The organism is Paraburkholderia fungorum (assembly GCF_003610895.1).
Classification (GTDB): domain Bacteria; phylum Pseudomonadota; class Gammaproteobacteria; order Burkholderiales; family Burkholderiaceae; genus Paraburkholderia; species Paraburkholderia fungorum_B.
In genome coordinates, this window is the sequence record NZ_MCAS01000045.1 from 287,988 (window position 1) to 330,866 (window position 42,879).

General features: G+C 61.5%; 38 protein-coding genes (1 of these 38 cut by a window edge). 31 read left to right on the plus strand and 7 right to left on the minus strand.

Annotated features, from left to right (window positions below; genetic code table 11):
* Both phaZ and BCY88_RS32470 read left to right on the plus strand, forming a co-directional pair.
* A protein-coding gene (gene phaZ / locus BCY88_RS32465) for a poly(3-hydroxyalkanoate) depolymerase (RefSeq protein ID WP_259461584.1) crosses the window boundary here: on the plus strand, positions 1-392 show its 3' portion. The gene continues 412 nt to the left of window position 1, outside the view; only the last 392 of its 804 coding nucleotides appear in the window; its start codon lies beyond the left edge, outside the window; the stop codon is at positions 390-392.
* Positions 393-400: 8 nt separating this feature from the next.
* The gene (locus BCY88_RS32470; protein ID WP_259461585.1) at positions 401-1,678 is read left to right on the plus strand and encodes a DUF445 domain-containing protein; all 1,278 of its coding nucleotides are present in this window, start codon (positions 401-403) and stop codon (positions 1,676-1,678) included.
* A 29-nt stretch (positions 1,679-1,707) separates the two neighbouring features.
* Here BCY88_RS32470 and BCY88_RS32475 read toward each other — a convergent pair whose 3' ends face one another.
* Positions 1,708-4,473, minus strand: a complete 2,766-nt coding sequence (locus BCY88_RS32475; protein WP_120348203.1) for a winged helix-turn-helix domain-containing protein — start codon at positions 4,471-4,473, stop codon at positions 1,708-1,710.
* Between the two features lie 391 nt (positions 4,474-4,864).
* On the opposite strand from BCY88_RS32475, the gene BCY88_RS32480 reads away from it, so the two are divergent.
* From BCY88_RS32480 to BCY88_RS32550, 15 genes are all read left to right on the plus strand, one after another.
* Positions 4,865-5,614, plus strand: coding sequence for an electron transfer flavoprotein subunit beta/FixA family protein (locus BCY88_RS32480; protein WP_120348204.1), 750 nt, complete (start codon positions 4,865-4,867; stop codon positions 5,612-5,614).
* A gap of 15 nt (positions 5,615-5,629) precedes the next feature.
* Positions 5,630-6,577: an electron transfer flavoprotein subunit alpha/FixB family protein gene (locus tag BCY88_RS32485; protein WP_120348205.1), complete on the plus strand. Its 948-nt coding sequence runs from the start codon at positions 5,630-5,632 to the stop codon at positions 6,575-6,577.
* Between the two features lie 14 nt (positions 6,578-6,591).
* Complete coding sequence (locus BCY88_RS32490) at positions 6,592-8,382, plus strand: acyl-CoA dehydrogenase C-terminal domain-containing protein (protein WP_120348206.1); 1,791 nt, start codon at positions 6,592-6,594, stop codon at positions 8,380-8,382.
* 72 nt (positions 8,383-8,454) lie between these two features.
* Positions 8,455-9,210 (plus strand): OmpW/AlkL family protein, encoded by a 756-nt coding sequence (locus BCY88_RS32495; protein WP_120348207.1) that lies wholly within the window; start codon positions 8,455-8,457, stop codon positions 9,208-9,210.
* Positions 9,211-9,448: 238 nt separating this feature from the next.
* Complete coding sequence (locus tag BCY88_RS32500; RefSeq protein ID WP_120348208.1) at positions 9,449-10,054, plus strand: 2'-5' RNA ligase family protein; 606 nt, start codon at positions 9,449-9,451, stop codon at positions 10,052-10,054.
* A 563-nt stretch (positions 10,055-10,617) separates the two neighbouring features.
* Entirely contained in the window at positions 10,618-11,019 is a 402-nt protein-coding gene (locus BCY88_RS32505) for a DnaJ family domain-containing protein (protein WP_120348209.1), read from the plus strand.
* Positions 11,016-11,804 carry a tRNA adenosine(34) deaminase TadA gene (gene tadA / locus BCY88_RS32510; RefSeq protein WP_259461586.1) on the plus strand — a complete coding sequence of 263 codons (789 nt, stop codon included), beginning with the start codon at positions 11,016-11,018 and terminating at the stop codon, positions 11,802-11,804. The genes BCY88_RS32505 and tadA overlap by 4 nt, the downstream gene beginning before the upstream one ends.
* Positions 11,805-11,831: 27 nt before the next feature.
* Positions 11,832-12,758 (plus strand): muramoyltetrapeptide carboxypeptidase, encoded by a 927-nt coding sequence (gene ldcA, locus BCY88_RS32515; RefSeq protein WP_120348210.1) that lies wholly within the window; start codon positions 11,832-11,834, stop codon positions 12,756-12,758.
* Between the two features lie 316 nt (positions 12,759-13,074).
* Positions 13,075-13,785 (plus strand): GntR family transcriptional regulator, encoded by a 711-nt coding sequence (locus BCY88_RS32520; protein WP_120348211.1) that lies wholly within the window; start codon positions 13,075-13,077, stop codon positions 13,783-13,785.
* A 366-nt stretch (positions 13,786-14,151) separates the two neighbouring features.
* Complete coding sequence (locus tag BCY88_RS32525; protein WP_120348212.1) at positions 14,152-15,627, plus strand: NCS1 family nucleobase:cation symporter-1; 1,476 nt, start codon at positions 14,152-14,154, stop codon at positions 15,625-15,627.
* A 24-nt stretch (positions 15,628-15,651) separates the two neighbouring features.
* The gene (locus BCY88_RS32530) at positions 15,652-16,518 is read left to right on the plus strand and encodes an aspartate/glutamate racemase family protein (RefSeq protein WP_120348213.1); all 867 of its coding nucleotides are present in this window, start codon (positions 15,652-15,654) and stop codon (positions 16,516-16,518) included.
* A 258-nt stretch (positions 16,519-16,776) separates the two neighbouring features.
* The gene (gene puuE / locus BCY88_RS32535) at positions 16,777-17,727 is read left to right on the plus strand and encodes an allantoinase PuuE (RefSeq protein WP_120348214.1); all 951 of its coding nucleotides are present in this window, start codon (positions 16,777-16,779) and stop codon (positions 17,725-17,727) included.
* Positions 17,724-18,245 carry a 2-oxo-4-hydroxy-4-carboxy-5-ureidoimidazoline decarboxylase gene (gene uraD / locus BCY88_RS32540; RefSeq protein ID WP_120348215.1) on the plus strand — a complete coding sequence of 174 codons (522 nt, stop codon included), beginning with the start codon at positions 17,724-17,726 and terminating at the stop codon, positions 18,243-18,245. The genes puuE and uraD overlap by 4 nt, the downstream gene beginning before the upstream one ends.
* A gap of 73 nt (positions 18,246-18,318) precedes the next feature.
* Positions 18,319-19,332: an allantoicase gene (gene alc / locus BCY88_RS32545; protein WP_120348216.1), complete on the plus strand. Its 1,014-nt coding sequence runs from the start codon at positions 18,319-18,321 to the stop codon at positions 19,330-19,332.
* Complete coding sequence (locus BCY88_RS32550) at positions 19,329-19,841, plus strand: ureidoglycolate lyase (protein ID WP_120348217.1); 513 nt, start codon at positions 19,329-19,331, stop codon at positions 19,839-19,841. Before alc ends, BCY88_RS32550 begins: the two co-directional genes overlap by 4 nt.
* Positions 19,842-19,947: 106 nt before the next feature.
* Here BCY88_RS32550 and BCY88_RS32555 read toward each other — a convergent pair whose 3' ends face one another.
* The 3 genes from BCY88_RS32555 to uraH form a co-directional block, all read right to left on the minus strand.
* Positions 19,948-20,175, minus strand: coding sequence for a helix-turn-helix domain-containing protein (locus tag BCY88_RS32555; RefSeq protein ID WP_310796141.1), 228 nt, complete (start codon positions 20,173-20,175; stop codon positions 19,948-19,950).
* Between the two features lie 306 nt (positions 20,176-20,481).
* The gene (locus BCY88_RS32560; protein ID WP_120348218.1) at positions 20,482-21,675 is read right to left on the minus strand and encodes a urate hydroxylase PuuD; all 1,194 of its coding nucleotides are present in this window, start codon (positions 21,673-21,675) and stop codon (positions 20,482-20,484) included.
* 307 nt (positions 21,676-21,982) lie between these two features.
* Positions 21,983-22,336, minus strand: coding sequence for a hydroxyisourate hydrolase (gene uraH / locus BCY88_RS32565; RefSeq protein ID WP_012433320.1), 354 nt, complete (start codon positions 22,334-22,336; stop codon positions 21,983-21,985).
* Between the two features lie 528 nt (positions 22,337-22,864).
* Between uraH and BCY88_RS32570 the strand changes: the two genes are divergently transcribed.
* On the plus strand, positions 22,865-24,262 hold the full coding sequence (locus BCY88_RS32570) for an 8-oxoguanine deaminase (protein ID WP_120348219.1): 1,398 nt from the start codon (positions 22,865-22,867) through the stop codon (positions 24,260-24,262).
* A gap of 72 nt (positions 24,263-24,334) precedes the next feature.
* Here the strand turns inward: BCY88_RS32570 and BCY88_RS32575 are convergent, their stop codons facing one another.
* Complete coding sequence (locus BCY88_RS32575; protein WP_012433318.1) at positions 24,335-25,267, minus strand: LysR substrate-binding domain-containing protein; 933 nt, start codon at positions 25,265-25,267, stop codon at positions 24,335-24,337.
* Positions 25,268-25,518: 251 nt separating this feature from the next.
* Between BCY88_RS32575 and BCY88_RS32580 the strand changes: the two genes are divergently transcribed.
* From BCY88_RS32580 to BCY88_RS32595, 4 genes are all read left to right on the plus strand, one after another.
* The gene (locus tag BCY88_RS32580) at positions 25,519-27,117 is read left to right on the plus strand and encodes an ABC transporter ATP-binding protein (protein ID WP_120348220.1); all 1,599 of its coding nucleotides are present in this window, start codon (positions 25,519-25,521) and stop codon (positions 27,115-27,117) included.
* Between the two features lie 123 nt (positions 27,118-27,240).
* The gene (locus BCY88_RS32585) at positions 27,241-28,347 is read left to right on the plus strand and encodes an ABC transporter permease (protein ID WP_120292332.1); all 1,107 of its coding nucleotides are present in this window, start codon (positions 27,241-27,243) and stop codon (positions 28,345-28,347) included.
* An 18-nt stretch (positions 28,348-28,365) separates the two neighbouring features.
* The gene (locus tag BCY88_RS32590; RefSeq protein WP_120348221.1) at positions 28,366-29,295 is read left to right on the plus strand and encodes an ABC transporter permease; all 930 of its coding nucleotides are present in this window, start codon (positions 28,366-28,368) and stop codon (positions 29,293-29,295) included.
* A gap of 66 nt (positions 29,296-29,361) precedes the next feature.
* Positions 29,362-30,456 (plus strand): BMP family ABC transporter substrate-binding protein, encoded by a 1,095-nt coding sequence (locus tag BCY88_RS32595; RefSeq protein ID WP_120348222.1) that lies wholly within the window; start codon positions 29,362-29,364, stop codon positions 30,454-30,456.
* Between the two features lie 232 nt (positions 30,457-30,688).
* Here the strand turns inward: BCY88_RS32595 and BCY88_RS32600 are convergent, their stop codons facing one another.
* Complete coding sequence (locus BCY88_RS32600; protein ID WP_120348223.1) at positions 30,689-30,895, minus strand: dodecin; 207 nt, start codon at positions 30,893-30,895, stop codon at positions 30,689-30,691.
* Between the two features lie 174 nt (positions 30,896-31,069).
* Here BCY88_RS32600 and BCY88_RS32605 point away from each other — a divergent pair, with 174 nt between their 5' ends.
* The 4 genes from BCY88_RS32605 (at position 31,070) to BCY88_RS32620 (ending at position 35,988) form a co-directional block, all read left to right on the plus strand.
* Positions 31,070-32,029: an NAD(P)-dependent oxidoreductase gene (locus tag BCY88_RS32605; protein WP_120348224.1), complete on the plus strand. Its 960-nt coding sequence runs from the start codon at positions 31,070-31,072 to the stop codon at positions 32,027-32,029.
* 146 nt (positions 32,030-32,175) lie between these two features.
* The gene (locus BCY88_RS32610; protein ID WP_120348255.1) at positions 32,176-33,768 is read left to right on the plus strand and encodes an ABC-F family ATPase; all 1,593 of its coding nucleotides are present in this window, start codon (positions 32,176-32,178) and stop codon (positions 33,766-33,768) included.
* Positions 33,769-34,070: 302 nt separating this feature from the next.
* Positions 34,071-35,261 (plus strand): NAD(P)H-dependent flavin oxidoreductase, encoded by a 1,191-nt coding sequence (locus BCY88_RS32615; protein ID WP_120348225.1) that lies wholly within the window; start codon positions 34,071-34,073, stop codon positions 35,259-35,261.
* A gap of 70 nt (positions 35,262-35,331) precedes the next feature.
* Complete coding sequence (locus BCY88_RS32620; protein ID WP_120348226.1) at positions 35,332-35,988, plus strand: OmpW/AlkL family protein; 657 nt, start codon at positions 35,332-35,334, stop codon at positions 35,986-35,988.
* 138 nt (positions 35,989-36,126) lie between these two features.
* Here the strand turns inward: BCY88_RS32620 and BCY88_RS32625 are convergent, their stop codons facing one another.
* A complete protein-coding gene (locus tag BCY88_RS32625; protein ID WP_120348227.1) occupies positions 36,127-36,330 on the minus strand; it encodes a DUF1289 domain-containing protein in 204 nt (67 codons plus the stop codon).
* A 744-nt stretch (positions 36,331-37,074) separates the two neighbouring features.
* On the opposite strand from BCY88_RS32625, the gene BCY88_RS32630 reads away from it, so the two are divergent.
* From BCY88_RS32630 to BCY88_RS32655, 5 genes are all read left to right on the plus strand, one after another.
* Positions 37,075-38,175: a polyamine ABC transporter substrate-binding protein gene (locus tag BCY88_RS32630; protein ID WP_120348228.1), complete on the plus strand. Its 1,101-nt coding sequence runs from the start codon at positions 37,075-37,077 to the stop codon at positions 38,173-38,175.
* Between the two features lie 92 nt (positions 38,176-38,267).
* A complete protein-coding gene (locus BCY88_RS32635; RefSeq protein ID WP_183081503.1) occupies positions 38,268-39,434 on the plus strand; it encodes an ABC transporter ATP-binding protein in 1,167 nt (388 codons plus the stop codon).
* Positions 39,431-40,360 carry an ABC transporter permease subunit gene (locus BCY88_RS32640; RefSeq protein ID WP_120348229.1) on the plus strand — a complete coding sequence of 310 codons (930 nt, stop codon included), beginning with the start codon at positions 39,431-39,433 and terminating at the stop codon, positions 40,358-40,360. Before BCY88_RS32635 ends, BCY88_RS32640 begins: the two co-directional genes overlap by 4 nt.
* Entirely contained in the window at positions 40,360-41,178 is an 819-nt protein-coding gene (locus BCY88_RS32645) for an ABC transporter permease subunit (protein WP_120348230.1), read from the plus strand. The genes BCY88_RS32640 and BCY88_RS32645 overlap by 1 nt, the downstream gene beginning before the upstream one ends.
* Before the next feature lie 585 nt (positions 41,179-41,763).
* Positions 41,764-42,879, plus strand: a protein-coding gene (locus BCY88_RS32655) for an IS3 family transposase (protein ID WP_220669656.1) whose coding sequence is annotated in 2 segments (ribosomal slippage) — positions 41,764-42,022 and positions 42,022-42,879 — 1,117 coding nt annotated over the 2 segments. Because the reading frame shifts where the segments join, the coding sequence is not laid out codon by codon here. This gene is flagged as partial in the annotation.

Here is a 42,879-nt window from a genome sequence, read left to right on the forward strand (position 1 = left end):
CGAAACTGATCGGGCCGCGACGCTATACCGATCCGGCTTACCTGCGGCAAATCGGAGCGGAGATTTACGGCGGTGCGTACCGGCGCGACCCCGCGTTGCTCGAAGAACACAGCCGGCATATCGAAGCGCCGCGCGGCCGCGGCTATCTGTATCAGTTGCTCGCTGCGTCGGGTTGGACCAGCCTGCCCTGGCTAGGCGGTCTTCGGCAAACGACGCTCGTCATGCATGGCAACGACGACCCTATCGTGCCGCTCACGAACGCAAAGATTCTCGCGGCCAGGATTCGACATGCGAGCCTGCATGTCATCGATGACGGCCATCTGTTCCTGATCACCCGGGCAAAAGAAGTCGCGCCGGTGGTGAAGCGGTTTCTGCGGCAGGAGGCGCGTTGAGTTCCGCGATGCAAAGGCAGGGAAATTTTCAGCGCAATGAGCGCGACGCAAGCTCAGACAGGAAGCTCGCCCGATTGAAGCGCATGCGCACGGCGGCGACCTGTTTGCTGGCGGTGATGATCGGGCTGCTGGTCATCTGTGTCGCCTGGCAGGCACGGCACCCGTGGCTCGCGTGGCCACGGGCTTTTGCCGAGGCGGGAACGGTCGGCGCGATTGCGGACTGGTATGCCGTCGTTGCGTTGTTCCGCTACCCGTGCGGGATCCCGATTCCGCACACGGCCATCATTGCGAAGAATCAGCAGCGCATCGCCGAGAGTCTGGGCAGCTTTGTCGAAGAAAATTTCCTGACCGCCGAAGTCATCGTCGGGCGACTGGGCGATTTCAACGCGGCGCAAGCGCTGGCAGGATGGCTCGCGGTACCTGAAAACAGCACGGTGATCGCGGGTGCGGTGGCCGACTCGCTTCCCCGCTTGCTCGATGACATCGACGAGACTGACGTCGAGCATCTCTTCGACCGACTGGTGATTCCGCGTTTGCGCACGCTCGACGTATCGCGCGCCGCGGGCCAGATCCTGGCTATCCTTACGGAAGGCAATCGTCATCAGCCTTTGCTGGATCGCGGACTGAGCGCCGTGCAAACGTGGTTGAACGCCAACGTAAATCTGATCAAGGCGAAGTTCAGCGAGGCGTCGAAATTCACGCTGGCATCGCTGGACGCCTACATCGTCAACAAATTTGTCGAAGGCATCATTGCGCTCATCGAGGAAGTGGCGGCGAATCCCGGGCATGAACTCCGGCATCGGTTCGACGCGGCGGTACACGATATGTCCGGAAAACTGCGGACCTCGGCGGTTTATCGCCGCTTTGGCCGGCTGCTGCTGCGCGACTGCATCCGCCATCTTGAAGCGGGGCGCTATTACGGTGTCGTGCTCGATCATGTGCGTGCGACCGTGCTTGCCGATCTCGGCAGCAAGAACCCGGTGGTGCGCGACATGCTCGCCGGAACACTCGTATCCATCGGCAAGGGCGTGGCGAGCGAGCCTTCCATTCAGCACAAGTTGAACGCGTGGTGGCTCGATCTTGCCGGCCTGCTCGTGCTGCGCCATCGCCATCAGTTGTCGGCGCTGATAACCGATGTGGTGAAAGGCTGGGACGCGAAAGAAGTCAGCCGCAAGCTCGAAGCCGAGATCGGTCGGGACCTGCAGTACATCCGCATCAACGGCACGTTTGTCGGTGGCACGGTGGGCGTGCTGATCCATGCGTGTGTGCTGCTTGTCTTGCGGTAGGCGTGGCATCACCCGCGTATCAGGTGCTGCTAGCCGTGTTTGACGAGACCGAGTGCCTGCGCGCGTGCGACCGCTTGAGCGCGTTTGTCGACTTCGAGCTTCATGAAAATACTCTTCACGTGCGACTTCACGGTTTCAGGTGTGATCCCGAGCGTACGCGCAATTTCCTTGTTCGACTGTCCCTGTGCGATCAGCTCGACGATACCGCGCTCTCGCGAGCTGAGGCGCTCGCGCTCGCTTTCTCGCGGCGCCTGGCTGTTGGGTTCGTGCAGTGCTCGCCAGCTATCCAGCAGACGGTCTAGCCAGACCACGATTTCCTGCGCTTTGGCCTCTTTGGTGGTTGCGGCGCGGGTGCTTTCGCGGGCGAGCTTCAATAGCGGACCGATCTCCGGTCCTTGATCCACAATGGACTGGCAAATCCCGGCAGGCGCTGCAACTGTCGCAACCTGATGGAATATCTCGAGCGCCCGGTCGCGCTCGCCCGCGTTCAGCCACGCCAGCGCGAGGAGGGTGCGCAGCCGCAGGGCGAGATACGCTCCGTGCAGATGTTCGAGACGCGCCAGCGCCCCGTTCAATATCGTGACCGCTTCCTGTGTCTGCCGCTGTCGTATCGCAAGGCTTGCAGCGCCGAGGTCGCGGTAGTTCTCAATCTCCGGCGAGACCGGAACGGACGACCCGGCGTTGGCGGCAGCCAACTGACGCAGTTGCGCCACGCACGCGCTTGCTTCGGCAAACCGGCCTTCTGCGAGATGGAGCCGGATTCTTTCCGAGAGCCCGGCGGCGACCAGCCGGTTCCATCGACGTGACTGACCCAATTCCTGTGCGGTATCGAGCAACGCATGCGCGCGCGTAAAATTGCCGCGCGCCACGGCGATTCTAAGGAGTACACGATAGGCGATCAGCACGCTGTCGAGGAATACCGCCAGTTCAATAACCGGCATGAGCTCGACAATCAGTGCTTCGGCTTCGTCAAGCCTGCCTTGTTCATAGCGCAATTGCGCGAGCATTGGCGCGCACAAGGCCGCCGCTATCGACTGCGGACCCGAATGCTGTTCAGCAAGATCCATCGCTTCGTTGAAACGGCGCTCAGCGAGCGGACAGCGCAGTTGCTGCATTTCCACATGGCCGAGCAGACAAAGCCGGTAGACCGTGGAGAATACGCTGCGCTGGTCTTCCGCGATCGAATCGGGAATCCACGGTGTGGCATGCAGCGCATCAAGATCGCCTGCTTTCCAGTGGCAGAAACGGGCGACATTCGAGACCACGTTGGTGGTCCACGAATCGCGCGACGGCCGCTCCAGATACGCTTGCGTGAGCGCGAGCGCCCGTTGCGGGTCGTCCTGCAAGGCCGCGAGTGTCGAACGGAGCGCGACGCACTCCGAGCGGACGTGGTCTGCGTCGATCTGCTTGTGAGCGGCATCGTGTTCGATCGAATCCAGCATCGCGACTGCGTCGTCGAAGCGCAGAGCGAGTACCGTGCCCCACGCGATCGCAAGAGTGACCGTGATCTGCGCGCGCATCAGGTCAGCCGGAAATTGACGTTGCCAGCCGACCAGCGTGAGCAGATCGCCGCCTTTGAGGAGGGACATGGCGCAGTGTTCCATGAGGCGAATCGCATCCCCGGTCGCGCCGGCCGCAATGGCGTGCCTGACTGCGTCGGTCCACTGATGATGCGCCGCATACCATTGCCACGCGCGGCGATGCAGTCCGTCGATCTCTTCGTGATGCACGGCCTCCAGCCGGCGCTGCAGATACTCGGCCATGAGCGGGTGATAGCGGAACCAGTGTCCTTCGAGGTCCAGCGGCTCCAGCAGCAACTGGCGCGCAACGATGGCGTCCAGCATGGCCTGGCTCGGCGCGAGGCCGGTGAGCGCCTCGCACAGCGGAGCGCTCAGCCGATCGAGTATCGCCGTACGCAGCATGAATTCGAGCATGCCAACTGGTAAGGACTGCAGGATGTCTTCGAGGTAGTCGGCGAGCGGCCTTGACGCGCCGCTCGGCGCGCTGGTCCGCCAGCCGCGGGGGCGATCTTTACGGGCCAGCACTGAGGAGGAGATGCGCAGCGCCGCCGCCCAGCCTTCGGTCGTGGCGAAGAGCGACTTGACGTCGGTGCTGCCGAGCTTGCCGGGGCATTCGTGCTCGACGAAACGGCGCGTCTCGTCGAAGTTGAATCTCAAGGTCGACGCGTCGATTTCCAGCAGCTCGTTGTGAGCTCGCAGCTTGGCCGTCGGAAACGGCGGATCCGTGCGCGTGCAAAGCACGACGTGGACCTGCGAAGGCGCATTGGCGATGAACAGCGACATCGCTTCGTGAATCGGTGCCTCGGTGATCAGGTGGTAGTCGTCGATGAAAAGGTAGACCTCGTCGTCGACGTCGACAAGCTCGTTAATCAGCGTGGCCGCGAGCGAACTCACCGGCACGAACGACGCTTCGGCGGTCAAGCCGATCACCGCGGCGCCGACGTTGCCGCAGGCTTGCCGCAGCGCGTGGGCGAGATGATTGAAGAAGCGGCCGGGCTCGTCATCGTCGGCGTCGAGCGATAGCCAGGCCACCCGCGCACTGGTCGTGCCGAGCAACTTCAGCCAGGTGAGCGCGAGCGAGGTCTTGCCGAACCCGGCCGGCGCCTTGATCACCGTCAGGCGCTTCGTTTCCGTCTGCCCGGCAAGCGAGGCAAGGCGTGGGCGATCGATCAGACCGGCGGGCAGGCGTGGCGGAAAAACCTTCGTTGCGAGGACGAGCGGTGACCTGTTGAGGGGCGGCGCGTTTGCGGTCTTCGTCGCTGCTATCACGTGCATCAGCTGCTCCAGGCGTTCGGGTTGACCCTGGCTGCCATCCCCCATCCATCCAGGCGTGCTCCCCTTTATGGGGGATTTTGTGCAGTGCTGCGCTCAGACACTATGGATTCCAGCGACGAGACGCGCAGTTCGACACCTGGATAACGGTGCAGCAGGCCAGTCATGGGTGATTGCCCTCGGCGGGCTTTGCCTGAACCGGTGGTTTGCTCAGGAAATGATACGCCGAACCACCCGGTGGAGGAGACATGTCTGGCGCATCGAATCGTATTGCGGCGCACAAATCCGGACCGGCGGCGCGTATTTCCGACGAACAGAACGACACCTTGTGCGAACGGTTCACATGCCCGGCATGAGTGAGTCCCCGGCATCTTTTATCCCAACGGAGTAGGCAATGAAAATACTGGTTCCTGTCAAACGTGTCGTCGACGCGAATGTAAGAGTTCGCGTGAAAGCCGATGGCAGCGCCGTCGACATCGCGAACGTGAAACTGTCGATGAACCCCTTTGACGAAATCAGCGTGGAAAAGGCCGTGCTTTTGAAGGAAGCCGGTGTGGCCTCGGAGGTGGTGGTCGTGTCCTGCGGGGTGCAGGGCTGCCAGGAAACGCTGCGCACGGCGATGGCGACAGGCGCCGAGCGCGGCATCCTCGTCGAGACCGACTCGGAGTTGCAGCCGCTGGCCGTGGCGAAGCTGCTCAAGGCGCTGGTGGACAAGGAGCAGCCGCAACTCGTGATGCTCGGCAAACAGGCCATCGACGACGACGCGAACCAGGTCGGCCAGATGCTCGCGGCGCTGCTCGGCTGGCCGCAGGCGACCTTCGCATCGAAGGTGAGCATTGCAGCAGGTAAGGCGAGCGTGACGCGCGAGATCGACGGCGGGCTCGAAACGATCGAGGTCGATCTGCCGGCCGTCGTGACCACCGATCTGCGGCTCAACACGCCGCGCTATGCCACGCTGCCCAACATCATGAAAGCCAAGAAGAAGCCGCTCGATGTGACGACGCCGGCTGCCCTCGGCGTCGACATCGCGCCGCGGCTGACGACGTTGAAGCTGGCCGAGCCGGTGAAACGCGAGGCGGGTGTGCGCGTCGCCGACGCCGCGGATCTCGTGGCGAAGCTGAAAAACGTCGCGCACGTCATCTGACCGGAAGAGGAAAACATGTCCCTACTCGTTATTGCAGAACACGACAATCAGACGCTGAAGGCTGCGACGCTGAACACCGTGACCGCCGCCGCGCAGCTTGGCGAAGACATTGATGTTCTCGTCGCCGGATCGCAATGCGCGCGCGTGGCCGAACAGGCCGCCCGCATCGCCGGGGTGAAGCGCGTGCGGGTCGCCGAGGCGCCGCACTATGCGCATCCGCTGGCGGAGAACCTGGCCGCATTGATCACGACGATCGCGGCCGATTACAGCCACGTGCTGGCGCCCGCCACCACAACCGCGAAGAACGCCATGCCGCGCGTGGCCGCGCTGCTCGACGTCGCGCAGATTTCCGACGTCGTCGCGCTCGAGTCCGCCGATGTGTTCGTGCACCCCATTTACGCGGGCAACGTGCTGGCGACGGTGCGAAGCGCGGACCGCATCAAGGTCGTCACCGTGCGCACGACGGCCTTTGCGGCGGCGCCCGCCGAAGGCGGCGCGGCAGCGATCGAAGCACTCGCGCCGGCCGGCGAAGCGCCGGGCTCACGTTTCGTGAGCCAGCAGTTGACCCGCTCCGAGCGTCCCGAACTGACGTCGGCGCAGCGGGTGATCTCGGGCGGCCGGGGCATGGGCTCCGGCGAAAACTTCGCCTTGCTGGAAGACATCGCCAACAAGCTGGGCGCGGCGGTCGGCGCGTCACGCGCCGCCGTGGATGCCGGCTTCGTGCCGAACGACTATCAGGTGGGCCAGACCGGCAAGGTCATCGCGCCGCAACTCTATATCGCGGTCGGCATCTCCGGCGCGATCCAGCATCTGGCCGGCATGAAGGATTCGAAGGTGATCGTCGCGATCAACAAGGACGAGGAAGCACCGATCTTTCAGGTCGCCGATTACTGGATTGTCGGCGACCTCTTCAAGGTATTGCCAGACCTTTCCACTGAGTTGGACACGCTTCAACAAGACTGATTCCGGAGACCATGATGAGCACCTATATTGCACCGCTGCGCGACATGCGCTTCGTAATGACGGAACTGGCCGGTCTGGGCGAGCTGTCTTCGCTGCCGGGCTTCGAGGAAGTCACGCCCGAACTCGCCGAGGCTGTACTCGACGAGGCGGCGAAGCTTGCGACCGAAGTGCTGGCGCCGCTCAACAAATCCGGCGACGAGCAGGGCGCGCGTCTGACGAAAGATGGCGTCGCGGCCGCGGACGGTTTTGCGGCAGCCTACCGCCAGTTCGCCGAAGGCGGCTGGAGCGGCCTTGCAGGCGATCCGGATTTCGGCGGGCAGGGGCTGCCCGAGTTGCTGCATGCCGCGACCGTCGAGATGTGGAATTCGTCCAACATGGCGTTCGCACTGTGTCCTCTGCTGACGGCGGGCGCTACGGAGGCGTTGAGGCAGCACGGCTCGGAGGCACTCAAGGGACAGTATTTGCCGAAACTCGTCAATGGCGAGTGGACGGGCACCATGAATCTGACCGAGCCCCAAGCGGGCTCGGACCTCGCCGCTGTGCGCACGAAGGCGGTGCCCGAAGGCGACCACTATCGCCTGTACGGTCAAAAGATTTTTATTACGTGGGGCGATCACGACATGACGGGCAACGTCATTCATCTCGTCCTCGCACGCACGCCGGACGCACCCGAGGGTGTGCGCGGCATATCGCTCTTTGTCGTGCCCAAGTTCCTGCTGAATGCCGATGGCTCGCCGGGGCAACGTAACGACGTGCACTGTGTGTCGCTCGAACACAAGCTCGGCATTCACGCGAGTCCAACCTGCGTGATGAGCTTTGGCGATCAGGGCGGGGCGATCGGTTATCTGGTGGGACAGGAGAACAAAGGTCTCGCGCATATGTTCACGATGATGAACGAAGCGCGCCAGAAGGTCGGTATCCAGGGGCTCGCAATCGCGGAACGCGCTTATCAGCAAGCCCGCGAATACGCGAAGGAGCGCGTGCAGGGCAAGCTCGCGGGTGGCAAGCCGGGTGGCGCCGTGGCCATCATCCATCATCCGGATGTGCAGCGCATGTTGCTGACGATGAAGTCGCAGATCGAAGCGATGCGTGCTTTCGCGTATGTGATGGCCGCTGACATGGACCGCGCGCACCGTGCCGCGGACGCTGGCGAACGTGCAAGCCGGCAGGCGCGGGTCGACCTTCTGATTCCCGTGTTGAAGGCGTGGTGCACGGAATTGGGTGTCGAGATCGCATCGACGGGCGTGCAGGTGCATGGCGGAATGGGTTACATCGAAGAGACGGGCGCATGCCAGTTCCTGCGCGATGCGCGAATCGCGCCGATCTACGAAGGCACGACGGGCATCCAGGCCGCCGACCTTGCGGGCCGCAAGCTCGCGTCGGATCAGGGCGCGGCGATGGCCGCGCTGGTTGAGGAGATCCGTGAGGCGGCGCTGCAACTCGAGCGCAGCACGGATACGCAGGTCGCATCCGTCGGCACGGCGCTGGCGGCCGGCGTGGAGGCGCTCGAGGATGCCACCGCCTGGATGCTGCAAGCATTGACGGCTCAGCCTGACGCGGCGCTGGCCAGTTCCGTCGACTATCTGATGCTGACCGGCTACGTGTGCGGCGGGTGGCAGATGGCGCGCGCAGCGCTTGCTGCGTCAGGAAAGATCGCGGCGAATGAGGACCCGGACTTCCATCGCGCCAAGCTCGCCACTGCGCGTTTCTACGTCGACAAGATCTTGCCCAAAGCGAATGCGCTTCTGGAGACGATCCGCAGCGGCGCATCGAGCGCGTCGAGCCTGCCAATCGAACAATTCTAGGTAACGACTCGGAAAAAATGATTCGACACAAGATTGTTGATATGTAATCCGAAATAAAATGGAGGAGATGTAATGAAAAAATTACTATGTGCTGCATTAGTACTCGGCGCGATATGTTCCAGTGCCATGGGGCAGAGCGCCGGCAGTCTCATCACCAGTGTGGGCGGGGCGTGGCTCGACTTTGGGCCGTCTTCCGCCACCTCGTTGCAGAGCAGTTCGGCCTTGGGCACATTCACGTCGGCGGGAACGGGTGGTCAGATACACAACACGTTCACGCTGGAGCTCTCGACCACCTACTTCATTACGGATCATATTGCGTTTGATCTCGCGGCAGGCATACCGCCCAAGCTCAAGCTTTATGCGCAGGGCAACGCCACGCCGTTCGGCGCTGGAGGACCCTCGCTCGCACTGGGGAATCTGCAGCCGCTCGCCACCACCCGCTCGTGGGCACCGATTCTGTTCCTGAAGTATTACTTCTTCGACGCGCAGACGAAGCTGCGTCCGTTTATCGGTGTCGGCGCGAACTATACCTGGTACTCGCATACCGATCTGAATTCCACGTTCAACGGCGCGTTGCAGCAGATCGCGGGGCCGGGCGGGCGGGTCACGGCATCGCTTAGTCCGTCATGGAACCCCGCGTTCGACGTGGGCGCTTCGTACAACATCAGCAAGAACTGGTACGCGACGGCGTCGGTGACGTATCTGTTTCTGAAGACAAACGCGACGGTCAATTCCGTGGCCGCCAACGGTCAGACGGTGCTGTCCAACAAGACGCGCATCACGGCGGATCCGGTGATTGTCTTTCTCGGACTGGGATACCGGTTCTAGCGAGCGGATGCGCGAGAAGCGGCCTTCGGAACGTTCCCGCTTCGGGACTGGTTGCGCGGTTTGCTGGAAATACTGTATAAATGTACAGTATCGCGCGCGCTCTGGCGATCAGCGAGTACGCGCGCTTTCCACGCTCATTTCCACAGTCGACTTGTTCCCGCTGTTCAGCGGCGTCGGCATGCGCGCACTATTGAACGGAGACCCATCCCTATGCCGGCTTTTCCCCGTCAGGAGCGACATGCCTGAACAACTCTGGTTGCCTGGGCTCGAGGCGCCGCCAACGCCGACAGACGGGCTCTTTTTCGCGGTCTTTCCCGATACCAGCACCGCGGCCGGTATTGCGAAGCTCGCGCAGCAGTTGTGCCGGGAAACGCGCTCGAAGAGCAGGCCGCTCGCCGCCGGCCGCTTGCACGTTACGTTGCACCATCTCGGGAATTTTGCCGGCGGTTTGCCGCAAGAGCGTGTCGATGCGGCGATGCGCGCGGCTGCGTCGATCCGGATGAACCCCTTTACGGTCGAGTTCGACAAGATGACGAGCTTCGCCGTGAAGCCGCGGCCAGGGCCGATGGTATTGGCTGGCGACGAAGGCGTCGTTGGAATTCATGCGCTTCACGACGCGCTTGGACTGGTCTTGCAGGACGCGGGCTTTGGGGATCGCGCGCTTAAGCCTGGCACGTCGTACACGCCGCACGTTACCCTCGTTTATGGCATGCCTCCATTGCCACCGCGTCCCATCGAGTCGGTCTGCTGGAACGTGCGCGAGTTTGCGTTGGTGCACAGTTTGCTCGGGCGTACCCGGCATGTCGTGCTGGCCCGATGGCCCCTGATTGGCATGGGGGAGTAGCACCCCGGCACCAGGTTCGAGCCGCGATGCTGTCAATGCGTCCAGGCGCTGGCGCCTAGAACCGCACGCCGGTCGCGCAACCGCCGGCAAAGCCGCCGCCGCTTCCGCCTCCAGCGCCGCAGAATACGCCGCAGCCTGATAGAGCGACCGACATCGCCACGATCGCCGCGGTTACACGCAGACGAGCGTTGAAAACACGCAGCCCGCCGTGGGCAGGGCCTGCAGCGCGTCTGGGACGGTTGCTCGCGGCACAAGGGGGACCTGAGTTGTCAAGGCGGTGGTCGGTCATTCCTGATTGCATGGCGTAATTAAGCACGATAAGTGGGCACGATAGGCGATGTGTGACGCAACGAGTCGCGCTGTTCGTCGAAAGGATTTTGTCAGACTCCGCTAGCGGAAAGAGGAGTGGCGAGCGGCGCGGCGGCAAACCTCCCAGCCTAATTCACGTCATGCGTCCCTCAAATACGCAAAATCTGAAAACCAGGAGGATTCGTCGGTCAGACTGCCGGAAGGGTCGCGCGCTCCCTGATAGAATGCCTAGGCCGCAACGTAGTGGACTGCAGATGAAATTGCTTGATGCGTTAGTCGAACAGCGTATTGCCGCCGCAGCCGCGCGCGGCGAATTCGACGATTTGCCGGGCGCCGGCGCGCCGCTGCCCCTGGAGGACGATGTACTGGTCCCGGAGGAAGTGCGTGTTGCCAACCGGATTTTGAAAAATGCGGGTTTCGTGCCGCCGGCTGTCGAGCAGTTGCGCGCCTTGCGCGACCTGCAAGCGGAGCTGAATGCGGTGAGCGACCCGGCCACCCGCTGCCGTCTTCAGGCGCGCATGCTGGCACTGGATATGGCGCTTGAATCGCTGCGCGGCGGCCCGCTGGTCTTGCCGCGCGAATACTGCCGCCGCATTGCCGAGCGGCTTTCGGAACGTGCCGGCAACCTCAATATGGCCGATGCGGGTTCGCGGTGAGCGAGCCGCTTGTCCGCTCCACCGCGCCAGGTTCGGAGTCCATCGAGTACCCTGAATCAGCAGAGGCGGCTGTATTGCCGGCTCCTCAGGCCGGATCTGCCCCAGACGTGCCAATCCCCACGGCGAGCAACCCAGCGCCAACGGTTGCCGCCGCTACTCCGATCGACTCCCTTAACTCAGACGAATTGCCCGCGCCGCCTGTCTCCGAGCGCGATCGCCGCTTCATGGCGCTCGCCCAGGCCGCCGCCGAAGAGGCGCGCGCCGCTGGCGAAGTGCCGGTAGGCGCGGTGCTCGTGCGGGGCGACGAAGTCATTGCCACAGGGTTTAACCATCCGATCGGTGCTCACGACCCCTCGGCGCACGCGGAAATGGTCGCGTTGCGTGCCGCCGCGCAAGCTGTCGAAAACTACCGTTTGCCGGGCTGCGAGCTCTTTGTGACGCTGGAACCGTGCCTGATGTGCGCCGGTGCGATCATGCATGCGCGTATCGCACGCGTCGTGTTCGGTGCGCGCGATCCGAAAACCGGAGCGTGCGGCAGTGTCGTCGATGCATTCGCGAATCCGCAGTTGAATCACCACACCACGGTGACCGGCGGGGTACTCGAAACCGAATGTGGTGCCGCGCTCAAATCGTTTTTTGCCGAACGGCGGCGCGCAAGCCGTGAAGCACGCGCGGCGGCGCGGGGCGAAGCGCATGCGCCAGCAGGTGGTGAAGCGCAACCCGATGCGCAATTCGACCCAGGCTCCGCGACGCGCGGCGAACCGGGGTCGGCTGAGCCGCTCTAAAACAACAACGTCCAACAGGTCTTGCCAATGACCGTTCATCGCACCATTGAGCTGATTGCGCCGTCCGGGTATCCGCACGATTCCGAGGTGCTGCATCGCGCGTTGCACCGCTTGCATGAGCAGGGGCATCGCGTCGAAGGCGTGGAGGTCACCAAGCGCCGTTACCTGCGCTTCGCCGGCACCGACGGCGAGCGTGCCGCCGATCTGAACCGGCTGGCCGATCCGTCGCGGGCGTTGCCGGACGTCGTGCTGGCCGTGCGCGGTGGCTACGGTGCGGTGCGCATCCTGCATGGACTCGACTACGAAGGGTTGCAGCGGCGGTTGAGCGGTCAGCCGATCGCGCTGGTGGGCCATAGCGATTTCACCGCGGTGCAGCTCGCTTTGCTGGCACGCGCCGGCGTGAAGACCTTCGGCGGCCCGATGCTGCTGAGCGACTTCGGCGCGGAAGAACTGAGCCAATTCACCATGCAGCACTTCTGGTCCGCGCTGACCAGTCCGACCATGACGGTGACCAGCAACGTGCCGCAAGCGCAGACGGCCGACGTGTCGGGCATGCTGTGGGGCGGCAATCTGGCTGTGCTGACGTCGCTGATCGGCACGCCATACATGCCGCCGGTGCAGGGCGGCATTCTGTTCCTCGAAGATGTCAATGAGCAGCCGTTCCGGCTCGAGCGGATGCTTTATCAGTTGCACCTGTCAGGCATCCTCGCGCAGCAGCAGGCGCTTGTGCTTGGCGATTTCTCCGGCGGCAAGCAGTACGAATACGACAACGGCTACGACTTGCACACGATGATCGAGCAGGTGAGGTCGGTGATCGGGATTCCGGTGATCACCGGTCTGCAATTCGGCCATATTCCCAATATGTTGACGCTGCCGGTCGGCGCCGACGCGCACCTCGTCGCCAACGCGCATGGATTCAAATTGACGTTGTCGGGCTATCCCACCCTCGGCTAAAACGGCGTGAGGTAAGGAGGCGGGCACTTGTCCGCTTTCTTTTTGGGCTTTAAACGCAACTAACGGCCTATATTTTTAAGGCGCTAACCGGCAGATCCGATGCATGAAGGTCCATCACTTTGTTGACAAAAACTGTCTTCAATAGACGGCAGTCGCGTAGATTAATTAAACTTGTAGCGAAGCACAGCAGCGCCCGTGCGGCGTCGGCAGTGACACACTGCATCGCCAGGCCATCCAGATTGTCGAAATTAATGGCAAAAATTGTTGACAATCTTTATGTCCATCCTATGATGACAACCATACCGAGACGAACATCATGTCCGACACAGACTCAGCCGCCGCGAATAGTTCGAAACCCGAAGCGATCGCCGAACGCATCCGCGCCGCGATCCTCGAGCATCGGCTGGCGCCTGGCGCCAAGCTGACAGAAGCCCAGTTGTGCGAAGTATTTGGCGTGAAGCGCGGTCCGATCCGGCAAGCGCTTGCGCAACTGGCGACCGACCATCTCGTGGATCTTGAGCCGAATCGTGGTGCGTTCGTGGCCAGTCCGTCGCTGCAGGAAGTGCATGAAGTGTTCGAGATGCGCCGGATCATCGAGTTGGCCGTGGTTGAGAAGATTTGCGGTGGTCATGGCATGCGCCGTTTGAAGAGCATTGGCAGCATGATTGGCCGTGAACGCAAGGCGTTTGAGACACGTGATTTTCCGGCATGGATTCGCCTGTCAGGCGAGTTTCATACCGAATTGGCCGGACTTACCGGCAACGCCGTGCTATGCGATTGCCTGAACGGGTTGGTGGCGCGCTCTACGTTGATTTCGGCACTGTACGAGTCGCTCGGACGCAGCCCTTGCTCGTTTGAAGACCATGAAGCGATTCTCGCCGCGCTCGACGCCGGCGATGCCAAAGAGGCGGCGGCACTGATGTCGCGCCATTTGCAAAGCGTCGAGTTGAAGATGCTGGAGCGCCCTGTGCGTGGCGCTGCCGATCTACACGAGGTGTTCGGCGCACTTAACGGCGCAGCGAAGTAAGCACCCAGGAGCAAGTCCGCGCCAGACTGAGGCGAGCGGCCGGTGTGCACCCGTTGCTGGGGCGCGCCGCACTGAATTGAACTGAACCGAATCATGCGTTGCAAGGCGGCTCGACACGAGCGCTGCCGGCTTGTGCACGCGTGGCCGTTACGGGATGACGGCCTCGAAGTAGTAACGCATCGCCGGGAATCCGCGGCTACAGACGGTGCGATAAACACAAGTACATCAAGTACGGAGACAGCCGCGGCGTGGTCAATCAGTTGGCTCGAACCTTCTGTTTCCCGATCGGGAAGAAGAGGGCGGCTGGTATGGCCGATGCAATGTCCTTCGATTTGCTATCGACGGCCCCTATCCCAAGGAGGAATCATGGCCCAGTTCAGTGCAGCGCCCGGCAGTCCCGCAATTTCCACCTATGCAGATGCCCCCAGCGATCCGCCGATACCGGCAGGCTACAGCGAGCGGCTATACAACGAAGACCTGGCGCCGCTGCGCGATCAAACCTGGGGCGCTTACAACATCTTCGCGTTCTGGATGTCGGACGTGCACAGTGTCGGCGGCTATGTGTTCGCGGGCAGTCTGTTCGCGCTTGGGCTGACGAGCTGGCAGGTGCTGATCGCGCTGCTGGTCGGCATTACGATCGTCAACCGGCTCTGCAACCTGATCGCCAAGCCGAGTCAGGCGAACGGCGTGCCTTACCCGGTAGCTTGCCGCGCGACGTTCGGTGTGCTCGGCGCGAATATTCCCGCGGTAATTCGTGGTTTGATTGCGGTCGCATGGTATGGAATCCAAACTTATCTGGCTTCGAGCGCGCTGGTGATCGTGGTGCTGAAATTCGTCCCGCAACTGTTGCCGTACGCGGACGTGCATCACCATGGTTTCATGGGTCTCTCCACCCTGGGCTGGGCGGGCTTCATGTTGCTGTGGGTATTGCAGGCGCTGGTGTTCTGGCACGGCATGGAGACCATCAAGAAGTTCATCGACTTCGCCGGTCCGGCGGTCTATGTCGTGATGTTCATTCTCGCTGGCTACATGGTGTATCGCGCAGGATGGCGAAACATCGGCATCAACCTGGGCGGCGTCAAGTATCACGGCATGGAAGTCGTGCCGGTGATGATCACGGCGATCTCGCTGGTCGTGTCGTACTTCTCCGGGCCGATGCTCAATTTCGGTGACTTTTCGCGCTACGGCAAGAGTTTTCGCAGTGTGCAGCGCGGCAACTTCTGGGGGCTGCCGGTCAACTTCCTCGCCTTTTCGCTCGTGACGGTGGTGACGACCGCAGCCACGCTGCCGGTGTTTGGCCAACTCATCACGGATCCGGTCGAAACTGTGGGCCGCATCGACTATCCGACCGCGGTGATTCTCGGGGCATTGACCTTCACGATCGCGACCATCGGCATCAACATCGTCGCTAACTTCGTGTCGCCGGCCTTCGATTTTTCGAATGTCGCACCGCGTCTGATCAGCTGGCGCGCGGGCGGCATGCTCGCGGCGGTGGCGTCGATCTTCATCACGCCGTGGAATCTGTTCAACAATCCGGCGGTGATTCACTACACGCTCGATGTGCTCGGCAGTTTCATTGGACCTTTATATGGCGTCCTGATCGTCGACTATTTTCTTGTGAAACGCCAGAAGATCGTGCTTGACGATCTCTACTCGGTCTCCCCAAGCGGTTCGTACTGGTACAGCAACGGTGTCAACTATCGCGCCGTGGCTGCCTTGCTGCCGGCTGCGCTCATCGCCGTGATCTGCGTGATGGTGCCGACGCTCGATGGGCTGGCCAATTTCTCTTGGTTTATCGGCGCGGCATTGGGCGCTGTGTTCTACCGTGTGCTCGCTCGCTGAGCCAGTGCTGCAACAGGAGTCGATATGCGCATCAAACTGATCAATCCGAATACGACGCAACGCATGACCGAAGCGATGGGCCGCTGTGCGCGCGAAGCCGCCGCGCCCGGCACCGAGGTGATCGCGGTCAATCCGACGATGGGGCCGCCGTCGATTGAAGGCTATTACGACGAAGCTCTCGCGACGCCCGGTTTGCTGGCGGAGATTCTCGCCGGTGAGCGCGAGGGCTGCGACGGCTACGTGATCGCCTGTTTCGGCGACCCTGGTTTATATGCGGCCCGGGAGTTGGCGCGCGGGCCGGTGATCGGCATCGCCGAAGCGGCGATGCATGCCGCGAGCGTGCTGGCACCGGGATTTTCGGTGGTGACCACGCTGGCACGCACCTGTGGCATGGCATGGCATCTTGCCGAGCGCTACGGCATGAAGCGCTTTTGCCGCAACGTGCGCGCCACCGACGTTGCCGTGCTGGACCTTGATAAGCCGGGTTCGGCGGCGCGCCGCATCATTCTCGACGAATGCCGGCGCGCGCTGGAGGAAGACGGTTCGGACGCGATCGTGCTCGGTTGCGCCGGCATGGCCGAATTGTGCGCGGAGATCGAAGATGCCTTGGGCGCACCGGTGATCGAGGGCGTGACGGCGGCGCTCAAATGGACCGAGGCGCTGGTCGCGCTGCGCCTGTCGACGGCCAAGCGAGGCGACTACGCCCGGCCGCTGGCCAAGCGCTACCACGGTGCGCTGGAAGCCTTCAGCCCGGCCGATGCGGATCCAAATCCCGCGCCGCACCGCGATTTGGCCGTAGGCGCCGCGGAAAGCGCAAATGCAACCGGTTTACTCCGGGTAAACACCACGGAACGCCCGCTGGAAGCGGCTTTGCACATACATCCAGTCTGACATGCACTATCTGCCCGGGTGTATGGGCGCACCCGGGCGTTTTCGCTACACTGGTCCCACTCGGCGCTGGTACCCCGACGCTATTTTGCTGCTGCTTCCGGTGCCGCTGTTGGGGGTGTTGTCACCCGCGCCGGCCGCCGTAACAAGCAATTGCGCACAAACATTCGTGAACGCATGCTGAGCGCACGCAAACCGCACGTGCCTGTCACGTGAGTTCTCTGCGAATTTTACGTACCGTCATCACGCTTTCGTCAAACCATGCCACTCGACTCGAACTATCCACGCGATCTGATCGGCTACGGCCGCCACCCGGTGCAGGCGAACTGGCCGGGTCGAGCGCGTGTCGCGGTGCAATTCGTCCTGAACTACGAAGAGGGCGGTGAAAATTGCGTGCTGCACGGCGATCCGGGCTCGGAGCAGTTTCTGTCGGAAATCGTTGGCGCGGCGTCCTATCCGGCGCGCCACATGAGCATGGAGTCGATCTACGAATACGGCTCGCGCGCGGGCGTATGGCGCATTCTCCGCGAGTTCGAAAAACGCGGCCTGCCGCTCACGGTGTTCGGCGTCGGCATGGCGATTGAACGGCATCCCGATCTGGGGCGGGCCTTCGCGGAACTCGGCCATGAGATCGCGTGCCACGGCTATCGCTGGATCCACTACCAGGACGTTTCGCCGGAAAAAGAAGCGGAGCACATGCGTCTCGGTATGGAAGCGATCGAACGCATCACCGGCGAGCGGCCGCTTGGCTGGTATACCGGCCGCGACAGTCCCAATACGCACCGTCTGGTGGCCGAATACGGCGGTTTTCTGTACGACTCGGATTACTACGGCGACGATCTGCCGTTCTGGATGGATGTCGAGGTGACGGGCGGTGCAAAGAGCCCGCAACTGATCGTGCCGTACACGCTGGACACCAACGATATGCGCTTTGCGAGCCCGCAAGGCTTCAACACCGCGGACCATTTTTTCACGTACCTGCGCGACGCATTCGACGTGCTGTACGAAGAAGGCGACGAAGCACCGAAAATGCTGTCGATCGGCATGCACTGCCGCTTGCTCGGCCGCCCTGGGCGCTTTCGCGCGCTACAACGTTTTCTCGATCATATCGAGCAGCACGATCGCGTGTGGGTAACGCGGCGCGTCGATATCGCGCGGCACTGGCGCGAACATCATCCTTACCAACAAAACAACCGCGGGGCAGCGGCATGAAGGCGATGCAATACACTCTTGACCAACTCAACAGCACCTCGACCGACGCGTTCGTCGCGGCGCTGTCGGGCATTTTCGAGCACTCGCCGTGGGTCGCGGAAATCGCCGCGCAGCAACGGCCGTTTGCCAGCATCGACGAACTGCATAGCAAGATGTCGAACATCGTCGAAACTGCCGGCGAAGAAAAACAACTGGCCTTGATCAACGCCCACCCGGAGCTCGCAGGCAAGGCTGCGGTGCGTGGCGAATTGACGGCGGAATCGACACGTGAGCAGAGCGGCGCGGGTCTCGCTCAATGCACGCAGGAAGAATTCGACAGGCTGGTCGCGCTGAACAGCGCCTATCGTGAGAAGTTCGGCTTTCCGTTCATCCTCGCGGTACGCGGTTACGACCGCCACGGCATCATCGCGAACTTCGAGGCGCGCGTGAACAACAGCCGCGCGGATGAGCTACGCGCCAGCCTCGATCAGATCTACCGTATCGCGCGTTTCCGACTCGACGACCTGATCGACGCGTAAGGTCTCAACCACGCGTCGCGTACTTCGAATTGAAACGCTTTTTCAGTACCAACAAACATTAAGGAAGACAAAGATGGCACTCCCGATTCTCGACCCCAACGCACCGGAGTTCACGCGTCGCTATGTGAACCTGGCGGACCCGCGTCTGGGCGCGCAGGCCCTCGAGGCCAGCGACGATTTCTTCGCACCGAAGGATCGTATGCTGAATCCGGAGCCGGCCGTCTTCATTCCGGGTAAGTACGACGACAACGGCAAGTGGATGGACGGCTGGGAAACGCGCCGCAAGCGCGCCAACGGTTACGACTGGTGCGTTGTGAAGCTCGCACGCCCGGGCGTCATCAAGGGTCTCGACCTCGACACCAGCCACTTCACGGGCAACTTCCCGCCGGCGGCTTCGGTTGAAGCTGCGCGCGTCGTGGACGGCGTGCCGAACCAGTCGACGCAATGGACCGAAATCGTTCCGTCGACCACGCTGCAAGGCAACAGCCACCACTATCACGAAGTCAGCGACGCGAACGCTTACACGCATCTGCGCGTAAACATCTACCCGGACGGCGGCATTGCACGTCTGCGTGTGTATGGCCAGCCGCAAGTCGACTGGGCGGGCGCCAGCCGCACCGAGCAGTTCGATCTGGCCGCGATGGAAAACGGCGCGTATCTGGTCGCGGCGAACAACCAGCACTTCGGCGCTGCATCGACGATTCTGATGCCGGGCCGCGGTGTCAACATGGGCGACGGCTGGGAAACGCGCCGCCGCCGTGAACCGGGCAACGACTGGGCGATCGTCGCGCTGGCGCAACCGGGCGTGATCAGGAAGATCGAAGTCGATACGGCTCACTTCAAGGGCAACTATCCGGATCGCTGTTCGATCCAGGCGGCATATGTGACGGGCGGCACGGACAGCTCGCTGATCACGCAAGCCATGTTCTGGCCGGTGCTGCTGGGCGAACAGAAACTGAAGATGGATAACCAGCACTACTTCGAAAGCGAAATCGCGGCATTGGGCCCGGTCACGCACGTGCGCTTCAACATCATTCCGGACGGTGGTGTGTCGCGTCTGCGTCTGTGGGGCACGCTCGCATCATGAAAACGCTGGTCATCGAACCCTTGACGAAGGAAGCGTTCGCCGCGTTTGGCGACGTGATCGAACTCGAAGGCGCGAAGCAGATTCCGATCAACCTCGGCACCACGATCCGCTATCACGATCTCGCGAAAGTGGACGTAACCGACGAGAGCGGCCGCACGCTGGTGAACCTGTTTCGCGGGCAGCCGCGCACGTTGCCGTTCGAGGTGAAGATGCTCGAACGCCATCCGCTGGGAAGCCAGGCTTTCGTGCCTTTGAACGACAAGCCGTATCTGGTGGTCGTGGCGCCGGCGGGCGAGTTGGATCCTCAACAGATCCGGGCGTTCGTGACGAGCGGCTGGCAGGGTGTGAACTATGCGAAGGGTGTCTGGCACCATCCACTGATCGCATTGGGCGACGTGAGCGACTTTATCGTCGTCGATCGTGGCGGTGACGGACTCAACCTGAACGAGCTGGATCTGGCCGAGTCGCTCTGGCTCACTGAAGACGCGTTGAGCGCGGTCAGTGTTTGAGGGTGCTTGCCTTACTTAGCGTAGTACCTTGAGCAGTCTGATCATAGAAAAGCCCACAGTGCATGCTGTGGGCTTTTTTCATTTTGTCGAGCTTTACGACTCCGCGTCAGGCGTGCGGGGGTCTCTTCGAATGTCCGCCCGTGACCTGTACGCTGTACGCGACGTTGAGGTCGTAACCGGCCGCTTCGAACAGGCGCAGCCGCTCCGACACGCTCACATCGCTTTTCGCCAGCGTTTCCGTTTCCACACGTGCGATGGTGGTGCGAGCAACGCCCGTGGGACGCGTCAATTCCTCTTGAGAGAGGTGGCTTTCGCGGTGAGGGGTCTTCAGCATGACCGATACCTCGATACCTCGATACGTCAACGAGATTGGCCATTTGTAGCCCAAGGCACCAAATTGGCCAACATTAGCCATACTGCGGCCCATAAGACACAACTTGTTCTTTTGATTTTGTACTTCACGGGCGACATACTCATCGAATATCGCTGAATTTATGCCTCTTCGGCGAAAGTTTGTCCTGTCATTCTGACAAGACGTCCAGACCGGATGAACAACAAAAAACGGGCTTCCCGCTCACGCGAAAAGCCCGCTTCATGCCATGCTGCTTAACCAGGCCGGGCAACACGCCCGGCCGGTTCATTACTTCACCGCACCGCCTTCGAACCACGCGGCGATCTTCATCCGCTCGTCGTCGGTCATGTGCGTAACGTTGCCGAGCGGCATCGCCTTCAACGTCACCGCCTGCTGATAGATCCGCTGTGCGTTCTGCGAGATCTCGTCAGGCGTATCCAGCAGCACGCCAGCCGGGGCGCTGCCCATCATGGTCGGATGGGCGGAGTGGCACGCAGCGCAGCGTTGTTGCAGCACCGGTGCAATCTCGGCCACTGTGACCTTCGGCGCGTTCGCGGCTTGCGCTTGCGGCACGATTGGCTTCGGCATTGTCGAGAAGAGGGCGGCGAACATCAGCACGATACCGACCAGCGGCAGGTACCACAGCACCTGGCCACGGTGACGCATCACGAAGAACTGGCGAATCAGCGCGCCGGCCAGCATGATCATCAGGAGCACGATCCAGTTGTACTGATTCGTGTACGTCATCGCGTAGTGGTTCGACAGCATCGCGAACACCACCGGCAGCGTGAAATACGTGTTGTGCACCGAGCGCTGCTTGCCGCGCTTACCGTAAATCGGGTTCGGCGTTTCGCCCTTGAGCATCGCGGCAACCATCTTGCGCTGACCCGGGATGATCACGAAGAACACGTTCGCCGACATGATCGTTGCCAGCATTGCGCCCATGATCAGGTAAGCCGCGCGGCCCGCAAAGATGTGGCACGCGAGGTACGCCGCGATCACCACATAAATGCCGACGCAGATGCCGAGCACTTTGTCTTTGTTGCCGAGCAGACGGCACAGCGAGTCGTAGACGATCCAGCCTGCAGCGAGGAAGCCGAGTGCCGAAGCAACCGCGACCACCGGGCCCATGTCGAGTACGTTCTTGTCGATCAGGTACGTGGACGGCGACATCAGATACAGCACCGTAAACAGGCTCGCGCCCGACAGCCACGTGGTGTACGACGGCCACTTGGACCAGTGCAGATCGTCCGGCATTTCCGGCGGCGCGACGGTGTACTTCTGCATGTTGTAGAAGCCGCCGCCGTGCACGTGCCACAACTCGCCGAACACGCCGCGCTTGCGCTGGTTCGGGTCCGTAGGCGGTTTCAGGCTGTTGTCCAGCGCGACGAAATAGAACGACTCGCCGATCCAGGCGATGGCGACGATGACGTGGAACCAGCGCAATGCCAGGTTCAGCCAGTCAGTGATAAAGCCTTCCATGAAACTCCTCCACTTCTGATTCGTTGTACGCGTAACGACGCGTGTGCTTTGGTTACGCCGTGGGTGACCCGACTGATGGGTCCTCGGCATGCACGGTGTCGCTACGCAGACTGCGGGGTCAAAGACGCGGTGCGCTCAGTTCGCACAGCGCCGTTTTTTATTGGAACTTCGGGTCGAGTCGCTCGCGTTCGATTGCGCTTCGCGGGTGTCTCCAAGGATCCGCACAGTGCAATCGGGCGCGCTCGCAAATACCGCGCGACTTCAACCTCGTCTTCCTCCTGCGCCTATCGATAGGCGCTCCGTGCGCCTAGCTGCCTCGGTAGGTGCTATACGACCACGGCGATACCAGCAGCGGCACGTGATAGTGTGCGCCGGCATCGGCCACGCCGAAACGCAGCACGACGCGGTCGACGAAACGCGGCTCCGGCACCTTCGTGCCGATCGATGCAAAGTAATCGCCGGCGCCGAACACGAGTTCGTATTCGCCTGCAACCAGTGCGTCGCCTTCGAGCAGCGGCTGGTCGCAGCGGCCGTCGTCATTGGTGGTGGTGGTTTTGAGCGCGCGGCGGGTGTCGCCGGAGAGCGCAAAGAGTTCGACCTTGATGCCCGCGCCAGGACGGCCGTTCGCGGTGTCGAGCACATGGGTAGTGAGCTTTCCCATTCGCAATTTTCCTTATGTGAATGCGAGGTTTCGGCGGCGGCCCGATCCAGAATACGTTGCGGCGGATCGAGGCTCCACGTCAGTGGCTACATACCCGTCGGCGAATTGAAGCGAGCGCCGTGGCAGCCATTGTAAAAAGGATGTTCACGTCAGCGCGCGCGAGATAGGAAAGATAATACCTGGCGCATGACAGACAGCTTGCTGAAAGCCGTATTGAGGCCATTGGTTCGACCATTGCGGTGCATTTAGTCGTATCCGCGGATCGTACCGGGGCCAAAAAAGGCCCACTATATCGGCAGTGTGAGGTTGGGTATCGCACCGGCGCGAGTTGTCAGCATTATTTTGACCATCGAAGGTTACACCTGTGCGCCGCAGCAAACGTAAGTGAGGCGCGGCACACCCCGAAGACGGCGGACATACGCCGGGTAACCGGGCCAACGGCGTTCGACGGGACGCGGCGGCACGGTTGGCGTGCCGTCACATCGCGTTCGAACGACTTTGCACGGAAGCAATGAAGCGGAGAAACGAATGACGATGGAGCAGGCGGCGATGAAGCCAAACAAGCCGAAGAAAACGATGCTGGTGAAGCACGCGGACGTGCTGGTCACCATGGACGGCGCCCGGCGCGAATTGCGCGACGGCGGCCTCTATATTGAGGACAACCGCATCGTCGCGGTTGGACCGACGGCGGAATTGCCGCAAACAGCAGACGAAGTACTGGACATGCGCGGCCACCTGGTGATTCCAGGGCTGGTGAACACGCATCACCATATGTATCAGAGCCTGACGCGGGCGATCCCGGCGGCACAGAACGCCGAATTGTTCGGCTGGCTGACCAACCTCTACAAGGTGTGGGCGAATCTCACGCCGGAGATGATCGAAGTCTCGACGTTGACGGCGATGGCCGAGCTGTTGCTGTCCGGTTGCACGACCTCGAGTGACCATTTGTATATCTACCCGAACGGCAGCCGCCTCGACGACAGCATCGTCGCGGCGCAGCGGATCGGCATGCGTTTTCACGCCGCGCGCGGCAGCATGAGCGTGGGGCAGAAAGACGGTGGTTTGCCGCCGGATTCGGTGGTCGAGCGTGAAGCGGACATCCTGAAAGATACGCAGCGTCTGATCGAGACGTACCACGACGAAGGGCGTTACGCGATGTTGCGCGTCGTGGTGGCGCCGTGCTCGCCGTTCTCGGTGAGCCGCGATCTGATGCGCGAATCGGCGGTGATGGCGCGGCATTACGGTGTGTCGCTGCACACGCACCTGGCGGAAAACGTCAACGATATCGCGTACAGCCGCGAGAAGTTCGGCATGACGCCGGCCGAGTATGCGGAAGACCTCGACTGGGTTGGCCACGACGTATGGCATGCGCACTGTGTCCAGCTCGACGATGCAGGCATCGAACTGTTTGCCCGCACGGGCACCGGCGTTGCACATTGCCCGTGCTCGAACATGCGGCTCGCGTCGGGGATTGCGCCGGTCAAGCGGATGCGTCTCGCCGGTGTGCCGGTGGGCCTTGGTGTCGACGGATCGGCGTCGAACGACGGCGCGCAAATGGTCGCGGAAGTGCGTCAGGCGCTGCTGCTGCAGCGGGTCGGTTTTGGGCCGGACGCGATGACCGCGCGTGAAGCGCTGGAGATTGCAACGCTAGGCGGGGCGAAGGTACTGAATCGCGACGATATCGGTGCACTGGCGCCAGGCATGGCGGCGGATTTCGTGTCCTTCGATCTGCGTCAGCCGCTGTTTGCGGGCGCTTTGCACGATCCCGTCGCGGCACTGGTGTTCTGCGCGCCATCGCAGGTGAGCCATAGCGTGATCGGCGGCAAGGTGGTGGTGAGAGATGGCCAGTTGACGACGCTGGAACTCGGAGCGGTCATCGAGCAGCACAACCGGCTGGCGAAGACGCTTTACGAAGCGGCAGCCTAACGGCAAGGCAGGAGCAGGATAGGTCTATCGGCATCCACACAGGCTGGATGCCGATAGACCGCGGCGCAAGGATCAGGGCTTGTCGATCAGCGTCTTGGTCGCCTCGGCGACCAGGCTGCGCAGCCAGCGCACTTCGTCGGAGTAATGCACGCGTTCGTGCCACAGCTGGTAATACTGCATCGGCGGGAAATCGAGCGGCGCGGGCACCACCGTCAGCGGCAGGAATTTGGCGTAGTAATCGGCAAACAGGCGGGTGGTCGTGAAGATCAGATCGGACTTGATCAGCACGTAAGGCGCCAGATTGAAGTACGGCAACGTAACGACCACATGACGCTTTAAGCGTTCGCGCGCGAGATGCACGTCGATCGCGCCCCGTTGGCCCACCGAGTAAGGAGTAGGCGCAAGATGCGGCGCATTCAGGTACTGGTCGAGCGTCAACCCGCCGCGTTTGGCGAACGGATGCGCATTGCTCATCAGACAGACGATCTGATCGACGAACAGATTCGACAGGTGCAACTGTTCCGGCGGCTCCGGCCAGTTGCCGACCACGATGTCGAGCTTGCCGTCCTCGAGCGCGAGTTCGTAGTCGAATGCCGGCCCAAGCGAATGAAACTCGAGCGTCGCGTTCGGCGCGGCCTGACGAAAGCGTTCGACCACCGTCGGCACGAACAGCACGTTCAGATAGTCCGGGCAGCCGATCCGGTAGCAACGGATCGAGGTTGCCGGGTCGAAATTGTGCTGCTGGAACTTGATGCGTTCGATTTCACGCAGCGCGTTCTGCACCGGTTCGAGCAGGCGCAGGCCGTACTCGGTCGGCACCATGCCGGATTTGCCGCGCACCAGCAGCGGGTCGCCGGTGATGTCGCGCAAACGGCGCAGCGCCGCGCTGATAGCGGGTTGCGATTGATTCAGTTTGACGGCCGCGCGCGTAACGCTGCGCTCCATCAACAGGGTGTGCAAGACGCGTAATAGATACGTATCGATCGCCTCGCGTTGCTGACTCATGACTTCTCCGAAATATATGTTCTGGCTGATCGTACGGGCGTGGGTGTATATGGCTTTTAATATGAACACAAAGCCACGTCAAGAGTGGGATACCCGCAGAGCACGCTGCGGCGCGGGTTTGCGGGGAATTTTGGCGGCTCGACTGGGCTGATCGATTTAGGTATTGTCATCCGGTTGTGGTGACGGATCGCCCGCTGACAGGGCGGGCGGACGCGCTGTAACCGGCAGTCTCTGACGTACTACGGAATCACATGAGCGACTCTTCTTATAGCGACGGCGCCGCCGCGCAGCCGGCAAACAGGCCGGAACAGGCGGCGCCCCGGTTGATGCTTCAGGGCATCACCAAACAATACCCGGCCGTGCGCGCCAACGACGACGTCACGTTGATCGTCGCGCCGGGTGAAATCCATGCCGTGCTCGGCGAAAACGGCGCCGGCAAAAGCACGCTGATGAAAATCATCTACGGCGCGGTGCGTCCCGATGCCGGCGAGATCCGCTGGGAAGGTCAGCCGGTCGAGATCGCGAGCCCGGCAGCGGCGCGCAAGCTCGGCATCGGCATGGTGTTCCAGCACTTTTCGCTGTTCGAGACGCTCACGGTCGGCGAAAACATCGCGCTCGCGCTCGATGAACCGTTCGATCTGAAGACGCTTGCGAAGCGCATTCGCGAAGTCTCCGCCGACTACGGTCTCGACATCGACCCGCAACGTCACGTGCATAGCTTGACCGTCGGCGAGCGGCAACGCGTCGAAATCGTGCGCTGCCTGCTGCAGAACCCGCGTCTGCTGATCATGGACGAACCGACTTCGGTGCTCACGCCGCAAGCGGTCCGCAAGCTCTTCGAGACGCTCCGGCGCCTCGCGGCGGAAGGTTGCAGCATCCTCTACATCAGCCACAAGCTCGACGAAATCCAGGCGCTGTGCGACACCGCCACGGTCATGCGCGGTGGCCGCGTAACCGGTCACGTCACGCCGAAAGAAGAGACGCATGCGTCGCTCGCGCAGTTGATGGTCGGCCATTCGCTGCCCGACTACACGCGGCGTGAGCATAAGCCGGGCGCCGTGCTGCTGGATGTGAAGCAGCTGTCGGTGGAAAGCGACGATCCATTCGGCACCTCGCTTCATGACGTGTCGTTTGGCGTGCATGCCGGCGAGATCTTTGGCATCGCCGGTGTGTCGGGCAATGGGCAGGCCGAATTGCTGTCGGCACTCTCGGGTGAAAAGCGCGGTACGCGCGCCGATGCGGTCACGATCTGCGGCAAGGCGGCAGGGCGCCTCGGCGCGGGTGGACGGCGCGCGCTCGGCTTCGGCTTCGTACCGGAAGAGCGGCTCGGCCGCGGCGCGGTGCCGGCAATGAGCCTGTCGGAAAACGCGCTGCTTACCGCGCATCGTCAGCAGATGGTCAACGCAGGCTGGATCAAGGCCGGCGTGATGGGCGCGTTCGCGAAGCGCTGCATTGAAGCCTTCGACGTCCGGTGCGGCGGCCCGCAAGCGCTGGCGCAAAGTCTTTCGGGCGGCAATCTGCAGAAATACATCATGGGACGCGAGATTCTCCAGGCACCCAAGGTGTTGGTCGTCGCGCAGCCAACCTGGGGTGTCGACGTCGGCGCGTCAGCGTTCATTCGTCAGCAGTTGCTCGATCTGTCGGCGCGCGGCGTGGCGATTCTGGTGATCTCCGAAGAACTGGAGGAGTTGTTCGATATTTGCGATCGCATTGCGGTGCTTGCAGGCGGCAGACTCTCGCCGGTGCGTGCCACGGGGGCGACCAACGCCGAGGAAATCGGCCGCTGGATGGCGGGGCTGTTCGGCGAGCGCGAGGGCGCGCCGCCGTCGGCGGAACAGGCGCATGCCTGACCAGATGCCCGACCGGATAGCTGATCGACGCTAAAGCACCCTAAGCATCTAAAGCACCATAAGCACCATAAGCACAATAAGCACCAGAACCAGATAGAAGCACTCACATAAGCACACGCTCCCATGATTCTTCCGTATCGACTCGAAGCACGCACGACGCCCTCGCGCACGATGCAGCTTGCCGTGCCGCTGATCGCCGCGTTGCTCACGCTCGCAATCGGCTTCCTGATCTTCAGCCTGGTCGGCCGCGATCCGCTCGAAGCCATGCACGCGTTTTTCATCGAACCGCTTTCCAGCGTGAACGGCTGGTCCGAACTGCTGCTGAAGGCTTCGCCGCTGTGCCTGATCGGTCTTGGCCTCGCGATCGGTTATCGCGCCAACGTCTGGAACATCGGCGCGGAAGGGCAGATGCTGCTCGGCGGGATTGCCGCGAGCGGCGTCGCGATCTATTTCGATCAGGCCACCGGCTGGTGGATCCTGCCGACCATGATGATCGCCGGCGTGCTCGGCGGCATGGCGTGGGCCGCGATTCCCGCGCTCCTGAAAAGCCGCTTCAACACCAACGAGATTCTCGTCAGCCTGATGCTCACGTATGTGGCCACGCAGTTGCTGATCTATCTGGTGAGCGGTCCGTGGCGCGATCCGCAGGGCATGAACTTCCCGCTCTCGGAGATGTTCAGCGGCGACGCGCTGTACCCGACATTCTCTGGCGACTGGCACTGGAAATGGCTGCGCGGCACGCGCCTGAACGCCTCCGTGTTCGTCACGCTGATCGCGATTCCGTGCGTGTGGCTGTTCATGCGCAAGAGCTTCGCGGGCTACCGGATGAATGTAGGCGGTCTCGCGCCGCTCGCCGCGCGCTATGCCGGTTTCTCCGACAAGAAAACCATCTGGACCTCGCTCCTCATCAGCGGCGGTCTGGCGGGCTTGGCCGGCATGGGTGAGATTTCCGGTCCGATCGGTCAGCTGCAGGCGACGTGGTCGCCGGGATACGGCTTCACCGCGATCATCGTCGTGTTCGTCGGACGATTGCATCCGCTCGGCATCGTGCTCGCAAGCCTGCTGATGGCACTGTTGTACCTCGGCGGCGAAGCGGTGCAAACCTCGATGCAATTGCCGCAGGCGCTCTCCGGCGTGTTCCAGGGACTGCTGCTGTTCTGCCTGCTGGGTGCTGACCTGTTCGTGAACTATCGCGTGCGCCGGCGCTCCGTTGCCGCGCAAGCCCACTGATTTTCCAGCCGGATCTCCATGGATATTCAACAAGCCAGCGCGCTCACCTCGAGCGCCGTCACCGCCGCGATCCCGCTGATGTTCGCGGGCGCGGGCGAACTCGTCACCGAGAAGTCGGGCGTTCTCAACCTGGGCGTCGAAGGCATGATGCTGATGGGCGCCGTCACCGGCTACGCGGTCACCGCCATCACCGGCAACCCATGGCTCGGCGTAGTCGCCGCGATCGGCGCGGGGCTCGCAATGTCGCTGCTGTTCGCGTTCCTCACGCTCACCATGCTGGCCAACCAGGTTGCCACCGGTTTGTCGCTGACCATCTTCGGTATTGGCCTGTCGGCCTATGTCGGCAAGCCGTACACGTCGGCGGCGGTGCGCGCCACGATCGACACGTGGACCATTCCGGTTCTTTCGAAGATTCCGGTGCTCGGACCCGCGCTCTTCAGCCTTACACCGCTCGATTACCTCGCCTTCCTGATGTTCGCGGTAATCGGCTGGTTCCTTTACCGCACGCGTGCGGGCCTCGTGCTGCGCTCGGTCGGCGAATCGCCGCAAGTGGCGCACTCGGTCGGTTTTCCCGTGGTGGGCGTGCGTTACGGCGCGGTGGCCTTCGGCGGTGGCATGGCGGGTCTTGCCGGCGGCTATTACTCGATCGTCAACCTGCACTTGTGGCAGGAGCAACTGACTTCAGGCCGGGGCTGGATCGCGCTTGCGCTGGTGGTGTTCGCGACATGGCGTCCAGGGCGCCTGCTGATTGGCGCGCTGCTATTCGGCGCCGTGACCGGCCTGCAGTTTTACGCCCAGGCCATCGGCGTGCCGGTGCCGACGCAGTTTCTCGCGATGCTGCCGTACGTTGCGACGGTCGTCGTGCTGGTGCTGATTTCGCGCAACCCGAACACCATTCGTCTGAATGCACCCGCATCGCTCGGCAAGCCATTTTTCTCGGCGAGCTGACAAGGTTGTCGCTTCATATGACCGACCACACGTTTTAATCATTCGACAAACACGACAGGAGAGAACATGAAGAGAAGAAATCTGCTGACCGCATTCGCCTGGGGTGCTGCCTCGCTGGCGCTCGCCGCGCCGCTCGCACAAACCGCGCAGGCGGCCGACGCACCGGGCGTCGCGTTCGTCTACCTCGGCAATCCTGGCGATGCCGGCTGGACTTTCGCGCACGATCAGGGTTCGAAGGAAGTGGAGGCGAAGTTCGGCAACAAGATCAAGATCACCCGCATCGAGAACGTGCCTGAATCGGCCGACTCGGAACGAGTGTTCCGCGATCTGGCAAACAAGGGCAACAAGATCATCATCGGTTCCAGCTTCGGCTATCAGGACTTCGAACTGAAGGTCGCGAAAGATTTCCCTGACACGGTGTTCCTGCACGCAACCGGCTACAAGAAGGCGCCGAATTTCGGCACCTACGACGTGCGGATGTACCAGGGCGCCTACCTCGCGGGCGTCGCCGCGGGCTATGTGACGAAGACCAACACGCTCGGCTTCGTCGCCTCGGTGCCGATTCCCGAGGTGGTCCGCAACATCAACGCCTACACGCTTGGCGCGCGTTCGGTGAATCCTAAGATTCACACCAAGGTCATCTGGATCAACAGCTGGTTCGATCCGGGCAAGGAAAAGCAGGCCGCTGAAACGCTGATCGGCCAGGGGGCCGACGTGTTGCTGCAAAACACCGATTCGAGCGCGACGCTTGCGACCGCATCGGAAAAGCACGTGCATGCGTTCGGATGGGACTCGGATATGAAGAAGTTCGGTCCTGAAGCGCACCTCGGTTCGGTGGTTGCGCACTGGGGCGTGTATTACAACGCGGCGATTCAGCAGGTGCTGGATGGCAAGTGGAAGAACGACCCGGTGTGGTGGGGCATTCCGCAGAAAGCCGTCAATCTTGAGGACCTGAACACGTCGGCGATTTCCGCCGACGCGCAGAAGCAGGTCGCGGCGAAGCGCGATGAACTGGCCGGCGGCAAGTGGGACGTATTCACGGGCCCGATCAAGGACCAGTCCGGCGCGGTGAAGGTGCCGGCAGGCAAGACGCTGACCGATCCGGAGCTGCAACGTCTGAATTGGTATGTGGAAGGTGTGGACGGCTCGCTGCCGAAGTAATCCGGCTTGCCCGGTTATCGCGAGCGGATCGCGCAGCGATCGACGGGGGCGCCATCGACGGGGTCGCCATCGACGGAGTGGCGACCGGTCGGCTCGAAAGACCGATTAACTATCGACCAGGCGGCGGTCTCAGCAACCGCTGCTTTAAGGCGCTGCGTCCAGTACGGACGCAGCTTTTTTTTGCTTCGGATTATGTGTCGAAGATGTTTCAGGCGAAATGTTGATCGATGCGCTAATCGATCCGCAGGCCGACCTTGATGGTCACCTGCCAGTAAGCGACCTTGTCGTTTTCGATCTGGCCCCGCGTTGATGTCACTTCGAACCAGTGCAGGTTGCGCAGTGTTTTCGACGCTTTTGTAATCGCGGTGCTGATTGCGTCGTCGATCGATTTGGTCGATGAGCCGGTCAGTTCGATTTGTTTGTAGACGTGTTCTGACATGAACTTCCTCCTTTGACCTTCGTTGGTGTGCAAAAAAAGTATAGGCAATGGATCGCTGCTGACGTCCTTCGTATCAGCGAGTCATCTCGCACATCGCGTGCCCGATATGCCGCGGCGAGGCGAGGCCGTTATGATGTCCGCGCAACTCAATCCGAAATCTGAAGAGGCCTGAAAGTGGAAATTGGTTTTTGCGGTCCCGGTCTGATGGGCGCGCCGATGATCCGGCATCTGCTGCGCGCGGGGCACACCGTGCATGTCTGGAATCGCACGCGCGCCAAGGCGGAAGCGCTGCTGGCGGACGGCGCCAAGGTGGTCGATGCGCCGCGCGACTTGGCCTCCCGTTGCGAGGTTGTGCTGCTGTGCGTTGCGGATGCGGCGGCGGTGGAGGAAACGGTGTTCGGTGCGCAGGGGCTGCTAAGTCTCGACGCGGCAGGGCCGGGACGTGTGCGCTGGATCGTCGATCACTCGAGTATTCCGCCGGCTGCGACGAAGGCGTTCGCGCACCGTGCGGCGACGGTTGCCGGCGTGAGCGCGGCCACTGCGGGTAAGTCGGGCGGCGGCACGGGGCAAGAGCCCGAGGGTGAGCGCACGGCACGTGTCGGCTGGATCGACGCGCCCGTATCCGGCGGGGTTGCGGGTGCCACAGCGGGCACGCTGGCGATCATGGCGGGCGGCGCTGCAGCGGACGTCGAGGCGGTGACGCCGCTCCTCGGCGCATACTCATCCCGCCTCACGCACATGGGCGAGGTCGGCGCGGGGCAAACTACCAAACTCTGCAATCAGGCTATCGTCACGGCAACCGTCGCGGCGATTGCCGAGGCGGTGAGCCTCGCGCAACGCAGCGGCATCGATGCCGCGAAGCTCACGCAAGGTCTGGCAGGCGGTTGGGCCGACTCGGTGCTGCTGCAGATTTTCGTGCCGCGTATGACGCAAAGCGGCCTCGCGCCGATCGGCGCATTCCGCACCTTCCAGAAAGACGTCGATACGGTCGCCGCGACGGCCTATGAGACCGGCACGCCGATGCCGGTTTCGTCGACGGTCCAGCAATTGCTGCGACTCGGCGCGGCGATGGGGCTTGCCGAGGCCGATCTGTCGGCCTTCATCGACGTTTTGCAGACGCCGCGCGGCGGCTAGAAGGAAGGCCGGCAATGTGAACGTAGCGTGAACGTAAGATGAACGCGACGTCAAAACACGTGGGCACGGCACGCGTGTGGGTTGAATCCACGATAACCTGCTAAAATATTAGGTTGTTCGCCGATATCACATTCAAAGGACGTGTCGTGCTGTCTACCGCCAATATCACCATGCAATTCGGGCCAAAGCCCCTCTTCGAGAATATCTCGGTCAAATTCGGGGGAGGGAACCGCTATGGCCTGATCGGTGCGAATGGCTGCGGCAAGTCCACCTTCATGAAGATCCTGGGTAGCGATCTGGAACCGAGTTCCGGCAACGTGATGCTCGAACCGAACATCCGTCTCGGCAAGCTGCGCCAGGATCAGTTCGCGTACGAAGAAGTGCGCGTGCTCGACGTCGTGATGATGGGCCACGCCGAAATGTGGGCCGCGATGACCGAGCGCGATGCGATCTACGCGAACCCGGACGCCACCGACGACGACTACATGCACGCCGCCGAACTCGAAGCGAAGTTCGCCGAGTACGACGGCTACACCGCCGAAGCGCGCGCGGGCGAACTGCTGCTCGGCATCGGCATCGCGATCGAAGACCACAACGGCCCGATGAGCAACGTGGCTCCTGGCTGGAAACTGCGCGTGCTGCTCGCGCAGGCGCTGTTCTCGAAGCCGGACGTGCTGCTGCTGGACGAACCGACCAACAACCTGGACATCAACTCGATCCGTTGGCTGGAAGACATCCTCAACCAGTACAACTCGACGATGATCATCATCTCGCACGATCGTCACTTTTTGAACCAGGTCTGCACGCACATGGCCGACATGGACTTCGGCACGCTGAAGGTCTATCCGGGCAATTACGACGACTACATGCTGGCCAGCACGCAGGCGCGCGAGCGTCAGCAGAACGCCAACGCCAAGGCGAAGGAACGTGTCGCCGACCTGCAGGATTTCGTGCGCCGGTTCTCGGCGAACAAGTCGAAAGCGCGTCAGGCAACCAGCCGTCTGAAGATGATCGACAAGATCAAGATCGAGGAATTCAAGCCGTCGTCGCGGCAGAACCCGTTCATCCGCTTCGAGTACGAGAAGAAGCTGCACAACATTGCTGTGGTGGCGGACAAGATCTCGAAGAAGTACGAGCGCTCGATCTTCAACGATTTCAGCATCAGCGTGCAGCCGGGCGAGCGTATCGCCATCATCGGCGAGAACGGCGCGGGTAAGACCACGCTGCTGCGCTCGCTGCTTGGCAAGCTGGCGCTGGACCACGGCACTGTGAAATGGGCCGAGAACGCGAACATCGGTTACATGCCGCAGGATACGTACGAAGAATTCCCGGACGACGTCACGCTGATGGACTGGATCGACGGCTATCGCCAGGAAGGCGACGACGAGCAGATGGTGCGCGGCACGCTCGGCCGTCTGCTGTTCAATGCAGACGATATCCGCAAGTCGGTCAAGGTGCTCTCCGGCGGTGAGAAGGGCCGCATGATCTGGGGCAAGCTGATGCTGGGCCGCCATAACGTGATGCTGATGGACGAGCCGACCAACCACATGGACATGGAGTCGATCGAGTCGCTGCAGATCGCGCTCGACAAGTTCGAAGGCACGCTGATTTTCGTGTCCCACGACCGCGAGTTTGTGAGCGGCCTCGCGAACCGGATCATCGAAGTGAAGACCGACGGCACGCTGAACGACTTCGGCGGCAACTACGAAGAGTTCCTGACGAGCCAGGGCGTGCAGTAAGCGCGCCTCGCTTCGAGGTGTAGCGTCAAGCAAAGCCCGCTTCTTTGAAGCGGGCTTTTTTCATGGCGCGCGACTTACATTCCGATTGCAGCTTGTCCGGGCGCAACGGGCCCGTCTATCCGCAAACTCACAGATTCGCAGGCTCTGCAACGGAAGAGCCGTGGATTTCACTGTGAACTGAGTGGCGTCAACGAACTGGACGCAAAACCATCCTGAAAAACAGGTTCATTGATGCAGCGCAACGCATGCGCCGCCCTACGACGGATTATCAGCGTTTCGATAGTCCACCCATCGGGTCGTCAATGCTTACCTCTCACTCGTTCCCACCGCTTGTCATCCGCGGCCGCTCGCTGCTTCCGATCGTACAGGGCGGCATGGGCGTCGGCATTTCAGCCCACCGGCTGGCAGGCAGCGTCGCTCGCGAAGGTGCACTCGGCACCATCGCAAGCATCGACCTGCGCCATCACCATCCCGATCTGGTCGAACTGTGCAGGCAATCTCCTGACCGGGCCACGCTCGAACAGGCGAACCTCACCGCGCTGGCCCGTGAAATTCACGCTGCCAAAGCCCTCGCCGAAGGCCACGGCATGGTCGCCGTCAACGTAATGAAGGCCGTCAACGCGCAAGCCGACTATGTGCGCATCGCCTGCGAGAACGGCGCTGACGCAATCGTCATGGGCGCGGGTCTGCCGCTCGACTTGCCGGACATGACTCAAGGCCATGACATCGCGCTGATCCCGATTCTGTCGGACAGCCGCGGTGTCTCGCTGGTGCTGAAGAAGTGGATGAAAAAGGGCCGCTTGCCCGACGCGGTCGTGATCGAACATCCGGCTCACGCGGGTGGCCATCTTGGCGTGACCAACCTCGCCGACCTGCAAGATCCGCGCTTCGATTTCTTGCGCGTACTCGAGGAGCTCGATGCGGTATTCGTCTCGCTCGGCCTGAGTCGTAAGGACGTGCCTTTGATCGTTGCGGGTGGCATCAATAGTCATAAAGCCGTGCGCGAACTGCTGGGCGCGGGTGCCAGCGGTGTGCAGCTCGGCACGCCTTTCGCCGTTACCGAAGAAGGCGATGCGCATCCGAACTTCAAGCGTGTGCTGGCCGAGGCGACGCCTGACGACATCGTCGAATTTGTCAGCGTGACGGGGCTGCCTGCGCGCGCCGTGAAAACGCCGTGGCTGATGCGCTATCTGCGCCATGAAACGAAAATTCGCGACAAGATCGGTGCGCTCAAGCATGTTTGTCCAACCGCGCTTGAATGCCTCAGCGTCTGCGGTTGGCGTGACGGTGTCGAGAAGTTCGGCCACTTCTGCATTGACACGCGACTCGCCGCGGCATTGCGTGGCGACGTGGCCAATGGCCTGTTCTTTCGTGGTCGCGAAGCCTTGCCATTCGGCACGGCCATTCGCAGCGTCCACGACCTGATCGAACTGTTGCTGACCGGTGCGACGCGACCTGCTGTCGCAGGGCAATGGGCGCTCTCGCCAGGTTGACGCGGGTCAACGCGAAGCCTGGAGGGACCTTCGACAATCCCCACAAGCAAACAAACACTCGGGGAAGCTCATGAAGCACTCACTCAGGAACAGAATCAAGGCCGTGGCCGTCGCGTCGTGTCTGTTAGGCGCAGGGGCACTGGCGCAGCAGGCGCAGGCCGCCGGTGACGACCCGATCAGCGGCATCCATGCCGGCGACGTGCTGGTGCGTTTGCGCGCAATCAGCATCATGCCTGACGTGGGGACCAACCAGTCGCTGTCGGCGCTCAACGTGGGCGTCAACAATGCCATCGTGCCCGAGCTGGATCTGACCTACATGATCCGCGATTACCTGGGCGTCGAGCTGATTCTCGGCACGTCGCGCCATCAACTGACATCGAGCCTGGGCAATCTCGGCGGCGTGAACGTCTTGCCGCCCACATTGCTGCTGCAATATCACTTCAACCACGCGGGGCGTATCCGTCCGTATGTCGGTGCGGGGATGAACTACACGTTGTTCTATAACAACGGCCTCAACGCAGGCGGTCAGCCGATCTCGATCACCAACCACAGCTTCGGTCCTGCATTGCAGGCCGGTGTGGACGTACAGGTGAGCAAGTCGCTGTTTGTCAACGCGGATATCAAGAAGATCTGGATGCACACCGACGCTTCGCTGGGCGGGCAATCGCTTGGCCGGCTGAATATCGATCCGTTGGTGGTGGGTTTGGGCGTCGGTATGCGGTTCTGATTTCCGCGCTCGAGAGGTAGCGCCTGTCGTGCAAGAACGCCGGAGTTTCCGGCGTTCTTTTATTGCGGTTCCGGTTTCAATCGAGAGACGAATATCGCCGACAGGCAGGCCAGTGCAGGCGACCGCTGCGCGAGGAGGCTATAACTTGTCGTTCTTGAAACGCATCGCCGTGCCGTCCTGCTCGATGCGTACCCACACGGCGAGCTTTTCCTCGTCACTCAGGAACACCCAATTGGACACTTCGGCGGCGGTGCGGCCGCAGCCTTTGCAGACTTCGTCAAACAGCGTGGAACAGACGCCGATGCACGGGCTGTCGGGAAGATCGTGGAGATTCGAAGCCATCGGAAACCTTGGGGCGGAGAAGCGGAGTTGCGCTATGTTAACCGATGCAGCGAACGCGCTCCGGCGTCGCGCTCGTCGTGGCACAGATGCACGCGCGGTTGGCCGCATTTGCAGTCATGTCCGTCCGGATTCGGATCAAGCCCCTCAGCGCGCCATGCTGTACCGGATCCGCGCTGTTCAGGGCTGGCGGTCGTTGTAGTCGAACAGGTCACAAGAAGATGTTCGGAGCATGCTTACAAAATGACTGCATCTGCCAAACGCCAAACGCCGACAGCCACACCAGTTCACCGTCGAGCGTGGCGACGACAGCCGGCAGCCAGGTCAGTGTGAGTCACGCCGTGCCGTCTTCAAATCTCTCCGCACCTATGGAGCGCCGTGGTGCGTCGGCCGGCTTACGCCGCTACCCAGGTTAGCCGCACGGCATAAAATTCGCGGAAAGCGGCCGCTGACGGCAACCCTGATACAAGCCGGGTGCGGCGAAGCCACCACAACGTGACAATGAGGTAACAGCTGAGGCTGTCACTGGTGTTTTTTTCGGGTAGACACACGCCGATAACCCGCTAAAATTGCGCCCATTTTGTAGCGGCGCGGCTTGCGCTGTACCGTTTGCGCGACATCCCAGCATTTTTTTTGGTGCGCGCAATAATTAATGGTAGTTTTCGGGTTTTTCAGGGGAGCCGCGCGCGGTGTGCCGCGGCGTGGGTGAAGACGGCCGGCTCAGGCCGGTCAGGATCGGAGAACGGGATGAAAAGACGGGTAGTGGTGCAGGTGGCGGCGCTGGTCTTGTGCGCAACGCCGTGGTTGACGGCCGCTGCGAAAGATACGCGGCTGAACGTGTATAACTGGTCCGATTACATTGCCAAGGACACGATTCCGAACTTCACCAAGCAGACCGGCGTCCAGGTCCAGTACGACAACTACGACAGCGACGACACGCTGCAAGCCAAGCTGCTCACCGGCAATTCGGGTTACGACATCGTCGTGCCGACCAGCAATTACGCCGGCAAGCAGATCGCCGCTGGCATCTTCGCGCCGCTCGACAAATCGAAGCTGCCGAACCTCAAATACCTCGACCCGTCGCTGATGGCCCTCGTGGCCGGCGCCGACCCGGGCAACAAGTACTCGGTACCCTGGGCATACGGCACGACCGGCCTCGCCTACAACGTCACCAAGGCGCAGCAGATCCTCGGCAAGAATGTGCCGCTCGACAACTGGGACATCCTCTTCAAGCCGGAAAACATTTCGAAGCTGAAGACCTGCGGTGTGTCCGTGCTCGACGCGCCGGACCAGATGTTCGCCGCCGCGCTGCACTATATCGGCAAGGATCCGATGAGCACGAATCCGGCCGACTACCGTGCCGCGCTCGAGATGATGAAGAAGATCCGTCCGTACATCACGCAGTTCAACTCGTCGGGCTACATCAACGACCTGGTCGGCGGGGACGTGTGCTTCGCGTATGGCTGGTCGGGCGACGTCGTGATCGCCAAGCATCGCGCGCTCGAGGCGAAGAAGCCCTACAAGATCGAGTACTACATTCCGAAGGGCGGCGCTCCGGTGTGGTTCGACGTCATGGCGATCCCGAAGGACGCGAAGAACAAGGAAGCCGCGCTCGAGTGGATCAACTACATCGAAACGCCGCAGGTCCATGCCGCGATCACCAACGCCGTCTACTATCCGAGCGCCAACCTCGAAGCGCGCAAGTACGTGGATAAGGACGTGGCGAACGACCCGGCCGTGTACCCGTCGCCTGAGGTCATCAAGACGCTGTTCCTGTTGAAGCCGCTGCCGCCGGAAATCCAGCGCCTGCAAACGCGGCTGTGGACTGAATTCAAGTCCGGCCGCTGATTCGCAGCCGGAGTGAACGGGTAAGTATCATCAAGAAGCCCTCGGTGTCCACCGGGGGCTTTGTTCGTCAAAAGCCGGAGTAAAGCATTGTGATGAGTAGTGATCAGTCGGGCGCGCTGGCAGGGACCGCCGCACCGTTTCCGGGGCTGAACGCCCAGGCGGGCGACGCAGCAGAGAATTTCGTGCAGATCGTCGACATCGTGAAGAAGTTCGGCGAGACCGTGGCGGTGAAAGGGGTCAACCTGTCGGTGAAAAAGGGCGAGCTATTTGCGCTGCTCGGCAGTTCCGGCTGTGGCAAATCGACCTTGTTGCGCATGCTGGCCGGCCTCGAATCGATCACCTCGGGCAAGATCCTGATCGACGGTGAAGACCTTGCCCAGTTGCCGCCTTATCGGCGGCCGGTCAACATGATGTTCCAGTCGTACGCCCTGTTTCCGCATATGACTGTCGATGCCAACGTCGCGTTCGGCCTGAAGCAGGAAGGCGTGCCGAAATCCGAACTGAAAGACCGCGTGCAGAACGCGCTCGATCTCGTGCAGATGGGCCGCTTTGCGAAGCGCAAGCCGCATCAGCTCTCCGGCGGCCAGCAGCAGCGTGTGGCGCTCGCGCGCTCGCTCGTCAAGCGGCCAAAGCTGTTGCTGCTCGACGAACCGATGTCCGCGCTCGACAAACAGATCCGTCAGCGCACGCAGATCGAGCTGGTCAACATTCTCGACAAGGTCGGCGTGACCTGCATGATGGTGACGCACGATCAGGAAGAGGCGATGACGATGGCGGACCGTCTTGCCGTGATGAGTGAAGGCGAGATCATCCAGCTTGGCACGCCGCATGAAGTGTACGAGTATCCGAACAGCCGTTTTTCGGCCGAATTCATCGGCTCGACCAATCTGTTCGACGGCAACGTCGTCGAAGACGAACCCGATCACGTGTTCATCGAAACGCCCGACCTGCCGGTCCGTCTCTATGTGAGCCACGGCATCACCGGACCGCTCGGCATGCCGGTGACGATCTCGGTGCGGCCCGAGCGCATCGCGCTGACGCGTAAACCGCCCGAAGGCACATACAACTGGGGCAAGGGCGTGGTGACGAACGTCGCCTATATGGGCGGCTACTCGCTGTATCACGTGAAGCTCGATGCCGGCAAAACGGTGATCGCCAACGTGACGAGCCTTGCCTTGACGGAGATCGATCCGCCCACCTGGGGCGACGAAGTGTATGTGCGCTGGAGCGCATCGGCCGGCGTGGTGTTGACGACATGAAGAGCCCGATCCGTTCCCTTGCATCATGGCCGGTGCGCCGCTTCAATCTGACTGGCCGCACGGCGGTGGTGGCCGGTCCGTTCATCTGGTTGCTACTGTTTTTCCTTGTGCCGTTCCTGCTGGTCGTGAAGATCAGCTTTGCCGATTTGCAGCTCGGCATTCCGCCCTATACGGAACTCACCACGTATACGGACGGCGTGATTCACGTCGCGCTGGACCTGTCGCACTATGCGTTTTTGTTGACCGACAGCCTCTATTTCGCGACTTATGTGAATTCGGTGGTGGTCGCGGCGGTGTCCACGCTGCTGTGTCTGCTGATCGGTTATCCCATGGCGTACTACATTGCGCGATCGAGTCCGGCGAGCCGCAATCTGCTGATGATGGCGGTGATGTTGCCGTTCTGGACGTCGTTTCTGATTCGCGTGTATGCATGGATCGGTATCCTGAAGAACAATGGCTTGCTGAACAACTTCCTGATGTCGGTCGGGCTGATTCATACGCCGATCGAGCTGTATCACACGAACACCGCGGTTTATATCGGCATGGTGTATTCATACCTGCCGTTCCTCGTGATGCCGCTTTACGCGCACCTGGTGAAGATGGACATGACATTGCTGGAAGCCGCTTACGATCTCGGCGCGAAGCCGTGGCGAGCGTTCTGGCAGATCACTTTGCCGCTCTCGAAGAACGGCATCATCGCCGGTTGTTTGCTGGTGTTCATTCCGGCGGTAGGCGAGTACGTGATTCCGGAATTGCTGGGCGGCGCCAACACGCTGATGATTGGCCGTGTGATGTGGAATGAATTTTTCGACAATGCCGATTGGCCGATGGCGTCTGCCGTGACGTGCGCGATGGTGTTGTTGTTATTGGTGCCGATGGCGTTTTTCCAGTACGCGCAGGCGAAGGCGATGGAGGAAAGACGCTGATGAAGCCGAACCGGATTTTGCAGTTCATTGCCTTGGGGATCGGGTTTCTGTTTCTCTACATTCCGATCGTGAGTCTGATTGTGTATTCGTTCAACGAATCGCAGCTGGTCACGGTATGGACGCGGTTTTCGACGCGCTGGTATGCGGCGTTGTTGCAGGACGACGAGTTGATTGCTGCCGCGTGGCTGTCGTTGCGCGTGGCGTTGCTGACGGCGTTTGCTTCGGTGATTATCGGCACGTGGGCCGGGTTTGTTTTGGCACGTATGGGGCGGTTTCGTGGCTTTACCCTCTATACCGGGATGATCAACGCGCCGCTCGTGATTCCCGAGGTCATTCAGGGGATTTCGCTGCTGTTGCTGTTCATCGAAATGGCCAAGTGGTTGGGGTGGCCCGCGGGGCGCGGTATTTTCACGATCTGGATCGGCCATGTGATGTTGTGTATTTCCTACGTGGCTATCATCGTGCAGTCGCGTGTGAAGGAGCTGAATCCCTCGCTTGAAGAAGCCGCGCTTGATCTTGGGGCGACGCCGATCAAGGTGTTTTTCTTCATTACGTTGCCGTTGATTTCGCAGGCTCTGGTTTCTGGGTGGTTGTTGTCGTTTACCTTGTCGATCGACGATCTGGTTTTGTCGGCGTTCCTGTCAGGGCCTGGGTCGACGACGTTGCCGCTGGTTGTGTTTTCCCGTGTCCGGCTTGGGTTGAATCCGGAGATGAATGCGTTGGCTACGTTGTTTATTGCTGTTGTGACGGTTGGGGTTGTGTTGGCTAATTATTTTATGCAGCGGGCTGAGAGGAAGAGGGCTGTTATGGCGGTGTAGGTTTTTTTTTCGTCTGCGCGGCGCTTTGGTTGTTTGCTTATGGCGTTGGCCTTTCCTTGTTTTGTTAGTGGTTTATTAGTGTTGCCCCTGTGCGGGGCGGCACTTACTTTCTTTGCCGCCGCAAAGAAAGATAAGCAAAGAAAGCGGCTCACACCGCCAGCTCATAAGTGGGTCCCCCGCACAGCCACGGCAGTGGTGCATCTGGAATCCGTGCTCTCGCACATTCGGCTTTAGTGACACAGGGCTCATCAGCTCCCACTCCGCACTGCGTGCGTCGCGGATGGGTCTGCATGGGAAACCAGGGGCGTCGACGCGTGGTGGGTAGTCGGCGGTTTTATGAAGGACCGTTCGGCGCGCGAAGCGCCGCCGGAAGTATGACTGCTGTGTCACCAGGGCGGAATGTGCGAGGGCACGGATTCCAGATGCACCACTACCCCCTCCAAGCCAGGGGACCCGCTTATGAGCTGGCGGTGTGAGCCGCTTTCTTTGCTTATCTTTCTTTGCGGCGGCAAAGAAAGTAAGTGTGTAGTGGTCCAATGGTCCTGGACACCTCTAAAGGGGATAATTCTCCAACTGAGGTGAGAGATGAGCAGACGGAACATAACTGACGAATTCAAGGCTGAAGCGGTGCAACTGGTGGTTGCCCAGGGCTATTCATTCTCCAAGGCCTGTGAGGCGCTGGGCGTAGGAGACACGGCCTTGCGGCGATGGGTTGCGCAGTGGCGGGCCGAACAGGCTGAGCCGCCGCGCACTGAGATTCAGGTCAAGGCCGACCAGCGACGCATCCGGGAACTGGAGGCGCGGGTGATCGAGCTCGAAAGGGAGCGCGAGATCCTAAAAAAGTCCACGGCCTTCTTCGTCAAGGAAATGGATCGCTCATCGAAGTGATCCATTCGCTGAAGAAGGCCTGGCCGGTGAGCGTGATGTGCGAGCTGCTGAAGGTGCCTCGAAGCAGCTATTACGCCGTTTCCACACGGCCCGCCAGAGTTGCTGCTGCGCCCGCGCTGCTCAAGGCGGTGCGCGAAATTCACGGCGAAAGCCGCGCCAGCTATGGCAGTCGCAGAATGGCTCAGGCCTTGCAGCAGCGAGGCCACGCGATCGGGCGTTACCGTGCCCGATCGCTGATGCGCGAGGCACAACTGGCGGTGGCGCGACGACGAACGCACCGTTATCGCAAGACTGACGGTGAAGCGCTGGTGGCTCCCAACCTGCTTGAGCGTCGGTTCGAGCCGTCGTCGATCAATCAGGTATGGGCGGGCGATATTACGTACGTGAGAACGCTTCAGGGCTGGTCCTATCTGGCCATCGTGATGGATCTGTATTCACGCCGTATCGTCGGCTGGGCGTTTGCGCAACTGCCCGATACGGTACTGGTTATCAGGGCTTTGCAGCAGGCGCGCGAGCATCGACGGCCGCCACCGGGCCTGATGTTCCACTCGGATCAGGGATGCCAGTACACCAGCGCGCACTTCGTGAACGAGCTGAAGGCAAACGGCATCATCCAGAGCATGAGCAGAAAGGGGAACTGCTGGGATAACGCGCCGGTGGAGCGCTTCTTTAGAAGTCTCAAAAGCGAATGGATCGACGATAAAGGGTACCCCGACCACGCATATGCGGAACGCGACATCGGGGCCTACATCGACGACTTTTATAACTACAGGCGCATCCATTCAGCGGCAGACGGTCTGCCACCGGCACGAT

Bases quoted from the DNA above. Each gene is read 5' to 3' on its own strand.
- BCY88_RS32580 (WP_120348220.1), top strand. From the start codon at position 25,519: ATGAGCGACTCTTCTTATAGCGACGGCGCCGCCGCGCAGCCGGCAAAC.
- BCY88_RS32525 (WP_120348212.1), top strand. From the start codon at position 14,152: ATGGCCCAGTTCAGTGCAGCGCCCGGCAGTCCCGCAATTTCCACCTAT.
- BCY88_RS32485 (WP_120348205.1), top strand. From the start codon at position 5,630: ATGTCCCTACTCGTTATTGCAGAACACGACAATCAGACGCTGAAGGCT.
- BCY88_RS32625 (WP_120348227.1), bottom strand. From the start codon at position 36,330: ATGGCTTCGAATCTCCACGATCTTCCCGACAGCCCGTGCATCGGCGTC.
- BCY88_RS32585 (WP_120292332.1), top strand. From the start codon at position 27,241: ATGATTCTTCCGTATCGACTCGAAGCACGCACGACGCCCTCGCGCACG.
- BCY88_RS32615 (WP_120348225.1), top strand. From the start codon at position 34,071: ATGCTTACCTCTCACTCGTTCCCACCGCTTGTCATCCGCGGCCGCTCG.
- BCY88_RS32470 (WP_259461585.1), top strand. From the start codon at position 401: ATGCAAAGGCAGGGAAATTTTCAGCGCAATGAGCGCGACGCAAGCTCA.
- BCY88_RS32520 (WP_120348211.1), top strand. From the start codon at position 13,075: ATGTCCGACACAGACTCAGCCGCCGCGAATAGTTCGAAACCCGAAGCG.
- BCY88_RS32620 (WP_120348226.1), top strand. From the start codon at position 35,332: ATGAAGCACTCACTCAGGAACAGAATCAAGGCCGTGGCCGTCGCGTCG.
- BCY88_RS32490 (WP_120348206.1), top strand. From the start codon at position 6,592: ATGAGCACCTATATTGCACCGCTGCGCGACATGCGCTTCGTAATGACG.
- BCY88_RS32550 (WP_120348217.1), top strand. From the start codon at position 19,329: ATGAAAACGCTGGTCATCGAACCCTTGACGAAGGAAGCGTTCGCCGCG.
- BCY88_RS32600 (WP_120348223.1), bottom strand. From the start codon at position 30,895: ATGTCAGAACACGTCTACAAACAAATCGAACTGACCGGCTCATCGACC.
- BCY88_RS32530 (WP_120348213.1), top strand. From the start codon at position 15,652: ATGCGCATCAAACTGATCAATCCGAATACGACGCAACGCATGACCGAA.
- BCY88_RS32570 (WP_120348219.1), top strand. From the start codon at position 22,865: ATGACGATGGAGCAGGCGGCGATGAAGCCAAACAAGCCGAAGAAAACG.
- BCY88_RS32480 (WP_120348204.1), top strand. From the start codon at position 4,865: ATGAAAATACTGGTTCCTGTCAAACGTGTCGTCGACGCGAATGTAAGA.
- ldcA (WP_120348210.1), top strand. From the start codon at position 11,832: ATGACCGTTCATCGCACCATTGAGCTGATTGCGCCGTCCGGGTATCCG.
- BCY88_RS32560 (WP_120348218.1), bottom strand. From the start codon at position 21,675: ATGGAAGGCTTTATCACTGACTGGCTGAACCTGGCATTGCGCTGGTTC.
- BCY88_RS32595 (WP_120348222.1), top strand. From the start codon at position 29,362: ATGAAGAGAAGAAATCTGCTGACCGCATTCGCCTGGGGTGCTGCCTCG.
- alc (WP_120348216.1), top strand. From the start codon at position 18,319: ATGGCACTCCCGATTCTCGACCCCAACGCACCGGAGTTCACGCGTCGC.
- BCY88_RS32555 (WP_310796141.1), bottom strand. From the start codon at position 20,175: ATGCTGAAGACCCCTCACCGCGAAAGCCACCTCTCTCAAGAGGAATTG.
- BCY88_RS32645 (WP_120348230.1), top strand. From the start codon at position 40,360: ATGAAGCCGAACCGGATTTTGCAGTTCATTGCCTTGGGGATCGGGTTT.
- BCY88_RS32505 (WP_120348209.1), top strand. From the start codon at position 10,618: ATGAAATTGCTTGATGCGTTAGTCGAACAGCGTATTGCCGCCGCAGCC.
- BCY88_RS32630 (WP_120348228.1), top strand. From the start codon at position 37,075: ATGAAAAGACGGGTAGTGGTGCAGGTGGCGGCGCTGGTCTTGTGCGCA.
- BCY88_RS32495 (WP_120348207.1), top strand. From the start codon at position 8,455: ATGAAAAAATTACTATGTGCTGCATTAGTACTCGGCGCGATATGTTCC.
- puuE (WP_120348214.1), top strand. From the start codon at position 16,777: ATGCCACTCGACTCGAACTATCCACGCGATCTGATCGGCTACGGCCGC.
- BCY88_RS32575 (WP_012433318.1), bottom strand. From the start codon at position 25,267: ATGAGTCAGCAACGCGAGGCGATCGATACGTATCTATTACGCGTCTTG.
- uraD (WP_120348215.1), top strand. From the start codon at position 17,724: ATGAAGGCGATGCAATACACTCTTGACCAACTCAACAGCACCTCGACC.
- BCY88_RS32475 (WP_120348203.1), bottom strand. From the start codon at position 4,473: ATGCACGTGATAGCAGCGACGAAGACCGCAAACGCGCCGCCCCTCAAC.
- BCY88_RS32590 (WP_120348221.1), top strand. From the start codon at position 28,366: ATGGATATTCAACAAGCCAGCGCGCTCACCTCGAGCGCCGTCACCGCC.
- BCY88_RS32635 (WP_183081503.1), top strand. From the start codon at position 38,268: ATGAGTAGTGATCAGTCGGGCGCGCTGGCAGGGACCGCCGCACCGTTT.
- uraH (WP_012433320.1), bottom strand. From the start codon at position 22,336: ATGGGAAAGCTCACTACCCATGTGCTCGACACCGCGAACGGCCGTCCT.
- BCY88_RS32500 (WP_120348208.1), top strand. From the start codon at position 9,449: ATGCCTGAACAACTCTGGTTGCCTGGGCTCGAGGCGCCGCCAACGCCG.
- BCY88_RS32640 (WP_120348229.1), top strand. From the start codon at position 39,431: ATGAAGAGCCCGATCCGTTCCCTTGCATCATGGCCGGTGCGCCGCTTC.